Source organism: Methylacidiphilum infernorum V4 (assembly GCF_000019665.1).
GTDB lineage: Bacteria > Verrucomicrobiota > Verrucomicrobiia > Methylacidiphilales > Methylacidiphilaceae > Methylacidiphilum > Methylacidiphilum infernorum.
Window position 1 is genome coordinate 2069053 of record NC_010794.1, and the last position, 57671, is coordinate 2126723.

At 50.0% G+C, this 57671-nt stretch carries 47 protein-coding genes and 1 tRNA gene (2 of these 48 only partly in view); 14 read left to right on the forward strand and 34 right to left on the reverse strand.

The features are described 5' to 3' along the window. From MINF_RS09805 to MINF_RS11885, 4 genes are all read right to left on the reverse strand, one after another. Nucleotides 1–965: the 5' portion of an NAD-dependent epimerase/dehydratase family protein gene (locus MINF_RS09805; RefSeq protein ID WP_012464561.1), read on the reverse strand. The gene continues 25 nt to the left of window position 1, outside the view; only the first 965 of its 990 coding nucleotides appear in the window; its start codon is at nucleotides 963–965; its stop codon lies off the left edge, out of view. Between the two features lie 25 nt (nucleotides 966–990). Continuing rightward, nucleotides 991–2232 (reverse strand): WcaI family glycosyltransferase, encoded by a 1242-nt coding sequence (locus tag MINF_RS09810; RefSeq protein ID WP_012464562.1) that lies wholly within the window; start codon nucleotides 2230–2232, stop codon nucleotides 991–993. 131 nt (nucleotides 2233–2363) lie between these two features. Then, a tRNA-Ile gene (locus MINF_RS09815) sits at nucleotides 2364–2435 on the reverse strand. Nucleotides 2436–2674: 239 nt separating this feature from the next. Next, nucleotides 2675–2803 carry a hypothetical protein gene (locus MINF_RS11885; RefSeq protein ID WP_274377011.1) on the reverse strand — a complete coding sequence of 43 codons (129 nt, stop codon included), beginning with the start codon at nucleotides 2801–2803 and terminating at the stop codon, nucleotides 2675–2677. Nucleotides 2804–2827: 24 nt separating this feature from the next. Here MINF_RS11885 and MINF_RS09820 point away from each other — a divergent pair, with 24 nt between their 5' ends. Then, entirely contained in the window at nucleotides 2828–5263 is a 2436-nt protein-coding gene (locus MINF_RS09820; protein ID WP_079200450.1) for a TonB-dependent receptor, read from the forward strand. Here the strand turns inward: MINF_RS09820 and MINF_RS09825 are convergent. The 3 genes from MINF_RS09825 to MINF_RS09845 all read right to left on the reverse strand — a co-directional run bounded on the left by MINF_RS09825 (nucleotide 5195) and on the right by MINF_RS09845 (nucleotide 10236). After that, complete coding sequence (locus MINF_RS09825) at nucleotides 5195–6277, reverse strand: small ribosomal subunit Rsm22 family protein (RefSeq protein ID WP_012464565.1); 1083 nt, start codon at nucleotides 6275–6277, stop codon at nucleotides 5195–5197. The two genes, MINF_RS09820 and MINF_RS09825, sit on opposite strands and share 69 nt — an antisense overlap. Before the next feature lie 3 nt (nucleotides 6278–6280). Continuing rightward, nucleotides 6281–8899: a TonB-dependent receptor gene (locus MINF_RS09830; RefSeq protein ID WP_148205239.1), complete on the reverse strand. Its 2619-nt coding sequence runs from the start codon at nucleotides 8897–8899 to the stop codon at nucleotides 6281–6283. A 1055-nt stretch (nucleotides 8900–9954) separates the two neighbouring features. Then, a complete protein-coding gene (locus MINF_RS09845; RefSeq protein ID WP_012464571.1) occupies nucleotides 9955–10236 on the reverse strand; it encodes a hypothetical protein in 282 nt (93 codons plus the stop codon). Between the two features lie 403 nt (nucleotides 10237–10639). Between MINF_RS09845 and MINF_RS09850 the strand changes: the two genes are divergently transcribed. Further along, nucleotides 10640–10978, forward strand: coding sequence for a hypothetical protein (locus MINF_RS09850; RefSeq protein WP_048810353.1), 339 nt, complete (start codon nucleotides 10640–10642; stop codon nucleotides 10976–10978). A 268-nt stretch (nucleotides 10979–11246) separates the two neighbouring features. On the opposite strand, the gene MINF_RS11535 is transcribed toward MINF_RS09850, so the two are convergent. Beyond that, entirely contained in the window at nucleotides 11247–11396 is a 150-nt protein-coding gene (locus MINF_RS11535; RefSeq protein ID WP_187146940.1) for a hypothetical protein, read from the reverse strand. A gap of 269 nt (nucleotides 11397–11665) precedes the next feature. Here MINF_RS11535 and MINF_RS09860 point away from each other — a divergent pair, with 269 nt between their 5' ends. Further along, complete coding sequence (locus tag MINF_RS09860) at nucleotides 11666–13285, forward strand: phytoene desaturase family protein (RefSeq protein ID WP_012464574.1); 1620 nt, start codon at nucleotides 11666–11668, stop codon at nucleotides 13283–13285. Between the two features lie 104 nt (nucleotides 13286–13389). On the opposite strand, the gene MINF_RS09865 is transcribed toward MINF_RS09860, so the two are convergent. From MINF_RS09865 to MINF_RS09930, 13 genes are all read right to left on the reverse strand, one after another. Then, nucleotides 13390–14604 (reverse strand): sialidase family protein, encoded by a 1215-nt coding sequence (locus tag MINF_RS09865; RefSeq protein WP_012464575.1) that lies wholly within the window; start codon nucleotides 14602–14604, stop codon nucleotides 13390–13392. Further along, a complete protein-coding gene (locus MINF_RS09870) occupies nucleotides 14592–17012 on the reverse strand; it encodes a TonB-dependent receptor family protein (protein WP_238523488.1) in 2421 nt (806 codons plus the stop codon). The genes MINF_RS09865 and MINF_RS09870 overlap by 13 nt, the downstream gene beginning before the upstream one ends. Nucleotides 17013–17674: 662 nt before the next feature. Continuing rightward, on the reverse strand, nucleotides 17675–18991 hold the full coding sequence (gene murD, locus MINF_RS09880; protein WP_148205240.1) for a UDP-N-acetylmuramoyl-L-alanine--D-glutamate ligase: 1317 nt from the start codon (nucleotides 18989–18991) through the stop codon (nucleotides 17675–17677). Then, nucleotides 18984–20402 (reverse strand): hypothetical protein, encoded by a 1419-nt coding sequence (locus MINF_RS09885; protein WP_148205241.1) that lies wholly within the window; start codon nucleotides 20400–20402, stop codon nucleotides 18984–18986. Before MINF_RS09885 ends, murD begins: the two co-directional genes overlap by 8 nt. A 31-nt stretch (nucleotides 20403–20433) precedes the next feature. Next, on the reverse strand, nucleotides 20434–21177 hold the full coding sequence (locus MINF_RS09890) for a nucleotidyltransferase family protein (protein ID WP_048810356.1): 744 nt from the start codon (nucleotides 21175–21177) through the stop codon (nucleotides 20434–20436). A gap of 65 nt (nucleotides 21178–21242) precedes the next feature. Continuing rightward, nucleotides 21243–23006: a phosphoenolpyruvate--protein phosphotransferase gene (ptsP, locus tag MINF_RS09895; protein WP_148205242.1), complete on the reverse strand. Its 1764-nt coding sequence runs from the start codon at nucleotides 23004–23006 to the stop codon at nucleotides 21243–21245. Nucleotides 23007–23071: 65 nt separating this feature from the next. Beyond that, complete coding sequence (locus tag MINF_RS09900) at nucleotides 23072–23389, reverse strand: HPr family phosphocarrier protein (RefSeq protein ID WP_012464584.1); 318 nt, start codon at nucleotides 23387–23389, stop codon at nucleotides 23072–23074. Beyond that, entirely contained in the window at nucleotides 23390–24370 is a 981-nt protein-coding gene (gene hprK, locus MINF_RS09905; RefSeq protein WP_048810357.1) for an HPr(Ser) kinase/phosphatase, read from the reverse strand. A gap of 53 nt (nucleotides 24371–24423) precedes the next feature. Continuing rightward, entirely contained in the window at nucleotides 24424–25536 is a 1113-nt protein-coding gene (locus tag MINF_RS09910) for an anthranilate synthase component I family protein (RefSeq protein WP_012464586.1), read from the reverse strand. A gap of 99 nt (nucleotides 25537–25635) precedes the next feature. Continuing rightward, nucleotides 25636–26796, reverse strand: coding sequence for a molecular chaperone DnaJ (dnaJ, locus tag MINF_RS09915; RefSeq protein ID WP_012464587.1), 1161 nt, complete (start codon nucleotides 26794–26796; stop codon nucleotides 25636–25638). Between the two features lie 66 nt (nucleotides 26797–26862). Continuing rightward, a complete protein-coding gene (locus MINF_RS09920) occupies nucleotides 26863–27465 on the reverse strand; it encodes a nucleotide exchange factor GrpE (RefSeq protein WP_012464588.1) in 603 nt (200 codons plus the stop codon). 26 nt (nucleotides 27466–27491) lie between these two features. Further along, nucleotides 27492–28751 (reverse strand): PP2C family protein-serine/threonine phosphatase, encoded by a 1260-nt coding sequence (locus MINF_RS09925; RefSeq protein WP_148205243.1) that lies wholly within the window; start codon nucleotides 28749–28751, stop codon nucleotides 27492–27494. Further along, nucleotides 28735–29262 carry an STAS domain-containing protein gene (locus tag MINF_RS09930; RefSeq protein WP_012464590.1) on the reverse strand — a complete coding sequence of 176 codons (528 nt, stop codon included), beginning with the start codon at nucleotides 29260–29262 and terminating at the stop codon, nucleotides 28735–28737. The genes MINF_RS09925 and MINF_RS09930 overlap by 17 nt, the downstream gene beginning before the upstream one ends. A 241-nt stretch (nucleotides 29263–29503) precedes the next feature. On the opposite strand from MINF_RS09930, the gene MINF_RS09935 reads away from it, so the two are divergent. From MINF_RS09935 to trmFO, 4 genes are all read left to right on the forward strand, one after another. Next, nucleotides 29504–30304: an MBL fold metallo-hydrolase gene (locus MINF_RS09935; protein ID WP_238523489.1), complete on the forward strand. Its 801-nt coding sequence runs from the start codon at nucleotides 29504–29506 to the stop codon at nucleotides 30302–30304. A gap of 62 nt (nucleotides 30305–30366) precedes the next feature. Beyond that, nucleotides 30367–31179, forward strand: a complete 813-nt coding sequence (locus MINF_RS09940) for a TatD family hydrolase (protein WP_012464593.1) — start codon at nucleotides 30367–30369, stop codon at nucleotides 31177–31179. Between the two features lie 24 nt (nucleotides 31180–31203). After that, entirely contained in the window at nucleotides 31204–32940 is a 1737-nt protein-coding gene (gene ilvD / locus MINF_RS09945; protein ID WP_012464594.1) for a dihydroxy-acid dehydratase, read from the forward strand. A 57-nt stretch (nucleotides 32941–32997) separates the two neighbouring features. Further along, nucleotides 32998–34335 carry a methylenetetrahydrofolate--tRNA-(uracil(54)-C(5))-methyltransferase (FADH(2)-oxidizing) TrmFO gene (gene trmFO / locus MINF_RS09950; protein WP_012464595.1) on the forward strand — a complete coding sequence of 446 codons (1338 nt, stop codon included), beginning with the start codon at nucleotides 32998–33000 and terminating at the stop codon, nucleotides 34333–34335. Nucleotides 34336–34580: 245 nt separating this feature from the next. Here trmFO and pheT read toward each other — a convergent pair whose 3' ends face one another. Beyond that, nucleotides 34581–36878, reverse strand: a complete 2298-nt coding sequence (pheT, locus tag MINF_RS09955) for a phenylalanine--tRNA ligase subunit beta (protein ID WP_012464596.1) — start codon at nucleotides 36876–36878, stop codon at nucleotides 34581–34583. A 69-nt stretch (nucleotides 36879–36947) separates the two neighbouring features. Continuing rightward, a complete protein-coding gene (locus tag MINF_RS11540; RefSeq protein ID WP_187146941.1) occupies nucleotides 36948–37094 on the reverse strand; it encodes a hypothetical protein in 147 nt (48 codons plus the stop codon). 298 nt (nucleotides 37095–37392) lie between these two features. Between MINF_RS11540 and MINF_RS09960 the strand changes: the two genes are divergently transcribed. Further along, a complete protein-coding gene (locus MINF_RS09960; protein ID WP_012464597.1) occupies nucleotides 37393–38157 on the forward strand; it encodes an outer membrane beta-barrel protein in 765 nt (254 codons plus the stop codon). 47 nt (nucleotides 38158–38204) lie between these two features. Here the strand turns inward: MINF_RS09960 and trmB are convergent, their stop codons facing one another. From trmB to MINF_RS09975, 3 genes are all read right to left on the reverse strand, one after another. Then, entirely contained in the window at nucleotides 38205–38843 is a 639-nt protein-coding gene (gene trmB / locus MINF_RS09965; RefSeq protein ID WP_012464598.1) for a tRNA (guanine(46)-N(7))-methyltransferase TrmB, read from the reverse strand. Between the two features lie 102 nt (nucleotides 38844–38945). Continuing rightward, entirely contained in the window at nucleotides 38946–39329 is a 384-nt protein-coding gene (locus MINF_RS09970) for a dUTPase (protein WP_012464599.1), read from the reverse strand. Nucleotides 39330–39374: 45 nt separating this feature from the next. Continuing rightward, the gene (locus tag MINF_RS09975; RefSeq protein ID WP_012464600.1) at nucleotides 39375–39815 is read right to left on the reverse strand and encodes a thiol-disulfide oxidoreductase DCC family protein; all 441 of its coding nucleotides are present in this window, start codon (nucleotides 39813–39815) and stop codon (nucleotides 39375–39377) included. A 131-nt stretch (nucleotides 39816–39946) separates the two neighbouring features. Here MINF_RS09975 and MINF_RS09980 point away from each other — a divergent pair, with 131 nt between their 5' ends. The 3 genes from MINF_RS09980 to MINF_RS09990 are packed head-to-tail and all read left to right on the forward strand — an operon-like array spanning nucleotide 39947 to nucleotide 42628. Next, a complete protein-coding gene (locus MINF_RS09980) occupies nucleotides 39947–40699 on the forward strand; it encodes a glycosyltransferase (protein ID WP_048810552.1) in 753 nt (250 codons plus the stop codon). Next, on the forward strand, nucleotides 40671–41468 hold the full coding sequence (locus tag MINF_RS09985) for a polysaccharide deacetylase family protein (protein WP_012464602.1): 798 nt from the start codon (nucleotides 40671–40673) through the stop codon (nucleotides 41466–41468). The genes MINF_RS09980 and MINF_RS09985 overlap by 29 nt, the downstream gene beginning before the upstream one ends. Continuing rightward, nucleotides 41465–42628, forward strand: a complete 1164-nt coding sequence (locus MINF_RS09990; RefSeq protein ID WP_012464603.1) for a glycosyltransferase family 87 protein — start codon at nucleotides 41465–41467, stop codon at nucleotides 42626–42628. The genes MINF_RS09985 and MINF_RS09990 overlap by 4 nt, the downstream gene beginning before the upstream one ends. Here the strand turns inward: MINF_RS09990 and hisF are convergent. The 3 genes from hisF to MINF_RS10005 all read right to left on the reverse strand — a co-directional run bounded on the left by hisF (nucleotide 42615) and on the right by MINF_RS10005 (nucleotide 44460). Next, nucleotides 42615–43388 (reverse strand): imidazole glycerol phosphate synthase subunit HisF, encoded by a 774-nt coding sequence (gene hisF, locus MINF_RS09995; RefSeq protein WP_048810553.1) that lies wholly within the window; start codon nucleotides 43386–43388, stop codon nucleotides 42615–42617. The genes MINF_RS09990 and hisF overlap by 14 nt on opposite strands. A 66-nt stretch (nucleotides 43389–43454) precedes the next feature. Then, nucleotides 43455–43928 carry a tRNA (cytidine(34)-2'-O)-methyltransferase gene (locus MINF_RS10000; RefSeq protein ID WP_048810358.1) on the reverse strand — a complete coding sequence of 158 codons (474 nt, stop codon included), beginning with the start codon at nucleotides 43926–43928 and terminating at the stop codon, nucleotides 43455–43457. A gap of 61 nt (nucleotides 43929–43989) precedes the next feature. Further along, nucleotides 43990–44460 (reverse strand): hypothetical protein, encoded by a 471-nt coding sequence (locus MINF_RS10005; protein WP_012464606.1) that lies wholly within the window; start codon nucleotides 44458–44460, stop codon nucleotides 43990–43992. A gap of 519 nt (nucleotides 44461–44979) precedes the next feature. Between MINF_RS10005 and katG the strand changes: the two genes are divergently transcribed. Then, complete coding sequence (gene katG, locus MINF_RS10010) at nucleotides 44980–47160, forward strand: catalase/peroxidase HPI (RefSeq protein ID WP_012464608.1); 2181 nt, start codon at nucleotides 44980–44982, stop codon at nucleotides 47158–47160. A gap of 279 nt (nucleotides 47161–47439) precedes the next feature. On the opposite strand, the gene truA is transcribed toward katG, so the two are convergent. The 4 genes from truA to trpA are packed head-to-tail and all read right to left on the reverse strand — an operon-like array spanning nucleotide 47440 to nucleotide 50187. Further along, nucleotides 47440–48207 carry a tRNA pseudouridine(38-40) synthase TruA gene (gene truA, locus MINF_RS10020; protein WP_012464609.1) on the reverse strand — a complete coding sequence of 256 codons (768 nt, stop codon included), beginning with the start codon at nucleotides 48205–48207 and terminating at the stop codon, nucleotides 47440–47442. Further along, nucleotides 48204–48884 (reverse strand): acyloxyacyl hydrolase, encoded by a 681-nt coding sequence (locus tag MINF_RS10025; RefSeq protein WP_012464610.1) that lies wholly within the window; start codon nucleotides 48882–48884, stop codon nucleotides 48204–48206. The genes truA and MINF_RS10025 overlap by 4 nt, the downstream gene beginning before the upstream one ends. Nucleotides 48885–48905: 21 nt before the next feature. Continuing rightward, a complete protein-coding gene (gene ruvX / locus MINF_RS10030; protein WP_048810554.1) occupies nucleotides 48906–49346 on the reverse strand; it encodes a Holliday junction resolvase RuvX in 441 nt (146 codons plus the stop codon). A gap of 34 nt (nucleotides 49347–49380) precedes the next feature. Continuing rightward, nucleotides 49381–50187, reverse strand: a complete 807-nt coding sequence (trpA, locus tag MINF_RS10035) for a tryptophan synthase subunit alpha (protein ID WP_012464612.1) — start codon at nucleotides 50185–50187, stop codon at nucleotides 49381–49383. Nucleotides 50188–50590: 403 nt separating this feature from the next. Here trpA and gltB point away from each other — a divergent pair, with 403 nt between their 5' ends. After that, a complete protein-coding gene (gene gltB, locus MINF_RS10045; RefSeq protein ID WP_012464615.1) occupies nucleotides 50591–55144 on the forward strand; it encodes a glutamate synthase large subunit in 4554 nt (1517 codons plus the stop codon). A 55-nt stretch (nucleotides 55145–55199) separates the two neighbouring features. Here gltB and MINF_RS10050 read toward each other — a convergent pair whose 3' ends face one another. Beyond that, a complete protein-coding gene (locus tag MINF_RS10050; RefSeq protein WP_012464616.1) occupies nucleotides 55200–55781 on the reverse strand; it encodes a LysM peptidoglycan-binding domain-containing protein in 582 nt (193 codons plus the stop codon). 410 nt (nucleotides 55782–56191) lie between these two features. Between MINF_RS10050 and MINF_RS10060 the strand changes: the two genes are divergently transcribed. Then, nucleotides 56192–57671: the 5' portion of a DNA-binding protein gene (locus MINF_RS10060; protein WP_012464619.1), read on the forward strand. It continues 71 nt past the right edge of the window; 1480 of the gene's 1551 nt are visible here — the first part of the coding sequence; the start codon lies at nucleotides 56192–56194; the stop codon falls past the right edge of the window.

Below are 57671 nucleotides of genomic sequence, written 5' to 3' on the forward strand. Positions count from 1 at the left end.
AGCGCTTTTCTTTTTTGCGCCAACCGATCCGCTATCCATGGATAAGTTCTTTGCAAGCCTTCAAGCAAGCTATACTTGGGCTTCCATCCAAGGAGTGAATAAAGCTTCGTATTATCGCTATTTCTTCCCCTTACCCCCTGGGGCTTCGATAGGTCGTGCTTGATACGAACCTTTTTGCCCGCCACTTTCGCCACCATTTCCACGAGTTGATCAATGGTGACAAGCTCTTCTGATCCTAGATTCAGGGGCTTAGAATAATCCGATTGGGCAATCAAGTAAATCCCTTCAACGCAGTCCTCTATATAAAGAAAGGAGCGGGTTTGCCGGCCATCACCCCAGACTTCGATCTCCGCAGCATCCTCGGCTAAAGCCACTTTTCTACATATCGCTGCCGGGGCCTTTTCTCTTCCCCCTTCATAAGTCCCCAAGGGTCCATATACATTATGGAACCTTGCCACCCTCGTTTCGAGTCGTTTATCTTCTTGATAGTATTGGCAGAGTTTTTCGGCAAAAAGCTTTTCCCATCCGTAACCTTCCTCAGGTTCCGCGGGGATGGCATCTTCTTCTTTAAGAGGAACTACATCGGCGGATCTCTGCTTGTAGGCAGGATAGATGCAAGCAGACGAAGAATAGAAGTAGCGCTTGACCCCATTTTGATAAGAGGCTTCCAACATGTGGGTATTAATTAAAATATTGTTTTTAGCGATCTCGGCATGGTTGGTTGATATGTAACCGATACCGCCCATGTCGGCGGCCAGCTGGTAGACCTCGTCAACCTCTCTTGTGGCACGCAGGCAATTTTCCCAGTACCTGAGATCAAGAAGCAGAAACTCATCGCTTTGGCTCTTCTCATACTCAGGCTCCTTAATATCCACGCCCCTTACCCAGTATTGCTTTCCTTTTAAAAAACTGACCAAGTGATGGCCGATAAATCCACCGGCCCCGGCTACAACGGCTTTCTTCATGATTTTATCCTTTTTTTTAACAATTCTATTTTTTTAAAAGGTCCTCTACGGCTTTTTCCATCTCCTCGAGGACCTTCTTTTTTTGCCACGTTCTTAAAGCATAAGCCCTGCCTTCCTCCCCAAACCGTTGCCTAAGCTGGGCATCTGCGGCTAATTCACCCACAGCTTCAGCCATTGCCTTGGAGTCTTCAGCCGGAACGACGCGGCCAGCTCCAGCCTCCAAAATTACCTTAGCTACCTCGCTGTTTTTATTGACCGCACCGATGACCGGTTTTGCAGCGGAAAGGTAGGTCATCACCTTCGAAGGAAAAACGATATCTCCCACTTCTTTTTTTTGGGTGACCAGGGCGATATCGGCAGCCGAAAGAAGGGCCAAGTATTCTTCCTTGGGAAGGAGAGGAATAAATTTGAGCTGGGGAAGGTTTAAGCTTTGGGCTTTTTCTTCCAGCCTGCGCCTATCGGCACCGTCGCCGACGAGGAGAAAAACGATCCCCTTTTTTTCCTTCAACCGTTCTGCCGCTTCAATGACTATATCCAGCCCCTGTTTGACCCCCATATTACCCGTATGGGCCACAATAATGCGCTCTTCTAATCCATATTTTTCTCTAAACTTGAGGGCTCCGTTTCTTTCGGGAAGGCTGAAAAGAAGGGGGTCAGCCCAATCGGGAAGAAGGAGAACTTTCTCGGCCGCTATTCCCTTGGAGATGATCTTCTGCCTCATGGTCGGGGTAAGAGTCGATACTTTTGCGGCATTGTCGTAAGCAAACTTTTCTATTTTATAGAGAATATCAAAAAAGAGATTGGAGTTGATCATTCCCAAATCTCTTGCCGCATCGGGTTGGAGATCGGGGACATGGAAGATATAGGGAATATTCCAGAGCTTGCTCAAAAAAAAAGCGGATAAACCGAGCCCAAGAGGCGGAGAAACAATGAAGAGCAGGTCGGGTTTTTTGACCAAAAGTGCCCTAAGAAGGGAAGAGAAAAGAAAAGAAGCTTCATGGACGATCCTAGAAAGGGTCGACACTTTCTTGGGAACGTAAATAAAAGAACGCAAGATTTTCACCCCGTTGCGGCTTTCATCCTTAAACCATTTTCCCCGATATTCAGCAGGTATTTCCCAAAAGGGATAATAGGGGAAGGCGGTAATCATTGAAACCTCGTAGCCCTTGGACGATAAAAATTCACAACGACCCGTATTAAAAATGCCTATACCCGTTTTTTCAGGCCAATAATTAATGCCTAAGAAAAGGATCCGGTAGGCAGCCATTTGGGCTTTTTTGAATGTTGGGCTAAAGGAAAGGAACCCCTACTAGGCTATTTTTTTTCCCCCATGGGGTCAAGAAGAAAAAAAATCCCGTTTTTATCAAGTAATCTTGTTCGATAACCGAGGAGGACTCCTGGGTCTGGCAGGATTCGAACCTGCAACCAAGGGATTATGAGTCCCCTGCTCTGCCGTTGAGCTACAGACCCGACCTCTGATGCTCTTGATTCTATCCTAAATTGCCCGGTTTTCAAAAAATAATTTTCTTTTTTGCCATTCACCGTTCCGTCAGGCTTACTCACTGCTGCTCAAACAGGAACAAAGCTGACAGACTTGCTCATCGAGGCGGACGGGGCCGGCGGGTGCGCGCCAGGCCAGAGCCTTCTTCTCCGGCAAGCCTGCCTTCCGGTGGAACTCGCCGTAGAGCCGTTTAGGACGGCAATATGAGCTAAAATGTACAGGAAAGATTAAAAAAGATCGAATAATCGATCAACTGTTCAAACCCACCTATGGCCTCCAAGCCCAATGGGTAATGAGAAAAAGGACTAAAGGTAAAAAATTGATATTGATAATGCATTATTGATTATTAATTATCGTTTCCATGGGAAAGTTCTTTATCCCTTTTCTTTTCTTTTGCTTCGTATCCCTTTTTTTATCACCTTCCTTTTCCCAAGATTGGACCCAAGGGGATACTCAAAACTTCTTGCAAGAAGATCCAAGCCCACCCCCGGTTTCCACTCTTCCCGAAGTGACGGTGAGCGCAAGCAAACTTTCAGAGGTGTTTGATACCGAATCGAGTTCCTGCTACGGCACTCCAATGCCCATCCTCGATACTCCTCGGGCGGTTAGTCCCATCTCTCAAACGTTGATGAAAACCGCCGGCCTCGGCTCTTGGGGAAAACTCGATCCCTTGAGTTTTACCTACATCAACCCGGCTGCCATGGTCGATCCTTCTCAAACCGGATGTGCTTCCGCCCCGGACATCCGGGGAACGACCGGGCTTACCTTCATCAACGGCATGGAAGAAACCGTCAATATGCCGCTGCAAGACGTGCCCTGGAACCTGAACATGGTGGAATCCATCGATCTGGTCGAAGGTCCCCCTGGAGCCGTCTACGGATCTACCCAACCCTCAAACGGATACGTCAATTACATCACCAAGCAGCCCTATTTTGACCGGTTCAGGGGTGATGTCTGGGATACAACCGGGATGTACGATCAATACATGTGGGGAGCGGATATCGGTGGGCCCATCAAGGGAACTCAAGGCCGGCTAGCCTACAGGTTCAGCTACATGGGAATTGAAAGCGGCAGTTACTATGAGCTGATCAAAGACAACCAGCAAAACTTTTACGCTGCCCTTGGATACAGGCCAAGCACCGATTACCAGGCCGATCTTTACCTCGATTTTGGGACCTACAGTTACATGCTTGAAGATGTTCTTCTAAACCGTCCCACGGAGGCCTTGATTCAAAACGGTCTCTATTACCCGGGTTTTCTTCCTCCCTCCGAGGTCAATACGGGGACGGTCAACAATCCTCCCGCATCCGGCTACCTAGGAACACCCATCCCGATTAGCCGCAGGGTCAATGTGAAATACCCCGGAGACCTGGGCAGGGCCCAGACCGCCATGGCCCAATGGATCCAAAGATTTCAAATCAACGATCACTTGAGGGTTGTGAACAACACCTTTTTTTGGTACCAGTCCCACGTGTCTTCAGAAGATGAATTTTTCTTCAACGAGGCCTGGATCGGCAACTACGAAATCGATAACCGGACGGAAGTCCTCTTGAATTTTGATACGGCTGGACCTATCGGTCCAATCAGCCATTCCCTGGACACGGGCTTGGATAGCCGCTACCAATATGTTCTAGCCTACGATTCTTTTAATTTTGTCGTTCCCAATGGCTGGAGTGTTTTTGAAAATCCCTACTTGAGAAACGCCCTTTTCTCCCAAAACTTTCAAGCCCTAATCGGTAATCCTTCCGGGCCTGGAGGCGGGGAATGGCTTGTTCCTTCCGGTCCCTATCCCCTTTATTTTGAACCCCTAAACGGGGCGACAGGCAGTAATCTTAGCCGATACCTGAGAATTGCTCCTTTTGCCCAAGATAGGCTGCAGCTGTCCCAAAACCTCTTTCTTATTCTCGGCGCCCGGATGAACCTTTACCTGGTTTCCGCGGAAACTCCGCCGGGAACTCCCCCTCTTTTGTTCGAAAGCCTTAACACATCCCAGCTCGCCCCCTTGGTGAACATCAGTCCCTACTGGAAACCCTACCCCTGGATGAGCTTTTATTTTAACTTTAACCTGCAACAGACGACGGTCGTCGCCGGCGGCGGAGGCTATTCCCCTCTTTTCGGAGCTTCCGCTTTCCATCTTTTAAACGAACTTGAAGAAATCGGGGCCAAGTTCAGCCTCGTAGAAAACAAGCTGTTTTTTTCTGGAGACTTATTTAGTGAAAACACCTATCTTTTCAACTTCGGGCTGCCCCCCACACCGGTAAACATCAAGGGATTCGAAATGTCCGTCCAATACCAACCTTTCGATCGGTTTTGGCTTAAAGCCAACACCCTTTTCATGAACGGGGTGGAAAACTGGAGCGGGTTGCCTACCGGACCCCCTTTAGCCCAAACCTATTCTACTGCAACCGCTTTCTTGCTCAGTCTTCCCTTGGATAATTCAGGGACTTTCCCCCCGGGCAAATACGCCTTGATCGCTTGGCCAGAACAGATCTTTTCAGGGCTGGTCTCCTATCAATTCAAGAAGGGAATCGGCATCAGCCTGGGAGCCCTTTTAATGAGCGATATGTATCTTGGCTATGAACATCAAGAGAGAATCCCCACCCAGTTCATCCTCAACGGCCAGCTCTTCTATACAGCTCACCGGTGGGAAGCCCGGTTGAGCCTTTTTAACTTTACCAACGAACATTATTGGCTACCCAACGGGTTTGGCTTTACCCAGGTCAGAACCTTAAACTTGGACACGATCTTCCCCGGATGGCCTTTCTGGGTTGAAGGCACCCTTCTTTATAGATTCTAAGCTTTGTTCCGGGGATTTCAAGGGAATACAGAGGGGAGGATCCTCCCCAAGGTTTTTGGCAAGAGTGGAAAACGCCTTTCCCTTTTTAAGGGGTTGAGACAGCCAAGCATTATGCCGGTGGAGATATTTTCTTAGGCAAAGCTCCCCGGTAGCCTGGCAACACCAAAAACTGCTGTAGCCCTTAGAGCGGCGTATCGTTCCCACGATCCTGAACAGCTCAGCCGAAGGTTTATGGATTTGCCGGGAATCCATGACCAGGTAGGAATAAGCCGCCGAACTGAGATCGATACCCATGACATCTTGGGTTTGCCCCCAGAAAGGATCATGAAAGATTTCCCTCGGGACCGAGGCGAAGAAATGGCACCAGTTTTTTTCATCTTCGATGAGACCGCACTTTTGCTGGTGGAGGCAGGGGGCAACCACCCAGTACTTTTCTTTTAAACTTTCCCTGAGCTTGCCAAGCTTTTTGGAAATGCTCTTCGTTCCCGGTTCGACCCAGAGTATAGCCGAGGCTCTTTGGGCGATTTCCAAGAGCTCTTCAAGCCCTTGATCGTTGAGTTCACCGAGCAGGTGGCTGATTAAAAGAATAAATTTTTGCGGAATCCGGTTTCGATCGACTACGCGGGCTTGAATACGGGGGAACTCTTTTCTTAAAAGGGCCGCAGCATATTCCATGGCTATGGGGGAACGATCCCAAAAAAAACAGGACGACACTTTGAATTTCTTTTCTTGGGCCCAACGACAAAAGGATCTTGCCGCAACACCCGGTCCACAACCCCAATCGAGGAGGTCCCCTTCAGGAGGCTGCCAACGGAGCAAGGAAAGTTCTTTTAAAACACTTTGCCATTTCCACAGGATCCTTTGTCCAAAAATTTCTTCATAAAGGGCCAACTCTTCCTCGGTTTCCCAGTAGGGCCGGTCCAGCTTGATCTCCGATAAAAAAAGGGCCCTTAATCGTTCCAGGATGGCTTTCCTTTTCTTTGTCAAAAACCTTTGTCCTTTCTCTTTCTCCATGGATTAGAATCTATAGGCAACCGTACCTTGTATCCAGAAAGCTTGCCCGGGAACCACCCAGTCGGAGTTAGAAGCCGAATCAGGGGAAGCCCCGGCCGCGGCCGCGTAGGGTATCCAGTAATGGCTATTGAAAACGTTCCATATGTAGAGGTTGACTTGCCAATGCTTGTTCTGGTAAAAAAGCTGGAGGTTGGCGTAATCCTGGGAGGGGATCCAAGCCGTGTAATCCCAAAATATAGGGGTAGCCGACATCCAGGTCCCGCTGAGGGTTATGCCAAAGCCGTTGTCAAAGGTATAACTGACCATCGCGTTGGCTACCAATTGAGGGAAGGCTGCCCATGGCCATATCCCGGGCTGGTAGCCATAGCCAAACATCCCGTTGTCATCCAGGGGCAGGTCATGCCTGAAGGCGTAGCCCGTGGAATAGGACTGGGTTTCAGGAGGCCCAAAGGGAAGGTTGGTAAAATTGGAAGTTCCCCTCATGTAGGCAAAGCCCGCCCTCGACCAAAAGTGCCGAGTAGGTTGGTAATTCATGTTAAACTGGAAAGCGGTCATGTGGGTGACAACAGGAGGCAAAGCCACGTAACCTTCATCGAGCCGGCTGCGAATACCTGCAGCGGTAAGATAGAGCTTGTTATGGTAGAGGTTAAACTTAACCCCTCCCTCGATGTACTGTTCTAAGAGTCTCATGTTATTGTCCGTAAAAACGGGGGCAAACCCTCCCATGTCCGCAGCCGCCGTTGTATAAAGCCAGTTGTAATTAAAATACACCGTCATCCAAGGGAAAGGCTTGTAGACGGGGCTCACGTTAAAAAGGGGGGCAATAGAGGTAGTGCGGAACTGGGCAAACTGGTCAAGAGGGGTTCCCTGTGGAGTCACCGCATCGACGACATAGGTGGTCTCCCGGGCTCCCATCAGAAGGCTAAATTTGGGGTGGAACTGGATGTTCCATTGCATGAAAGGGGCAAAAGCCCAGTATTGAGAGTCCGTCGTTCCTGTAATGCCGTTGCCCGGTTCGAAATAATAGCCGGGCATGCCGGGCACGGGGATTTCAACCTGTTGAGCAACAAGAGCTTGCCAGGCGGGGGTAAGCCGGGCATCCCACAAAAGGGGATTTTCGTTCATGATGTCAAACTCGTTGGGAATGTTAAGAAAATTGGTCGAAACGTAATCCACGTTCCTTTGGTAATGCCATTCAAAACCCGTATCGATGTAATGGGAAAAGGTCAACCCCCCTTCGTCCGCCTTGGGTTCTCCCTTGCCCCACCGAAACTTCCTTTCCGCACCACCCCCCAGGGGAGTATCAAACTGGAGGCGGATCTCTGTCCTGTTATCGACCTCGTAATCCCCCATGACCGCCTCGTCGTAAAAATAGGCCGGTTGAATAGCCCTATGCCGGGTATACCACACAAGGGTATTGTTCACGATATCGAACCCGTCGGCAATGTGGGCCCTTTGGATCAGTTGGGTCATCCCTTGATAGCCGGTCTGGGAGGCAAAGGGAGGGATGAGCATGGCTCTCATGTTCGCGGGTTCTAATCCTGCTCCCGGAAACTGGGGATAGGGAATGGGCACTCCGTTAGGATATGTGGGAGGAAAGCTATTGATCTGCGAGGGGGGAAGAAAACCCTTATAATAAAGATCATTCCAAAAAAGTTGATTGGATGGTCTATTGAATCCACTATAGCCAAGGGGAGAAGCATCGGCAAATTCCATGTTAAAATACCAATCGGCGGTATAATTCTCTATGGGCCTAGCGCTTAAGGCGGCATAAAAATCCTGCTCATCGTTATGGACGTATTGCCACCAGCTTCCACTCTCCACTCCCATGTAGCTAAACCGGTAGGCAAGCTTGTCATTGATGGGCGCACCGATATCGAGTCCCCAGATGTAATTCTCGTACATGCCGGTCGTATCGTAGACATAACCCCTAAACTTATCAAAATAGGGCTGCTTGGTCACATAATTGACGATGCCGTTGGAACCTTGGGTCTGCCCGTATACCGCGTTGGCCGGTCCTTCCAAAATATCGAAGGACTCGATCATGTTCCAATTCCAGGGAAGCCCCGCATTACCCATCATGATGTTGGTCAATGAAAGCTCGATGCCGTTGACGTAAGGAACGGCTTGGGTGCCCAGGACGTAAGGGGCATCTGTCATAAAATCCATGACCGATCCAAAGGTCGTGGGATTGACCGTGAGTAGGGCCATGGGATTCATCATGCCCCCCAGGGCATTGACCCCACTGGTATACATCAGCTTGTTGTTCACCGGGGTTACCGTCCGGGGGGTGTCCATCACGTTCATGGGGATCCCGTAGACCGATTCGATGTCCGATGAAGTCGGCTGCATGTTGTTGGGTTGGGCATAAACGTTGACCTGGGATATGGTCGTCGTGGGAGGTGGAGGATCATCGTTTTGGGTCGACTTCTTTAACTTGGGAGCTTCCTGCAGAGGAACGGTTCCACTCTCGTTACTTCCCTCTATGATAGAACCCGGAGAGAGAACAGGATCTTGGTAGCTTGCTCCTCCTTGTTGAGCAGGGGAAAAAGAAGGCAATAAAAAATAATTCAAAGCGAGCACAACCCCGCAAAAAAGCTTAAAGAAAAAACATCTTTTCATCCGCCTATCCCTCATTTTCAGTAGCTTTCATAAACTTTTCTCAAGCAAACGGCCCTTTTCCTCGAAACGGCCTTTCTTTTAAAACCAATTGAAACGGCAGAAGAAGCCATGGGAAAACAGTTCTTCTTCCTCCTTATATGCACAGAGAGAAGGACTGAGAAAAAAATTCCCGTAAATTTAAAAAATTTTTTTTTATGCTTTTATAGCCTAAAGGATAGTTCAAGACCATAAAGCCTAACTTAAAAATCCCCCAAGTGGCTACCATGGGTTGGATTGTATGGATTGCATGCACTCTTCCCAAAGGTCGGCAAAGAAAAGAAGGATCCCTTTCCACTTGACGCCATGGAGGATAACGATCTACAGGGTCAATGACGCTGGGATTGTACTTAAGGAAAGATTTTGCAACCGGGTAATAACCGGTTTTTTTCATGCTTGTTGCTAGGGACCTGCACACAAGAGAACTGTTTTCCCGCTCCCCCGATCGATTAAAAATTCCATCCCGGGACTTAAAGAAAGCCGCATTGGCCCCAAGAGTCTTCCCAATCTTGGTCCTCTCCAAGCCAAGCCAAAACCGCATTTTGCCTTTCTCCCCCCCAATTCTTGTGTAAGGAGTACCCTGCTGATCCCATTCCGATGGCCCTATTCCCACGCATCACATCCACTGTTTGTCAAATTCGCCCGACAGGGAAAAAAACATCACCATCTGCCCACCTCCACCCGAGGGAAGACATAGGCAAAGATCAAGCCGAGCTTCCGGGATACAAAGAAGAAAGAGGGATCCAAGCTCATGCCCCTCCCTTTAATCGGTTGTCTATCCTCCCCATGCTTTCCACTCTCCTCCCCAAAAATGAGATACCCGCCTTTGGCTTTCCCTCGGCTAGCGAGGACAATCTTCAGGATTTCGGAATCTTCCAAGCCATTCTAGCATTCTTGCCCTGGTGATCTCTGCTATTCGGCTCCTTGGCAATAAAAACGGCGGTTCAAAGCTCAAAGCATGCGTGTTTGCTGACTAATAGAGTTGAGCTTATCGAAGGACAAAAAATACGGGTTTAAGCCTAAAACCTGTAGGCAACGGTTCCCTGTACCCAGAATGGCAACCCCGCAACGATCTCCTCGGTGTTCGCCTGTCTGCCCCAAACCGTCCCGTTCCCAAAGGGAAACCACAGATGCCGGTTGTCGGTGAGATTGTAGATGTTGATCGAGAAGTTCCACCGGGCAGTAGAAGGATCTAGAGAAGTTCCTCCTTCCTGCTGGGCATGGGAATAAAATAAAAACCAGGGAAAACAATTCAGGGCCAATAAAATCCCCCAAACGAATCGAAAGAAAAACCTTTTCATCCGCTTTTTCTTTGCCTCCTCCAGGGTTACTTAAAAAACAACCCGTTTAGTTTAACGCTCATAATCCGCAACCGATGAAGAACACGAAAGAAGCCAATAACCGCATTGCTTCCACATAAGTTGAGAGATGGGAATGGGAAGAAAAATTCCACGGAATTTAAGAGACATGAGCATTTTCCCTAACAGAAAGGCAGATGAAGCCTTAAGCATTGATTCATCTACAATGGGAACGAAAGCTAAATTGACCCACACCGCCCTTTCTCAAAAAAAGCGCGCCGTGAACAAAAAGGATCCTTGAGGGTTTCATTGCTTGGTCTATCCACCACGGCATTCATGGTTTCATAATTTTTAGATAGATGATGAGATTAAGGTTTTTTGACCTTAGTTGTGCTCACTCCTTGGCATGGACTATAGCCTGGCACCCCAATGGATTAGCTACTACCCCCTGTTGCCTACCACGGGTCTTAAACCCGAGGGGATAAAGGATCTTTTCACCTCGAATATCGATTCGGGCCGCATTCCACCGGCTATGGATCAAATCCCGGCTTTCCAGCCAAGGGATAAGGAAGCAATCGCCGATCCCAACGACCTGGGGATAGGTCGATCAAAACTCCTTCATGGGAGCTGTGAACGAGGGGGGTCCAGGGTCCCTTCGCCAGCCGAACAGGGAGTACCGATCCGTGAAGTGCTTGTCCTGGCCTCCTCCCAGCTAGCGCAAATAGTTCTCTCAGAGCCACTGTAAGACCGGCAAAAAATCCCCTAGCTTTCAAATGAACCGCAAGAGAAGCTAGCTCCTTTTACCTTCGGTCACCGCTAGCGTTCCTTTACCAGGGACCATCAGTAAAGATGCAAGAATGGGAGATCTTGTATTAGCCTATTGCATCGACCCTTTCCCTAGGCAATGGCACTCCCCTTCCGAACGCACGAGGAGGAAACACACGGTAGTCTAACCCACGGGATAGAAGAGGAAACCCTAGGTAGGCGAGTCCAAGCCCAAAAGTGATCCGAAATTACCCTGGATGACTCAGGGAAAAGGAGAAATCGATATGACCCAGGATCTCAAGCCGCTCCCTTGTGTCGGAATACTGCATGCCCATCACTTTCATACGCAGGGCCATGGCCGAAATTCCTCCCTCGGCTGGTGCGGTGAGAAGCTCCATATTGCCTTGAAAGTTAAGGCAGAAACTAAAGTGGGAATTTGCAACTGCCGTGCAACCGCCCTCAAGCCCAAGCCAGTTGAACTCTCCCGGCGGATTTCCGCGAAGGGCACCTCGATGAGGGCCTGCTGCAAATGCCCTTGGGATGGAAACATCCCATCGATTAGGCGGTTTTCTGTCTTTTTCTATTTAAAGGGATTCTTGACCTATCCATCCCTGGAGATTACCGATGATGATGACAAGAAACATATTTTTATGTTACCCGTAATTCCATGGACGGTCCCGATCGGTTCCGCGTTCTCCCGACCCATTCCTTCGATGTCATCGTCATCGGTGCCGGAACCGGCGGGCTGACCGCAGCGGCCCTGCTCTCTCAAAGAGCAAAACGTGTGCTTGTGCTCGACCAGCACTCGGTCCCCGGTGGGAATGCCACGGTCTTTTCGCGAAAGGCATACCGGTTCGACGTGGGTCTCCACTACCTCGGAGGGTGCCATCCCAATGGCCTTATCCCCCGCATCCTCCGGGCGGCGGGTGCAGAACCCGTCATCTTCGAAGAGATGGATCCCGACGGCTACGACATTCTCATTTTCCCCGACTTCGTTTTCCGGGTTCCAAAGGGAATCGAGGTTTTTCGGGAACGGCTGCAAAAAACCTTTCCCGAAGAACGGCGGGGGATTGACCGCTATTGTGTTCTCCTCCGCTCACTCGAGCAAATCCTCCGTGAACCAGCTCATCCGGTCAAAACCCCCTGGATTCTTTTGCGCTCTCCGCTCCTCCTTTGCTGGGCCAACCGTTCGTTCGGCGACTTCCTTCAAAGCTGTACGACCAATCCCCGGTTGCAGGCCGTCCTTGCCGGTCAACATGGCAACTACGCGCTTCCACCCAGCCGTGCCTCCCTCCTCGTCGGTGCGGGAATCGCCGAGCACTACCTCGAGGGAGCCTACTTTCCCCGCGGCGGGGGCCAAGTCATTTCGGACCGGTTGGCTTCGGCAATCGAGGCGGCGGGCGGGAAAATCCTCCTCAAGAGCCTCGTCCAACAGATCCTGGTGCACAATGGAAGGGCCGTCGGGGTCCGATTCGAAAGCCCTTACCTGGGTTTCCAAGAGGTTCAGGCTCGGTATATTCTTTCCAACGCCGACATCAAGGAAACCTTTTTAAGACTGGTTCCCGATGGTGTCCTCCGCTTACAGACAAAGGAACGAGCCCGCCACTGGGAGATGGCGCCGGCCCTCTTCGTCACCTATCTTGGGGTACGTCGCGAAGCCTTGGGAAACCGACTGACCAGGTCAAACTACTGGATCCATTCGAGTTACGATCACGAGATCCAGTATCGCCAAGCAGCCCGGGGAGAGTTCCCGGAGGCCCCGTCGGTTTACGTCTCGATCGCCTCGCTCAAGGATCCGATGGACGATGCCCATGCACCCAAAGGGATCGTCAACCTCCAGCTCATGGCGGTTGCCCCAAGCCAACCCGAAGCATGGGGACTCTCCGCGGAGGAAATGCATGGTAGCCTTTACCGAAGGAATACCCTCTACCGGAAGCACAAGGAAGCCTTCGGCAAGAGACTCATTGAACTCTCGCGTGCCGTTTTTCCCCGCTTGCATGAGGAGATCGTCTACCAAGAATTCGCAACTCCTCTCACCCATAGCCGCTATACCCTTTCCACGGGGGGAACAGGCTACGGGATCGCTGCCACGCCCAAGCAGTTCTTGTTCGGTCGGCCGGAAGCGAAGACGGAGCTGCCCGGCCTTCTGCTTTGTGGAGCAAGCTGCCGGACGGCGCACGGCATTGCGGGAGTCATGATGTCGGGCTTAAGGGCCGCCTCGGTCATTCTCGGCCCTCGCCTTATCACAGAAACGCTGGGCAAGGCCAACACGATCTCATCTTCCTGAGCTTTGCCCACAGCTTTGACTCCCTTAACCTAGACTTCCATAACCAATGAGGAATAGAAAGGGCTCAAGCCGAGAGCTGTGAACCTGTTTTTTTGGGGTAGTCTTCACCGAAGATCGATTCGGGCTGCGTTCCACCGGTATTGGATCAAATCCCGGCTTTCGGTCCAAAGGAGGAGGAATCCGTCTTCCGTCCCGACAACCCGCGGATGGGTCGCCCAAGTCCCATCCTTGGAGACGGCCTTGGGAGGACTCCAGGAATTCCCCCCGTCAACCGAAAGGCTGGCCACGACACGGGAGGAGCTCGGGCCGGAGTCTTCCCAGGCAGCGCAAAGGGTTTGACCCGCGGCGGCTAGATCCACAAATCTCCCCCTGGGTCCGGCAAGAACTAAAGGAGCACTCCAGTTCCACCCAAGATCGGTACTTTTTAAGAAGTAGAGCCCCGACCGCTCCGGCTTTCCCGTCTGCACCGCGGCACACAGGATAACCTTTTGACCCGAGGAAAGAGCCGCCATCCCCGCACCCCAGTGGGGACAACCCAAAAATTCCCAGTGAAAATCTCCAAGGGGGCCCACTCTTCTCCAACCTTCCCCTCGATCGAAGGAAACCGCAAGGCCCGTATCGCGGGGATGGGCCATCCGGTAAAGCACAAAAAGAGTCGAGCCGACGTTCAAAATGGTATTGGGACAGCAGGTGCAGGTTTCGGGATCAATCGTTCGGTTCGCCGACCATCTCTTTCCCCCATCATCCGAAAAAGCGGCACGGAGACCAACCCGGCCATCCCGTTCATCAAGCCAAACGAGATGACACCTGCCCCCGGGGTCAAAACACAGATCAAGAAATCCATGCCCCCCGTTGGAATCGTTGTCATCCGCGGGATTTTTCCCGCTAAACCAACTCTTCCCCCCGTCGAGGGAATAGGCTATCCCGATCTTCCCCCTGCCCATGTAGCCACTCCCATGACCGGTCCAAGCGATAGTGATCTTCTTTCCCAGGGCGGCGATCTGGGGATCGGCACCCCGGTGCCCGGCGACAGGCGTAAAGTTTGTAGGCAGGTAAACCGGCAGAGAAAAGCTTCTTCCCCCATCAGCCGACCTACAGTAAAGAAGCCTTGGGAGTTGGCCCGAGAGTTCCTCTTCAAGGAGAAGGTGGATGCTCTTCCCATCCCGGTAAACGTCCAATCCCGTCGTTCCCGTCACTTCCGCATGGCGAGGTTGGAAGGAGTTGGGTTTGCCTTGGGAAGCAGAAGCATCCGGCCAACCGAAAAAAAGCAAGGAACAAGTCAAGCTCCAAGCAAGAAAGAAAACCCTTACCAGCTCCATTGGAACCCCCCGTAAAAAGCTTGCAAAAGACCGGGATAAAAAACAGCCTGCGCCGAGGGACCCCCGGAAAGCATCGCGTTGGTCACGGGAGTAGCCGTTGCCGCGTAAATCTCGTTGGTGATGTTCCGGGCATCGAAATATACCGACCAGCCGTGGGCCGATACGTAACCAAGCCGAAATCCAAGAATCGCCCAGGAGGGAACATACAGGGTATCGGCATAATCGACCGGGTAAGGCGTAACCGACGATTCGACGTTTGGGCCGATGTAAAACCCCGATGGATGTTGGTAGAGCAGTTGGGCTTGCAGGTAGTTTACCGGAAACAGGGGAAGCCTATTGTGATCGTAGACAGGATCGTTGGCAAAACGGAAGTTGCTGTACATGAAGTTGACATTCAAAACGAGCCTGTCCGGTTCCTTGTAATCCCCGAGGAACTGGGGAAGAAGCCTTTCGCCCAGGATAAATGTAAAGCCCGTCTCCACCCCTTGGAGTACCGTGGGAGAACCGTTGAAAGGAAAGGCCACGAAGGGAGAGCTTATCGCAGAGGGGTTACTTATTTGGGCGATCACGGCAGCCGGGTAGTAAAGGAGAATCTGGTCGTCCATCCAGTATTGATAAAAGGCGACATCCCACTGGATCCTCTTCCAGGAACCCCGGGTTCCCACGTCAATACCGGTGCCGGTTTCGGCTTGGAGAGGAAACATCGATTGACCCCTTGGGATAATCGAAGCCGCAGGGATCAACTCGTAAAAGTTCGGGGGCTCAAAGACTCGGGTAAAGTTGGTATAGAACTGCACTTCCTTAATCGGCTGGTAAAGCAGGCCAAGCTTGGGATTGATCCCGTAGTAGTCGCGGCTCGAGGAGTTGTTTTGGAAAGCTTGGGGACCGTGTGGACCGAGGGGGACCTGGTTGTATGTTTCGGCACTGCGCAGGGAGTAGTCGAGCTGCATCCCGGCTATAAGCCAAAGCTTTTTCGTCAGCTCGAGGCTTTCCTGCATGTAGAGGGGAACGTTGGTGGCGATAAAGTTGGAGCTTCCCAGGAAAGCCCCTTGGGCCGGTGAAGGAAAATGCATGGCATATACAGTTTCTGCAGCAAACAGCCCCTGCGGGAGAATCCCGATGATATGCGTCTCGGGGAGGCCGAAAAGGGTCGATTTGCCGGTCAACTGGATGGGCAAGGCAAAGTCGTTGTAGCTTGCATGAAGGAATTGAAAGATCGGGTGCCAAAGCTGTGTATTATCCCAGACGGCTCCCAGGATAAGCGTCGTATCGGGATCGACCTGGACGGCCGCCCGGTCGGCGACGCGGACCAGGTCAAAGTAGCGGCGAAGGTCCATGAGGGAGAAGGAGGGCGAGCAGAAGGTGGGGTTGGCAAACATCTGGTCCAGGGTAAGGGTACTGGTCAGCTTCTCGCGCTGGTTCACGTAAGCAAAATAAACCCGGTTTTCCACGCTTGGACTGATCCGGTAGCCCAAGTTGACGTTCAGCCGAAGGTCGTTCATCGCGGAGTGGGCCCGGAAACCCTCGACGGCAACATCGGAAAGAGAAGCGTAAACATCGGCCTTCCCCATCACCTGTCCCGAGGCAAGCTGGCCCTGCCAAAAACCGTAACTGCCAATCTCAAAGAGGGCGAGGGCCTTCGGAGCGGTATAGCCCGTGTAGGAGGTAAAGTTGATGGCTCCCCCGCGATCAACAGCCCCGAACCTGAGGGCGTCGGCTCCACGCCACACCTGGACATATTGCATCGCCAGCGGGTCGATGTTCGAGAAAGCGAGCATCTGGCCGTCAGCCATGGTCCAGGGTAGGCCATCTTGAAGGACGAGGATCCCAGGCAGGGTCCAAGTCGGCGAATTGAGCCCGGTTCCCCGGATCGAAAGGCGGTAATCGTTGGGTTCTCCCCATGCTTCCTGGATGTAGAGACCCGGCTGGTTGAGGAGGGCATCCCGCATCCCTTGGACCCGGCCCTTGCGGTAACTGCTTGCGGGAATGAAATTGGTAGGCCCCGGCACCTCTTCCATCTCCTCCTTGGCCTTGGCTTCCGAAGGAACGACAAGCGAAGTTTCGTGGGTAGCCTCGACCGTGATTTCTGCGATCTGGGTAGTGTCTAGAGGAACGTCCGAGGAAGGAGCGGAACTGCCGACACTTTGGTTATCCTGTGCCACAGAAGGTTCACTCGGGTCCTGGATACTTCCAGGCTTCTTTAAAGAACTATCTTGGCCCGATTGGCCGGATCCCTTTCCCGGAGATGAAATTTCTTGGGTAGTGCTTGGAACCCCACCCGGAAAGGCCGGGCTTTCTCCAAGTACTAAAAGAACAAGTAGGAATTGAAGAAAGTGAATCCGGGGAAGGATTCTCCCTTTTTCGCTTAAGCAAAGTTGACATGAGGCAAATTTTTTTTGAATGGTCATTTTACGCTGTTATTAATATATTTTATGCCTAAGCTATTTTTGTTTGCCGGAATGACTTTCCAATGGTAACCTAGCCAATCTATCGGCTTCCTAAAGCCTTCCGAATTTATCGGAGGAGCGGCCTCAACCTGTTGTGAAGTAGGTTGTGGGGCATGAACATGAAACCTGAATATGGCCGTTATGGGGGAAAAAGATCGGTATCGTGAGCTGGGCTCTTCAGCTCCGGTCCCTTTTGCATAGAAATGGTGCCCGATTCATTATTACTTTTCTTTATTATAGGACCTGGCGGTACAGCAATATCCAAGGAGCCCTTGGTTCTCAGCCAGGTATGGGAAAAAGAAGGCAATAAAAAATAATTCAAAGCGAGCACAACCCCGCAAAAAAACTTAAAGAAAAAACATCTTTTCATCCGCCTATCCCTCATTTTCAGCAGCTTTCATAAACTTTTCTCAAGCAAACGGCCCTTTTCCTCGAAACCGCCTTTCTTTTAAAACCAATTGAAACGGCAGAAGAAGCCATGGGAAAACAGTTCTTCTTCCTCCTTATATGCACAGAGAGAAGGACTGAGAAAAAAATTCCCGGATATTTAAAAAATTTTTTGAATCCTTGTTTATTCCAAGGCTAAGCTGGAATATTCCTTAAGATTAGATCTACTTTTGGGCTTAAGATTGCTTGAGCTGCAAGACAAGGCTTTTGAAATGTTCTCCACGCTTTTCAAAATTAAGGTAAAGATGGTAGCTGGGAGCGGCGGGAGAAAAAAGACAGCTGTAACCCTTGGGAGTATATCGGCCAGCCAGTTCCACGGCTTCTTCGAGACTTTTGACCAAGAAGAGGTTTTTTTTGAACCCCATTTCTTTCAAGAGAAAACCGATCCGCCAACCGGTCTCGGGAAGGAGGATGAGGGTTTCCAGTTCTTGGACCGTGCAAAGCCTGGCACAGAAAAGCCCTAGATCAACTCCCCTATCCTGTCCCCCCACGATGAGGGTGCGAACGGAAGGAATCGCCTCGATGCCGGCAAGGGTCGCTTCGGGGACGGTCGAGATCGAATCGTTGTAGTAAGAGATGCCCCCAACGGTCGCCACGTATTCAAGCCTATGGGGAAGTCCTCGAAAAGAACTTAGGGCTTCGGATATCGCCTCCGCAGGCATGCCCAGGAGCAAGGCGACCCTTGCGGCAAAAAGGGCATTCTTTTTATTATGCCTGCCGGGAATACCGAGCCGGGAGAGATCAACTTGGCTCCTTCCCTTCCCCTCTACGGGCAGAGGGATACCCGGCATTTTTTCCTGCGACAGGAGGAACAGCTCCAAGGCTTGATCGCCAGGATCGTAGATAAAATAATCTTTTGGAGATTGGAACCGGCCGATGTGGCTTTTGGCCTGGGCATAGGCTTCGAAACTCCCATGGTAGTTGAGATGTTCGTGAAAAAGGTTAAGCCAAAGGGCGATTGCAGGAGAATGCTTGCAATATTCCAACTGGTAAGAAGAAAGCTCCAAGACGGCGATCGCCTTTTCATCGGCAAAGGGAAGAAGATGAAAGGGGGGGATCCCGATATTGCCACCCAGGTAAGCCTTAAAGCCTCCCTCTTTTAAGAGGTGATAAATTAAAGAGCTTGTCGTGCTCTTCCCCTTGGAGCCCGTCACCCCGACCGTTTTCCCCGGCCAAAACGAGAGGAAAATATCCGCCTGGGAAACGATTTTTTCCTTTATGGAAGGATCAAAACCAAGATGGGCCGTTCGAACACCCGGACTTTTAACGATCAGTTCAAACCGATCGATCTGCCTTAATAGTTCTTTCTCCTCGATTTTTATGATCCGGGGATCGTCCAAGGACTGCAAAGCTTGGGGGTCTCTATCGCTGACGGTGAAAAGAGTTCCAGGAATGGAATTCAAGAGAAATTCAACTGTAGCCTTCCCTTCTGCTCCCAATCCCCATAGAACGGTCTTTTTCCCCGAAAAAAAATGGCGCAAAGAATCAATCATCGAAAAGAGCATTTTCTATAACATTCTTCCTAAAAAGCGACAAAAATTTTTGAGAAAGACCATGTTGGGGATTAATCCGGTCATACAGGGCTTGAATAGAGCTTCTTGCCATAAGCAGGTGGGGAAACTGCTTAAAGAGCTTTGCAATCAACAGGGGGGGAGGATTGCCCGCGGCTTTTGCCTTGTGCCAGATCAGGCTTGCCGCAGCCCGGCATTCTTCTTCTGTCCCCAGGCATTCAAAGGGTTTTTCTTCTCCTTCTCCACATAGAGACAAAAGGAGGGCAAAGAGCGATTCTCTTTCCAGGAGGTCCGATCCGAAAACAGCTACGATCCTTTTTGCTTCTACAAACGGCCTTAAGATCAAAAAGCTAAACAAGCATTTTGCACATTGGCCGCACCAGCCCCCGCAAAGCCTATTTTTATTGCAACTTTGAAAGACGGACAACGAACCGGGAATCGCGGAGACAAACCTGGCGATCTGGATTTCACTTAATGGCCTTAAAAGACTAAAATAGCTAAAAGAGGGGCAAAGAGAATTCGACAAGTAACTTTGAAAGTCTTTTTCAAACTCGTAGGACTTCGAATACTGATGGTTAATGCCCCTAGAGGGGATCGTCGGGTAATTGGCGCTGGATTCGTGACTGGCAACGAAATTTTCTTTCTTGTACAGGGCCATGAGCAGGACTCCCATAAAGGCCAACAGGGCCGAAAAGGGAGTATGACCGTTAAGGAAGCCTTTGTTGTTGAGTTCGAGAAGACGACCGTCAATCTGCCTTTCGATCACTACAACCTGCTCTAAAGGATAATCGAAAAACCTTACCGTGTCCCATTGGGCTTTAACGGGATTCAACAAAAAACAGAGGTTATCTCTTTTCTCCCCTTTCATCCACTGCAAGGTCAAAAAAGAATCTTTGCCCCCTCCGACAGGGATCAAGTTGCCCGATAAAGAGGGAATTTCGACAGGGAGAAACGCCTTGGAGGAAAGACATTCCAGCTGGAATAGATCTGGCATGTCCTGCTCGATCCCGTTGCGGAAAAAAAATTCTCCCATCCCCTTTAAATAAAGCTTTCTCCACCACGCCAACTGTCCTGGAGAAAGGGAGGCAGGTTCAATAAGGATTAAGGGAGAGCAGGTTGCTTTCCAGTAGCTAACCAGTTCGATTAACCCGATGTGAAAAAGGAATGGGTCCAGAAATTCTACCGGGGCTTTTTCGACCGCCTTTGCGTACACCTTCAAGGAAGGATGGAAAAAAAGGCCGCTTTGCCTGCCGTTTCCCGTCCAAAATTCATACTCAACAAAAAGATGATCCGCCCTCTTTTCCCTTGAAATACGGCTGAAAACAAACCGCGGGTAACATTTCCTGAGCAGCAAAAAATCTTTTTTCCCTATCCCCGAGGCGACATATTCCATGGTCAATTCTTATTGCAAAAAGAAAAGCCTTTCAACGAAAGGCAAGGTTTGCGGCTTCAAGAACTTCTTTGCTCCCGATATCAAACCATAGACCCGGTAGCTGCCAGACGTAGACATCTTCTCTTCTATAAAGCCACTGGATAAACCGACCGGGCTGATCGGCATTCTTTTCTTCCTTGAGGTAAGCCTTGAGAAAGGTTAACGACGGCTTGGGAAAAAAATAGAGGGCCATGGCTACCCATGTCGTAGGAGGGGTTTGCGGCTTTTCTTCAAAAAAAGTCAGTTTCTTGTTCCGATCGAAATCCACGACCCCATACTTGGAAGCCAAGCTTTTATCCTTGAGATTGTATATCCCTACAACCGGTTTATTTTTTGCCTTGCCCTCTTCTACGAAAGAAAGAAGGGAAGCGTTGAAAAGGTTGTCGCTGGCGACAACCACCAAATCATCCCCGATCTTTTTTGTCTCTATGGCAAAATCCATGTCGCCGATCGCTCCCAGCCGATTATTTTCCGTTGTCGAGCCATCGTCCAGGACTTCCAGGGGAAGCTTTTTTACCGCCCCCTGCTGGTAGCGGTTCTTCCATTCCAAGAAATGGGTATAGAACTTGTGATTGGTCACCACGTAGATGGCTTCCAAGGCAGGCAGTTCCAGGAGCTTGTCCGTGATGTAGTCCATGATCGGTTTGCCGGCAACCGGCAAAAGGGCTTTAGGTTGGTTCAACGTCAAAGGATAAAGCCTCGTTGCATAACCGGCGGAAAGCAGTAAAGCTCGCATGTTTTTTCCTCTTGGGTAATTTTTCAATCAACTTTGAAAAATTTTTAAAGCTATTATATAGCCTCTTACCTATCGAAAAAGCAAGTGGGCAGAAAAGACCGGGCAACCTGGTTTAAGATTTCAAAAGTTTCTTGGGCCGTCTTGGCCCTCCACAGGGTCTCCAGGCTATTTTTTATTTTGCCGACGTCTAAAAATTGGATAGCCCTTTTAGTCCTTTGAATGAAGACCGAACCCATGCTCAACCTGTCTATGCCCAAAGCAAGAAAAAAAGGTAAAAGCAAAAGATCGCTGGACATTTCTCCACATATACCGATAGGAATGTTTTTTTTCGCTGCCGCTTCGGCCGCCATCCGGATCAAGAGAAGGATGGAAGGATGAAAAGGTTGGTAGAGATAATCAACATTATTGTTCATCCGGTCAACGGCCAAAGTGTATTGAACGAGGTCGTTGCTGCCAATGCTGAAAAAATCCACTTCCTGGGCAAGGTGCTCGGCAATGAGGCAAGAAGAAGGGGTTTCAATCATGATCCCGCAGGGCAGTTCCCCAAAGGGAAGGCCTTGGGCAGAAAGCTCCGCCTTTGCTTTCTCGATCATCTCTTTTGCAGCAAACACCTCGGAAAGATCCGTTATCATCGGGAACATCACGGCAAGGTTGCCCTCCACCGCTGCCCTTAAAATCGCCCTGAGCTGCGTCTTAAACATCCCCTTTTCTTTCAAGGAAATCCGAATTCCCCTTGCTCCCAGGACCGGGTTCTCTTCCATCCACCTCCAGGGAAGATAGGCTACGACCTTGTCCGCTCCCAAATCAAGGGTCCTAATAATCACCTGGTTAGGCTTGGCATGCTCCGCAACGGTTTTGTATTGTTGGTACTGCTCTTCTTCGGTAGGAGGACGGTTGGATTTTAAAAAAAGGAACTCCGTCCGGTATAACCCGATCCCATCGGCCCCGTTCTTGAGCATGACCGGTATGTCTTGGGGAAACTCAATGTTGGCCGACACAGTCACCCTTTTGCCATCCAAAGACTCCACCGGGTGGGAAAAAACTTTCTCTTCGTTCCCTTCAAAATAGAGGTAGGATAAAGCCTGTTTTCTCATCGCTTCCCTTTTTTCTTCGGTGGGATTCACGACGAGGATCCCCTTGGATCCATCGACAAGAACGGTCTGCCCGTTGACGACGTTTTCCAAGAGGCCCTGCACCCCAACGATAGCCGGAATGCCTTGGGAGCGGGCTAAAATGACCGCATGGGAAGTTCTACTCCCATCCTCGGTCACTATACCCGCTACATGCCTAAGATCAAGGCTGACAAGATCGGACAGCAAAAGCACGTCGGCTATTAATATCTTGGGGGCTTCAAGGACCAGGTTATAACCTTCTTCCCCTTTGAGTTTTTTCAGGACTCTCTTGGCCACGTCCCGGATTTCAATCGCCCTTTCCCTCAGGTATTCATCTTCTCCGATCTTGTTTAAGCCAGCGATAAAGGAGCGGATTATATCTTGGTAAACCGCTTCGACACAGATAAGATCCCGCTGGAGTTTTTCTTTAACAGCCTGTAAAATCATTTCATCTTCCAGGGCAAGGATCTGGACATCAAAAAGGCTTTCTTCCACGGTTAATCCCAGGGAGCTCAGCGAAGCCTTTGCCCTAAGGAGTTCCTCTTTGGTTTGCAGGATGGCCTTTTCGAATCTCTCGAGTTCGCCGGGAAGTTCTGCAGGCAAAATCGTTTTCTGCCTGACAATTTCATGTTCCAACTGCAAAATTAAAGCAGAACCGATGGCAAATCCAGGAGAAGCCGGATAACCCTCCATCGCCGTTTCTTTAAGCCCTGTCATATCCAAGCCGTTTTTAAAAACTCCTCGATCCTTAAGTTGTTTTTTTTTCTGACCGATGCCCTCCCTCAAGAATCTTCGCCGAACTTCGTATTGACCAGCTTTACGAGAGCCTCCACCGCTTCCTTGGCATCCCTGCCCACCGCGGTGATCTTGAGCTTTGAGCCTTTGCTGGCAGCCAAAAGCATGACCCCCATGATGCTCTTCCCATTGACCTCTTCTCCATCCTTCTCTACCCGGATATCCGATTCATACCGATTGGCTATCTTCACGAACATGGCCGCGGGCCGAGCATGAATTCCCAACTTGTTCTGGACGAGCACTTCCGATACCACTAAAGAAGGCTTCGAGGTGGACTCCCCTGCACTACGTTCTTCTGCATTCATTTAAATTTTCCTGCTGTTTTTTCCCGTTATCTTGAGCAATTTTTCGTTGAATTCAGCGGCGGCATTGTATCCCATCGACCTGAGTTTCTGATCCAACGCGGCTACTTCCACAAGCGTAGCCAAGTCCCTTCCCGGCCTAATCGGGATAGTGACATGAGGAACCTTGATGTTAAAGATCTCGTAATAATTTTGACTCAAATTGACCCGTTCTATCTCATCTCCTTTTTCCACCTCTTTAAGCGTGGCCACCATGTCCAATTTTTTCTCGGGACGAATGGCCCGTAATCCAAAAAGAGTGGTGACATCGATGATTCCTATCCCCCTGACCTCCATGTGGAAACGTCCCAGGTCAGGGGCCCTCCCGACCAACTCCCTCCCTTCCAAGCAATAAATAGTGGTAATATCATCAGCAACCAGGGAATATCCCCTTTCTACCAGGGAAAGAACACATTCACTTTTCCCAATACCGCTCGGTCCTTTAATCAGCACTCCAATGCCCTGGATATCCACCATGCTTCCCTGTTCATTGGTACGCGGAGCAAAATCCATTTCCAGGCATATGGTTACCGTATTGATCAACCTCATCGTATGCAACTGGGAAACAAACAGGGGCACTCCCAATAGTTCAGCCTGCTTAACGATAAAAGCAGGGGGAGTCATCCCCCGAGAAATAATCAAGCAGGGAATTTTTTTTAGGAACAGTTGCCTGACCCGTTGCTCGGACTCCTCGGCGGGGAGGCTCCGGAGGTAGGACATCTCTCCCCACCCCACGATCTGGACCCTTTGCTTGGGAAAATAGCGCAAATAGCCTGAAAGTTGCAATCCCGGCCGGTTAATCGAGCCTTCCCGGATCAGCCGATTGAAGCCTTTTTTTCCCGCCACCAACGCCAATTGAAGCAGTTCGCCATGCTGCCTGTAAAACTCTCCGATTGTGATTTTAGGAACATACTTGGCCGATAGACTGCTATTTTGAACATTCATCAAGAATCTAGGCAAACTTCACTTCTAATAAGTATCAAAATTATCTTAAAAAATCATTTTTTTGCGCAATTCTCAAGAGCGGTTTTTATAAAAATTGCTTTTTGTTCGGTCTCCTCGTATTCGGCATAAGGATCGGAATCAAAAGTAATGCCGCTACCCACCCAAAAACGCGCCTTTTTTTCCTCGATCTCTACCAGCCTGATGGACATGGTAAAAGCCGCCCCGGCTGGTTGAAAATAGCCGATCGCCCCTGAATAACTTCCCCGGGGATGGATCTCGAGCTCCCGTATCAGTTCGATCGCCCTTTTTTTAGGAGTACCCGTAACGGATCCCCCGGGAAAATTGGCCAAAAAGGCATCCACTTTATCATACCGAAAAGCTATTATCCCTTCGACCTTGCTGTGCATGTGATAAAGATGGGGGTGGGAGCTCAGCCGCCTTAAATGAGGCACTCTAACCGAACCATAAGCACAAACCTTGCCAAAATCGTTTCTTACCAGGTCCGTTATCATTAAAAGTTCGGCTTTTTCTTTTTCGCTTTGAACAAGATCTAGCAGGTTTCTCCTGTTCTCAGGCCTTCTGTCGGAACGAGGCCTTGTCCCCTTGATCGGCTTGCTTTCCAGTTTGTTGCCCTCGATCCTCAAAAACATCTCCGGACTTGCACAAACAAGGGTCTTTGGCCCATCGTCTATGTAACAGATCCCTTCTAAACCTCTTCCCCCTTCAAGGAAAAACCCAAGCAAGGCCAAAGGGTCGCCTTCCCATGGGCAAGTCATTTCTCTTGCCAGGTTGATCACGTAGATATCCCCCGAAGCTATGTAGTCTTTGGCTTGAAGAACCATCGAGGCATACCTCTCCCTGTCGGTATCGGAAACGAAAACGGGAGGCGCAGAACAAAGGTTTTTGGAGTTTATCTTTTTCTGTACAAAGCCCAGCAACTCCTTTTTTTTCTTAAAGCTTTGGAGCTCGGGATAGAAGCCAAACCAAAAATTTCCATCAAAATCAACATGACCAACAAGCCCCGGGTTATGCTCGGCATCTTGAGGCAGCTCCCTAAGAAGGGATTTAACCTTGGTCCAGCAATGGACGTCTCCCTGGACAGCAAAGAGAGGTTTTTCCCCGTAATAAAAACCACCCTGTTTGTTCCAGCTAGGAACCACCACCATAGGAATAAGTCCTAAGGGCCTTGGCCCAAACTCTTCAACCCCTAGCTCAAGCCCAAAACCCGTTTAAAATGGATCACTCTTTATAAGGTTATCCCAAGCTCAAGAGGATCTAAAAAATCTCTTTGCTTTTTCAAAAAAGCTTTCCTGCTGAGGATGAGTCTTTTGATCGCAGGCTGCAGCAAAAGCCTCCAGTAGGGAACGCTGCGTTGGAGTGAGATGGGTAGGCACCTCTACATGGACCTTGACGAGAAGATCCCCTATGCCATGACCGTGAACATCGGCTATGCCCTTGTTCCGAAGCCTAAAGATTTTCCCGCTTTGCGTCCCAGGCGGAATTTTAAGAACCTCGTGTCCCGTCAAGGTCGGGACCCGGATTTCTCCACCTAACGCGGCCTGGGCAAAACTAATCGGCATCTCGCACATGATGTCGTTGCCCTGGCGGCTGAAGAGTTCATGAGGGCTAACATGAATGACCACGTAGAGATCTCCCGGAGGAGCTCCCGCAATGCCTGATTCTCCATGACCCGATAACCTTAAGCGGTAACCTTCATCGATCCCGGGAGGGATCTTGACCTTTATTTGAGCATTTTGTTTAATGCGGCCTTCCCCATGGCATCGCGGGCAGGGTTTTTCTATCACCACTCCGCTGCCATGGCAGCGGGGACAGGTTTGAGCAAGAGTAAAAAAGCCCTTGGAGGTGCGGATCTGTCCCACCCCGGAACAGACCGGGCAGCTGATCATCCCGGAGCCGGCGGCATAACCTTTTCCTTCGCAAGCCGGACAACTATCCAGCTTCGTAAAGGTAATTTCTTTTTCACAACCCAAGGCGGCCTCTTCAAAACTTATTTTTAAATCGCATCTCAGATCGGCCCCCTTTTGCTGCCTCCTTTTTTTGCCTACTCCTACACCAAAAGCTTCCTCAAAGAGACTGCCAAAAAGACTATCTCCAAAGAAAGTCCCCGAGCCAAAAACCTCCTTGAAAATCTCGAAAGGATCATGGAATCCGGAAGGCCCAGCGGCCGCCCTTTGATCAAATGCAGCATGCCCGTATTGGTCATAAGCAGCCCTTTTTTCCGGGTCGCTCAAGACCTCGTAGGCTTCTCCAATGTCCTTGAACATTTCCTCGGCCTGCTTATCGCCGGGATTCTTGTCCGGATGGTACTTAAGGGCTAATTTCCGATAAGCTTTCTTTATTTCTTCCGCCGACGCTCCCCTGTCGACGCCCAACAGTTCATAGTAATCTTTTTTTATCCTAGCCATGCTCTTCTTTGGTTTTGCATTATCTTTTTATTAAAAAGTATAGTCCGGGGTAGCTCCCCGGCAAAATTACTCTTTATTACCGTTGTTGCTTCCTTCCGGAGGAAGATCATTTTTCTGTTCCGGCTTCTTGGCAAGGTAAACGGCAGCTGCTCTCAAGAGTTTTCCTTTATACATATAGCCTTTCCTGAGTTGCGATGCAACATGGCCCTCCTCGACCTTGTCGGTTTCCACGAACCCAAGGGATTCATGAAAATTCGGATCAAAAGGTTTCCCCACAGCTTCCAGGGGTTCCAACCCTTCTTCTTTTAATATTTGCACAAGTTGAGACAAGACCATCTTCACCCCGGCAATGACCGATTGCACATCTGTAGCCTTTTGAGAAGATTGAACGCCTATTTCGAAATTATCGATCACGGGCAGAAGCGCTTCGAGTATTTTCGCGTTGGCCAACTTGATGGCTTCTTCTTTTTCTTTTGTCATCCTTTTTCTTGCATTGTCCCAATCAGCAAGGGTTCTGAGCAGTTTATCCCGTGTTTCATCGCAGAGTTGGGCTTTTTGCTCGAGCTCGGAGAGAAGTTTCGAACTGATCACGACAAAAGCAGGCTTCTCATTAGAGCCTTTACCGGGCTCTTCTACGGCCTTTTCTTCTTTATTTTTCAATTCCGTCATAAAATTTTCCTCCCGGTGTTCTCCCGTTATTTTTTAACCATGGCCAGCAGGGTTATATCGTCAAAAGGAACATTGTCTTGACAAAAGGAGTTGAGCCTCTCGATCATTGCATCAACAACGTATTGGGGATCTTTATCCGCTAGTTCCCGGACGATGTTTTCCGCCCTCTGCCTGCCAAAAAAGATCCCCTCATTGTTTACGGCTTCAATTAACCCATCGGTAAACAACAGCAAAAAATCACCCTTTTGGATCTTCAACTCGTACTCTTTTACCATTTTGTTGAATATTCGGCCTTCGTCAACGCCCAAACATATCCCGGGAAAGTCGATCTTTTCAATTTTCCCGTTGCGGCAAAAAATAGGCAATTCATGCCCCGCCCGGGCAAAAGTCACCCGGTCCTGCTTTTCATCAACCACCATGTAAATCAAGGAAATAATGGTTCGCCCACAAATTTCAGGATAGAGCAGTTCATTAAGCCTGCAGAGGATATCCGTTGGGGATTGCCACTGCTTGACCAGGCTCCGGATAGCCGTCCTGCACATCGCACTGATAAAAAAGGAAGCCAACCCCTTGGCGGATACATCGCTTAAAACAAAAGCCCAACTGTTTTCCCCGACCCTTATCGAATCATAAAAATCTCCGCTGAAGCGTGAACAGGGAACCGTTTTAGCGGCGATCCGAAAGCCCTGCAGGGAATCTTCTAGCTTGGGGACCCATCCCTTTTGAAACTCTCCCAGAAGCCTTAGGGTTTCCTCCTTGAAGTCCTGTCGAAAATGGCTCAATACGCAATCCGTTTCGATGAAAAAAAGAGCCTGCTTGGTCATCACCTCCTTTATTTTTTTGAGCTGCTCCTCCTCCAGGGCTTTTTCGAAATCGACAAAAAGGGAGCCGATCTCTTTGCCCTCTTTTTGAAGGGTCATAAAAACCGCATCCCTTTCTTTCGTTTCCGCGGGCTCGCCGTGGAGCTTCTCCATCCATTTCTCCTTGGGAATGTTTCCCAGTTGCAAAACCGGCTCCCCCAATCCTTCCCCCGATGGGGGTTTTTGCAGAAAAACAGCGCCCCGGGCAGGAATCCATCCCATGAGCAACCTCAACAGGCCTTGGATGTTCTGCAAAAGAGTGTTGTTGAAGGAAAAATTGCCCAAGTATTCGATAAAAAGCTGGTTCTGCTCTTCAGCCTTTTTCAAACGCAACCGCAAGGAGTTGGCTTGTGCCGTCAAAACAACCCACAACCCTAGGGCAAGAGCAAAAAGGAAAAACAGGGTAACATTAATGACTACCGTCATTAGTAGAAGAATGTCCAATCTCCTCTTTTAAATAATCGACGAGGTCCTGAAATTTCGCCTTGTTTCGCGGATCAAGATCGATTAAAAGTTCGTGGGCTTCCAACATCGTCAGGGAAGTGTCGGCCTTTTTCAAAGACTGTTTGTCCAGGGGGGCAAAATGGTCGATAAAACGGGAGACGTCCCACTGCTCAGAAATATTAAAAATCTTGTCCAAGCCCAAGGTTGCAATCGATTCTTGATTTTTTTTACTCACGTTAACAATTTTCAACTCTCCTTTAATTTCGTTATACTTAATCTGGATACCCGCCAGCGTGCCCAGAAAGGTGCTATCCATGTAGGTACATTGTTGGAGATCGATGACGAGTCTTCGGATGCCGCTACTTAATAACTGGTTGTAAAACAATCTTAAGGAGCTACACTTATCAAAAGACCCCCAGCCGACGACTTTAAGATAACCACAATCTTTAGTCAAGGCATAATAAAGAGTGCCATTTCCCACGTGAGGAATCATATCGAATTTAAAAGCAAAAGTTATAAAAGTTCCTAATGTTTTGAAATAATATAAGTTAAATTGTTTATCATTCCTAATAAACTTATGCAACATCCTTTTCTTTTTTTTATTTGTTTCATCCCCCTTTTTCTTTATAAGCTAAATTTCAGCCTGCCGTAGTCATAAATGGGCAAGGGAGTGGTTGTTTTATCTTTTACCCGCCCTCAAGGCTACTGGTTTCCTTTTTAAATACCTTTTTTTTATGGACATACCCTCTAAACAATCCAAGATCGTCGTCCTCGGCTCGGGAACATCACAGGGAGTCCCCATGATCGGTTGTCCCTGTGCCACCTGCCATTCCCAGGATCCCCGTGATAACCGAACGCGTTGTTCTCTCTATATTACAGATGGGCAGAGCGCCATTCTCATCGATACCCCTCCCGAGTTGCGTATCCAATGCCTAAGAGAAAACATAAGCATGCTTACCGCGGTATTGTTTACGCATTCCCATGCCGATCACATCATGGGATTTGACGACCTGAGAAGATTTTGTGATCTTTCGGGCCAAAAACTGCCCATTTATGGTTCGCAAGAAGTCATGGAAAGCCTGGCCAGGATTTTTCCCTACGCTTTCGATCCCTCCTCGGAAAAGAAGGGCTATCTGAGGGTCCTTCCCCATGTTATCGCACCATACGAATCCTTTTCTATCGGGTCTTTTACCATTACGGCTTTCCCCCTGCCCCATGGGCAGACGACCACCTTCGGTTACCTTTTCGAGAAGGAAGGAGAAAAAATTCTTGCCTACTTGGTTGATTGCAAGAGCGTTCCCCAAAAGACGATCGAAAGATTGTCGGCCGTCGACTATCTTTTCATCGACGGGCTTAGGGATGAGCCCCATCCCACCCACCTCAGCACCTCCGAGGCTGTCGCCATTGCCCGGCAAATCGGGGCAAAGAAGACTTTCCTCACCCACATTACCCATCATAAATCTCACAAAGAAAGAGAAGCCTCTTTGCCTAAAAATGTGCATGTGGGCTACGATGGGCTTGAAATTGCCTTTTGAAATGTTTTTATTAAGTTTTACAACCCGCCCTTTAGGGCATAACCTCAACCTGGCTTTACCCTATGTTCATTGAAACCCATGCTCACTTGGATTTTCCTCAATTTGCCAAGGACCTCGAAGAGGTCGTCGAACGGGCCATGGCTAGCGGTATCGACAAAATCATTACCATCGGGACCAACCTTAAGAGTTCAAGAAAGGCCATCGGGATAGCCGAAAAGATTCCCGCTGTGTGGGCGGCGGTCGGCATCCACCCCTTGGAAGCCCATGAAGCCTCCAAGGATTTCGAAAAAGAACTTCTCGAGCTTCTCGAACATCCCAAGGTGGTCGCCCTTGGGGAAATGGGACTTGATTTTCACAAATTTGATCCTTCCCTGGGCCAAGAGGAAATCGAAGCGAGAAAAAAAAGGCAACGGGAGGTTTTTGAACTTCAACTTTCCCTGGCTGCCCAAGTCCATCTCAACGTGATTATCCACCAACGGGACGCCTTTGAAGAAACCCTCGTTGTGTTGGCTCCTTACAGGGACAAGATCAAGGGGGTATTCCATTGCTTTGTGGGCGATAGCGAAGAGGCAAAAAGAATTTTTGACCAAGGCCATCTGGTCTCATTTACCGGAATTGTGACCTTCCCCAATGCCGCCCAACTGAGAGAAACCGTGAAGTCGGTTCCCCTTGACAAATTCATGTTGGAAACGGACTGCCCTTTTCTGGCTCCCGTCCCCCACAGAGGAAAAAGAGCCGAGCCTGCCCACCTACCCAGGATAGCGGAGGAAGTGGCAAAAATCAAAAATGTTTCCATAGAAGAGGTCGCCCGATACACTTCCCTGACGGCATCCTCATTTTTTGCTTTCCAAAAACAAAGAAAATCTAAAGCTTAATAAAAACTCTCCATAGCAAAGATTATGAACAACGATCCCTCTCTTTTTCGTCTCAAAGAAGAATCAAGCCGACAAAATAAAAAAAGCCTGCACAGGGCCTATTCCTCCAAGGTATTCGACGGCTTTATCCGCTCCCCCAACCGGTCCATGCTTTATCCCCTTGGTTTTTCTTCGACCGATCTCTCTCAAAAAGACCTTATCGGGATAGCTTCGACCTGGAGCCAGGTTACCCCCTGTAACATGCATATCGATAAGCTTGCCCGGGAAGCCGCTTTCGGTAGCTGCGAGGCCGGGGCCAAGGCTCTCATATTTAACACGATTACGATTTCAGATGGGATATCGATGGGCACCCCGGGGATGAAATATTCCCTCGTATCCAGGGAGGTCATTGCCGATTCCATTGAAACGGTGGTTTGTTGCGAAGGGATGGATGGGATCGTGGCCCTTGGGGGATGCGATAAAAACATGCCCGGTTGTCTCATCGCCATGGCCCGGTTAAATAGGCCTGCGGTATTTGTTTACGGGGGAACGATCCTTGCCGGTTGTTATGGGGGCAGGCAACTCGACATCGTTTCGGTATTTGAAGCGGTCGGATCCTATGCCGAAGGCAAGATCAGCGAGGAAGAACTCAAGGCGATTGAACAGCATGCCATCCCCGGACCCGGATCCTGCGGGGGCATGTATACGGCCAATACCATGGCTTGCGCCATCGAAGCCCTCGGCATGTCTCTTCCCAACAGTTCCACCCATCCCGCCGTTTCCCTCGATAAAATCGAAGATGCCCGCAATGCAGGCAAAGCGGTGCTTCGACTCATCGACCAGGGTATTAGGCCAAGGGATATTTTGACCAAAAAAGCCTTTGAAAACGCCATCACGGTGGTCATCGCCCTGGGAGGATCGACCAACGCGATCCTTCATCTCTTAGCCATCGCCCATGCCGCCGAAGTGGACCTCCGGCTTGAAGACTTCGACCGCATCGGCCGAAAAGTCCCCGTGCTGGCCGATCTCAAGCCCTCGGGGAAGCACTCCGTTGCCGATCTTTCCCAGGTTGGAGGGTTGGCTCCTCTTATGAAAAGGCTGTTGGAAGAGGGCCTTTTGCACGGGGACTCGCTTACGGTTACAGGGGAAACGTTGGCCCAAAACTTGGCTTCCGTTGCCGATTACCCTCCCTCGCAAACGATTGTTCGACCCTTTTCCGATCCGATAAAAAAAGAGAGTCATTTGGTCATTCTCCGGGGCAACCTCGCCCCCGACGGAGCCGTGGCCAAGATAACGGGAAGGGAAGGAGAAAAATTCAGCGGTGTAGCCCGTCCGTTTGATTCCGAGGAGGAGGCCTTGGAAAAGATCCTCGATGGGACCATTAAAAAGGGAGACGTGGTTGTTATCCGCTACGAAGGACCCAAGGGGGGGCCGGGAATGCGCGAGATGCTCGCTCCCACGGCAGCCATCATGGGAAGGGGGTTAGGCAAAGATGTCGCGCTGATTACCGATGGGAGGTTTTCTGGAGGTACACACGGTTTTGTCGTCGGGCATATTTGTCCCGAGGCCGCCGTTGGCGGGCCCTTGGCCGTCGTCGAAGAGGGCGATACAATCACCATCGACGCCCAAAACAAGGAAATTACCCTGCATGTCAGTCCCGATGTTCTTCAAAGCCGGCTGTCCCGGTGGACACCCCCGCCCCTCAAGGTCAAAGGGGTGTTGTACAAGTTCGCCAAGACGGTAAGCCAAGCCAACCTGGGGGCGGTGACCGATCTTTTTTGAGGGGATTGTAAAAAAATCCCTTCCCCATAGTCTTTCTCCAAGACAATTTTTCTTAGGATGAAAGAGTGTTCAAAAGAAGGGATCGTTGTTGTAGGCGGGGGACTGGCGGGATCGGAGGCAGCCTGGCAGATAGCCCAAAAAAATATTCCCGTCTTCCTTTATGAAATGCGCCCTTTTGAACCTACGGGTGCCCACTCTACAGGCCACCTTGCCGAAATAGTCTGCAGCAATTCTTTAGGTTCGAACCTGCTGAGCAATGCTTCGGGTTTACTTCTCCAAGAACTGCGCATTTTCAATTCCCTTCTTGTCAGGATTGCCGACAGTTGTGCCCTGCCAGCAGGAAAAGCCCTGGCCGTGGACAGGGAACGTTTTTCTCTGGCCGTCACCCGGCATCTCTTAAAGCATCCCTTGATCACCGTTATCCGCAAGGAGTTGATCGAGTTGCCCAAGGATAGCCTTTGCGTCGTCGCCACCGGCCCCTTGACCAGTCCGCGCTTTGCCCAGGCACTGCAAAGCTTGCTCCAATCCCCTTTCCTCTATTTTTACGATGCCCTTTGCCCCCTCATCGAGGCCTCTTCCATCGATTTTCAACACCTCTTCGTTGCTTCCCGCTACTCCGATCCCTCAAGCCCCGGCGATTACCTCAACTGTCCTCTCAGCGAAGAACAGTACAGGGAGCTGTGCCACGAACTCGCCCACGGGGAAAGAGTCAAGCTCCGCGAATTTGAAAAAGAGATTTTTTTCGAAGGCTGCCTTCCCATCGAAATCATGGCTCAAAGAGGGCCCGACACCTTGAGGTTCGGCCCTTTGCGTCCTACCGGCTTGATCGATCCGAAGACAAAAAAAAGACCCTATGCCGTTGTCCAGCTCAGGCAAGACAACGTCGCCGCTACTCTTTACAACATGGTGGGTTTTCAAACCAATCTTACCTTCAAAGAACAGGATAGGATCTTTCGGATCATCCCGGCATTAAAAAATGCCCATTTCATCCGTTATGGGCAGCTTCATCGTAATACCTTCATCAATTCGCCAAGGGTCCTATTGCCTACCCTCCAATTTAGGGCAAATCCCCTTCTTTTGTTTGCCGGGCAGCTTGCAGGCTGCGAAGGCTACGCAGGCAACATCGCCAGCGGCCTGGTCGCCGGTATCAATGCAGCAAGAATTTTTCAAGGCAGAGAGCCGGTTGTTTTCCCAAGGCAAACGATGATCGGGGAACTGCTTTGGTACATTACCCATGCCGATCCCGAACATTTCCAACCCATGAAAGCCAATTTCGGCTTGTTGTGCGCAGCTATGGAAGAACCTCTGCCTAGAGATAGAACCGCCCGGGACCTCCTTTTAAGCCAAAGAAGTTTAAAAAAAATAGAGGCCTTTTACCAAAGCCTCCTTGAATAAGGGCGGGGGGAGAGCCGGGAGAGGATCCAGGCTATTAAAAAAAAGCTCCCCTCGCTGCCGTGTGAATGAGACCTTTCGTCCCTTTATGGACATAAAGGACGCGCTCTGAAAGTCCGCCTTCCAGTTAAGGCCTGGCGTTCTTTCAGCAGCGTTGGGCCCTCAACCTATTAACATCGGAGGAAAGGCTGACATTCCAATCACGAGCAGCGAAGGGAAATCCTTCAAATTCCTTAAACCCTTTCCCCTTACTCTCTAAAACTACAGGGTATTTTACCCCGTAACCCTTCTTTTATTTTTGTAATAATAACGTTGATTTCGTCATCTGTCAAAGTGCGATCGGGAGCACGAAAAGTCAATGCATAAGCCATGGACTTTTGGTCTTGAGGAATGCGGCTCCCCAGGGGATCTTCAAAGAGGTCGAAGAGCTCTATGCTTTCCAAGAAGGGAACGTGTTGGTCGGTGATCGCGTTGAGAATTTCTTGATGCTGGAGCTTCTTATCCACGATGATCGCTATATCCCTTCGAATAGCAGGTTGAGAGGGCAAGGGATGGTACAAAGGGATCTCTTCTTCCCTTTTTTTCCATTCTTCAAGAGAATACTCGGCATAAAAACAGGGAAAGGGAATGTCGAAAGGAGCCCCGGGATGGATTTCTTGTAAATGCCGGCGCTCTTCTTTATAAAAACCCTTCTTTTCTTCAAGGTAATCGGTGATCTGTTTTAAATCATAATAATCGATCTTTCTTGGTTTACCCGTCCAATGGAGAGAGCCCATTTCTCCCCCGATCAAAATACCCAAGCAAAGCTCTTCCTTGACCATCCCCTGCGCATTGAAAAAAAGGGCCCCGACTTCAAAAATCTTGATCTCCTTGTTGCCCCGCCTCCAATTCGTACTGGCTACGCCCAGCAAAGAGTCCAGGAAGGAACTCCTCAGCTTGGCATAATGGACCGAAGAAGGATTGGACAAGGAAAGTTTATCGGGCTGTTGATCATCCTTTAGCAGGGGAATGGTAATACATTCATGATAACCTTTCGAAGCCAGGGCTTGCTTGAGGCTCAAGATCTTATCCCATTGTTTTTCTGACTGGGAAGGCAAAGCAAAACCAGGAGGTACCCTGGAAGGAAAACCGTCAAGACCTTTGAGCCTGACCAGTTCTTCTATGAGGTCTTCTTCAATTTGAAGATCAGGCCTAAAAGAAGGAATCTCCCAGCGGTATCCTTCTTGGGTTTCCTCTTTTAAAGAGAGCCCCAGGGAAAGCAACTTCTTCTTGATTTCTTCCTCGGGCCAAGAAAAAGCACTGAACTTTTCTAGCTTTTGGGCTCTAAGCGTTATGCTGTGCTTTGTTTCGGGCAGGGACCCGGATTCAGTTTTGCCCACAAGCCTTGCCCCGGTCATTTTTTGCAACAGCTCGACAGCCCTCTTTCTTGCCGGTAAAACGACCTGGGGGTCAACTCTCCTGGCAAACCGGTATGAAGATTCGGTCGCAACGGCCAGCCTGTTTGAACTCTGTTGGATCGTGCCCGGGTCAAACCAAGCGGATTCAAGCAAAAGAGAGGTTGTCGATTCCCCGATAGCCGAGTGGATTCCACCCAAGATCCCCGCTAGGGCTTCCGCCCGGGTGGAACTGGCGATCACCAGGTCGGATTCGATCAGCTCGTACTCCTTTCCATCCAACCCGGCAAACAGTTCTCCCCTCCGGGCATCCCTCACATGGATCTCGGGAGCACCCAACCGGTCGGCATCAAAAGCATGGAGGGGTTCACCCGTTTCAAGCAGGACATAATTGGTAATGTCGACGACGTTATTGATCGGTCTAAAACCGCTGGCTTTCAGGCGGGAGGCAAGCCAAAGGGGAGAAGGGCCAACATGAACATTCTCAAGCAGGCAACCGGAATAAAAAGGACACTTTTTTATGTTTTCTATGACTACCCGGAGGGTGTCTTGTCCCAGCGGCTCAAGACAGGGATGGACAAGAAATCCAGGCAATTTAAGCTTGCCCAATCCCAGGGCCGCCATCTCCCTGGCCATTCCTATGTAACTGAGGAGGTCGGGGCGATTGGGAGTGATTTCAAGATCAAGTAGGGCATCCCGAGGGAAAAGGGAAGGGAGCGGAGAGCCTACAACCGCTTCCCGCGGTAAAATCATTATCCCTTCTGCACTGTCCGAAAGGCCGAGTTCCTTTTCCGAACAGAGCATTCCATAAGAATGCTCTCCACGAATTTTCCTTTCCGCGATCTGGACGCCCCCGGGAAGCACGGCCCCGGGCAAAGCAAGAGCCACCTTGTCCCCGGTATCGAAGTTCTTGGCCCCGCAAACCACGTTTAATTTTTCCGTTCCCGTGAAAACTTCGCACAACCTCAGCCTGTCCGCGTTGGGATGGTTCCTCCAGGAAAGGATTTCCCCGACGACGATCTTCTGTTCGTCGATCCCTACCTCCTTGACTTCTTCCACTTCTACCCCACCCAAGGTCAGCTTTTCAACGATCGCAGAAAGAGGCTGTTCCAACTCGATGTAATCTTTAAGCCAGTTAAGGGATATTTTCATCGCTGTGTATTTTCTTATAAAACAACAAAGAGCCTATTTATTTCTCTACTCCATTCCCCTCGGTGCGCCTTATACCCCCCCGCTACCTGTCCCCCAGCGAACATGAGCTTTTTCTACCCCCAGGCCCGATTCCCGATGCCTAGAGCCAGCGATTCCAACGTGTAGCCGAAGGGAATACCCACCGTTGCCAGTCCCAAGCTCGGTCATTTCATCCATGCATCCATAAAAGGCTTAAACTTATTCTTCAATCCCTCAACTCTTTTTTTTCTTCACTCAAAAAAAAAGTTCTTTATCCAAAAAATCCAAGAAAAGCTTTATATCCATCCCCTTTGAATCCACCTTCTTCCTTAAGCCTTACACCAGATAGAAATTACTCATAATGCCTAAAAGAAAATTATAATATTTTTTTTTTGATTTTTTTTTTAATTTAAGCTAAATCCAAAAATCGAGTTAGAGAATCTTTCAGATTATTAAAATAATTAATAATATAAAGATAAAGAGGAGGATAAAACAGGTGAACAAGATCAAGAAATCGATTTGGAAAGCGATTGGCTGTGGCTTTCTTTGCGTGGGCCTTGGATTGGGTTTCTCATCACTGAAAGCCCAGGAGGTGGGTTCGTCTTCTCTCTCCGAGGGGGATGAAATAGCCGTGGGGAAGGACAGCGACGCGAAATACCAGGAAAGTAAAAAGGCGATGGAAAAAGCGGGAGGCGAGGCCAAGCGTATTGTGGGAGCGTGGTACATCGCGGGTGGAGCAGGAACGGCCTTTGTCGGGGCAAACGATGGTTTTGTTAACCCGGGTGGGCCGATCACGGTCAACACCAATTTCAGCACCGTCCTAGGGGTCCTGGGAGGCTACCATTGGCTGGATACCGAAACCCATCTTGCCTGGACGGTGGAAGCCGAAGGAGCCTACATCGGCACAGGCCATTACTTGAGCCTTCCCAACATGAACACGGCCCTTAACATCGGGGCCCTCATGGTCAACGGCACGGTCGGCTACCACATCGGCAATTTTGAACCCTATGTCGGTTTTGGGGTGGGTGCGGTCGTCGTCAACGCCGAGGTGGCGAGCGCCAACATAGGGACCAATTGGGCCTTTGCCTTTCAGCCGATAGCGGGTGTTCGTTATTTCATCACCGCCCATTGGCTTGCGGCTGCACAGTTTGAATGGATCTGGACGGATACCCTTTCCGGCTACAACATAGGCGCTACCCAGGTTACCATCGGCCATGCGATGATTCCTCTCGGGTTATTGGCCATAGGTTATGCTTTCTAGTCCAATCCCACTTTAGCCGACTTGAAAGGTATAATAAAGGGCATCCCTTAGGGGTTTTTCTTTTCCCATATAGACTGGTAACAAGGGATGCCCATCTTCTTAAATCTCTTTTCAAACAAGCTTTCGGGATAAGACCGGCTGGGAGCCTTGAGTTCAAAATGGGCGGACAAACTGAACAGTTTTTCCGCCCACAAGAAGTAATCCCGGCTGTCGGTAAGAAACCTGCACGTTCCCCCGGGCTTGAGGACCCGGGCCATGGATTGGATACTCTCCATGTTCAACGTCCTTCTTCTATGATGCCTCCTTTTCGGCCAAGGATCGGGAAAAAGAACGTGGATTTCCTCCACGGCGGAGTCCTTGCAATAATCCTTTAAAAATTCATCCCAAGAAAAATGAAGCACCTTGAGATTTTTCAGATCGAACTGCTGCGCCTTCCTGGCTATTTTCCGTACCCGGCTTATCTTTTTTTCCACCGCCAGAACACAGCTCCAGGGATTTTCCAGGGCATAGGCGAGGGCAAACGAACCTTCTCCCGCTCCCAAGTCAAGAACGAAAGGCCCCTCCCTGCCGAATAGAACCCTTGAATCTACCGGGCCTCCCTCCAGGCAGGAATTGACCAACCCCTCCTCGGGGACCCGGGGAAGGACGGCCGCTTTTGGTTGAGAGACTCTCAGCTTATCTTCCATGGTTTTTCAGCCCCTTGGCCTGAATCGATCCAAGCCCAATAGAACGGTGCGGTTTACACAGCCGGCTCCCTCGGCCATAGCTTATAATGGAAGGAGAAAAAATCAGATGTGCCGGCAGTCTTCTTCGTCCTTGGAATGGTATCCCCCCTCGATTCTTTGGATGTTGACAAGGTGTTTTTTGCTGTAAGCCTCGAAAAGGTCCTCTGGAGTCATTCCCAATAATTGGGCGGTGGAAATGAGAAAGTGCAGCAGGTCGACCACTTCCACGCGGGCGTTCTGCAGGTCTAACTTCTGGTATTTCGCCCACCACTTCCAGGGGATACAATCCACCAGTTCCGCCAGTTCCTGGCTAATCGCCCGGGTGTAGTTCAAAAGCCACTGCATCTTGGATTGTTGATCCATGCTCTTGGGATCGACGCCGATCTTAAGATTTAATTTTTCCTGCAGTTCAAATATGCGGTCTAGTTTGTCAGGGGAAAGGCTCATGGACTTATTGTGACAAATAAAGAAGGCTCAAAAAAGAGAAAAAAATCAATCTAAAAAATAGGCTTTTTCTTCGGGACTGGGCAGCCGGCAACTTTCCCTTTTCCCGAACAGCCGGTACCGGTTGTTGGCTACCAACCTATACAGGCGGTCTAAAAACGGACGGGGGAAGACCGAAAGGAAAGCGGCGATCCAACGCAACCCGGGCAGCCCTTTCAAGATCTCGATCAGGGCCCGCGATTCGATAAAAAACTCCCACCTTCCCTTTTGATTGCGGCAAAGAACGATCGAATCGGCCCTTTTCTCCTCCTCGCCCATGTAAGCCTTGAGATCTTCAAAGAACTTGCCCTGCCTTGAAGCAAAGAAAAAATGGTGCTCCTTGTCTTTGCTGAATACAAAAGAAACAAAAGCATTGCACAAAGAACAGATTCCATCGAAAAAGATGATTTGTTTCTCTTTTAGGTCTGGAGTAGAAAAATAAGGATCCACGAATGAACAATAGCCTAGGAGAAAAAAAATAAAACCCCTTAGATTATGGAGCCGTTAAAAGAAAAAGACCGGAACAAATATTTTCTTTTTCTTTTTTGTTTTTTAAGTTTTATTCTACCTCTTTTTCTCCCATGACCTTATTCAGCGTTGTGCTCCCCGTTTACAATGAAGAGAAAGTCATCCGGGAAGTCAGCCTGTGCATCTGCCGGTTTGCCCAAGAACACCCCAAGTACGAGTTCGTGTTTGTCAACGACGGATCTACCGATAATACCGGGACTTTACTCAAAAGGGCCTTAAAGGAATTCGGGTCCAAGCAGGTCCAACTCGTCGATTATAAAACCAATAAAGGGAAAGGTTTTGCCATCCGGGAGGGGTTCAAGCACACAACGGGAGAGCACTTCGGTTTTCTTGACGGTGATCTGGCTTATCCGCTCGACTATTTACCCCTGTTCGAAGAAAAGCTCCAGAGTTGTGACATCGCCATAGGCAGTCGGATTGCCGAAAAGAAGGGCAAAAGCTGGGATAGAAGCTTCAGGAGGAAGTTTCTTGGATTCTGTTTCAACAAGCTCGTCGGCTCTATCCTTGGTCTTCCCTACTCGGACACGCAAGCCGGGCTCAAGGCTTTTCGAAGGGATGTCGCCGAAAGACTTTTCAAAATGCAAAAAATTGAAGGATTTTCTTTCGACGTGGAATTAATTTTTTTGGCCAGAAAGCTCGGTTACAAAATCGTAGAAATTCCCGTTAAAGTCTCTCCCACCCATTCCTATAAACACTCTAAAATCAAGCTTGTAGGAGATTCCTTGCGCATGTTCAAGGAGCTGCTCCAGATCAAGCATTTCGAAACCACGGGGGAATATGACCGGCAAAATCTACCTGAACTTTGACCTGGAAGAGTTCGATATTCCTTGCGAATACGGCCAACCTATCAAGGAAGAAGAACAAATCGAGGTCACCAGCGAGGGATTGAAACGGCTCCTGGAGCTATTGCAAAAGAAAGGTCTCAAAGCGACCTTTTTTACCACCGCCTCTTTTGCTTTAAATAAAACGGCCCTTGCAAAAAATCTCTTGGAGCTTGGCCATGAAATCGCTTCCCATGGCCTGGATCACAAGCCCAAGGCCAAGGAGGAAGATCTTTTCCTTTCCAAGAAGATTCTTGAAGAAATCTCCTCCGTCCCGGTCTTGGGATACCGCAGTCCAAGATTTAGACCCGTCGATCCCCAGGCCCTCCTGTCCCACGGATACGCTTATAATTCCTCTATAAATCCTACATGGCTGCCGGGAAGGTACAACTACCTGCACTACCCGAGAAAAATTTTTTCTCACCAGGGCCTTGTCCAAGTCCCGATCTCCACTACGCCCATCGTTCGGCTCCCCCTCTGCTGGCTTAGTTTTAAAAACCTCCCTCCAAGCCTATTCAATCTCTTTTCCTGGATTACCCTCAAGGAAAAAGGTTATCTGAACATCTTTTTTCATCCCTGGGAATTTGCCCCAATCCAAAACTACGCTATGCCCAAGGCGGCAAAATCCCTGGATGGGAAAGCCCTCCTAAAAAGGCTCGAAGAGTATATCAACTGGCTTATGTCCCTGGAAGTCGCCTTTGCCAAGCTCGGCGAGGTCGTCGGGCCCGTGGGAAACAGCCCGACTCTCAAATGAAAGCCAAAGCGATGTTTTTAAAAGAGCCCGTTGTCGGCTATGCCCTGTGGGCGGTTCTCTTTACGGTTATCTCTCTTATGATCGCCCAGCATCCCTCGGATCGAACCGTCAGCTTGGCTTATATCCAAGCTGCCCAAAGGTTCTTACAAAAAGCTCCCTTGTACGAAAGGGAAGGCATCCATGGTTTTCTCTATTTTCCCCACTTTGCGATCTTTTTTTGCCCTTTTGTTTTCATGCCTCCCTTAGCCCGAGAAATCCTCTGGAGACTTTTTTCCCTTCTGCTTTTTGTCGGCTCCATTCGGAAAATCAGCTCTTCTTTTTTTCCCGGTCTCCAATCCAAGGCTTTTTTTTGCTTTTCTCTCCTCGTCATGGCCAGCTCCATGGCTTCGCTGAGAAACGGCCAAACCAACCTCGGCCTCGGCGCAGCCCTCATGCTCGGCTTTCTTTACTGCGGAGAAAAAAAGAACTTTAAAGCCGGCCTTTTTTTCTTCCTGGGCCTTATTCTTAAACCCATCGCCTTATTTCCTTTTTTCTGCGCCGCGCTGTTTTTCCCCTCCTTCAGGAAAGCTGCCCTGGCAACCCTCCTTTTCTTTTTTATCTTTCCCTTTTTTTTCTCCATGGACCGCCCCCGCTATGCCTACGAACAATACCTTTTATTCTTAAACCGCATGCTCAGCGTCTCCCAGCCCAATGAAGCCAATTTCGCCGATATCCAGGGATTGCTTTACCTTTTCCATCTCAAGCTTTCTCCCCTTCTCTCTCTTCTGACCAGGTCCCTGGGAGCCATAGGAACCCTTCTTGTCGTCAGATCCCTAGGAAATCTCCCAAGGGGATCTTCCCTTTTCCCTGCCCTTCTTTACAGCTTTTCCACGAGCTATCTCCTCCTTTTCAACCCCCGGACCGAGCTTAATTCTTACGTTATGCTTGGGCTATCGCTTGCTTTTTTCTCGCTTTACTTTGGATGGATCGAAAGGCAACCCAAGGCCAGCCTCCTCTTTATCTTTTTAACTCCCCTTTTGGGAATAGAAGCATTCGGAGGGAGTTGGGTCCGGATAGGGCTATGGCTCAAACCCCTTGTATGCCTCCTGTTTGAAAGTTTGTTGGTTTTCTTTTTATTCAACCGGAGATCCCCGGTCCGCTGCCCAATCAGGTCCGGATAGGCAATCCCCTCTCTTTCAAGTAGGATTTTAAAGCCGCAATATGGATTTCAGCCCTATGAAACACCCCCGCTGCAAGCACGGCATCGGCATGGGCATATTCCAGGGCCAAGGCAAAATCTTCCATCTTTCCTGCTCCGCCACTGGCAACCACGGGCACAGGCAAGCAATCGGCCAGCATCCTTATGAGCTTGAGATCATAACCTTCTTTTGTGCCATCGGCATCGATACTGTTTATAACGATCTCTCCGGCTCCCAGCTCAACCCCTTTCATCGCCCACTCCCTTACATCCCAAGGGGTTTCTTTCCTGCCCCCATGGCTGTAAACCCTCCAGGAATTTTCTCCGACCCTTTGGGCATCAATGGATAAAACAATACACTGCGAGCCGAACTTCTGGGCTCCCTCTTTAATGAGCAGGGGATTGGCCAAAGCCGCGGTATTCAAACTGACCTTGTCTGCACCCGCCCGCAAAACTTCCCGGATCTCCTCCACGGTTTTTATTCCGCCTCCAGCCGTAAGGGGAATAAAACAACTCCGGGCGACAGACCGCAAGATGCCAAGCAATGCTCCCCTGCCCTCGACGCTTGCGGTGATATCATAAAAAACGAGCTCATCGGCTCCTTCCTCGTTATACCTTAAGGCAAGAAGGGAGGGATCGCCAACGTCGGTCAACTGCCCCAGCTCGGCCTTGCCAAATTTTTTTCCCCTGGTTACCCTTCCCGCATGGACGTCAAGACAGGGAATAATTCTCTTGGCCAGCATAAGTATAAAAAGATGAACGTAAAAAAAGTAGGGGCAAATTGTCTCCTTCCAAAGGGCAAAAATCAACTATTTTTTGCCCAAGAGAATTTGCCTTAAGGCTTCGTAGAGCACGATGGATACACAGTTGGCCAAGTTGAGGCTGCGCACTTTCCCATTAAGGATGGGAATCGAATAAATAAAATGGGGACTGAAAGAAAGAATTCTCTGGGAAAGGCCTTTTGTTTCACGGCCAAAAACAAGCATGTCCCCGGGAGCAAAAGAAGCGGTAAAGTAAGGGGGATAAGTCCCGGTTTCAAAAAAAAGCAACCTTTTGCGGGGATTTGCAGCCGTGAAATGATCCCACCCTTCCCAGAGGAATAACCGGACTTCCTTCCAGTAGTCCAACCCGGCTCTCCGCAAGGCCGCATCTTCCAAAGAAAAACCCAGGGGTTTGACCAGGTGGAGTTCGCTAAATGTGGCCGCACAGATCCTTGCAATATTGCCCGTGTTTTGAGGAATTTGGGGAGCCACAAGAACGACTCCAAGACCCTGGTGTTCCATAGGCCACTCCAATTTCCCCGCGCCTTTTCCTTGTCCATTGGGCGCGGGGATTTGAACTTCTTTACCTCTTCTTTTTAACCTCTTTTTTCTCCATAACCCCTAATCCCTTTTTCAGCACTACCACGATCAAGCCAAAAAAGAGAGCATAAATGCCCATCCAAGGACTTAAGGGAACATGGCCCGGAGTGGACAGCCGTGCAACAAGATATCCAATCCAGAGCATCCCCCAAAAGGGAAGCAGCTCATGTTCTTCCTTCTGGCCGAGTTTTCTTGTCTTGAACAAGAGCAAGCTCGATAAACCGATGAAAAGACCATCGGCCGCCAGCAAAAGGAAATTCCTTTCCACCACCCTTTTGAGTATAAAAAGATGATCTGCACCCGCCCTAGACAAAATTTCATAAAAATAAGCGAGCAGGGCAGGGACAGCAATCCAACAGTAGACAAGGCAAAACAGCCTTGTCAGCGCAACGATACCAACCCAAGTTTTAACTCTTGGATAGCTTACCGTTTCAAACGTGGTTGGATAGTTCATAACACCTCCTTCTATTGATATTAATAATAGTCTTTATATTTAGCACATCTTAATAATGTGTCAAATGAATATATTTAAGATATGCTTATGTAATAAATGAATGCATAAATTATAGGAATTATTTATTTATGAATACTATTAATATTATTAATTATATAATGATCCTTGGAAATCTTTTTCTTTCCCGGGCACGATCGAAAAGCTAAAGCGAAGCCCAAAAGCTCTACTTAGGAGGGTTTACGGAGAGAAAGCTTGGAGAGTTTTAGCCTCTGCCCCTAAAGGCGACCTAAGGGCTTGCTTCCCTTGCAAGGGAAAATCGAACCGAGCTGCCCTGCCAAAACAACCGAATCCTGCTGCGATCGGACGGGAGCGGAACGGGGGATTGCTTGGACAAAAGGTTTTGCCAGCGGCAATGGGCAAATCGTTATTCCAAAAAAAAAAAGAAATTGACGGGTATGCCAATATAACCTAGGCTAGCAATTGCAACGGAAGCTTGCACAACGAAAGGAACTAGCCTCAATGACGACCGAAGGAAGCTGTCCATTTCACCACACCGCCGCAATCGGCGGGCTTAAGACCAACGAGGAGTGGTGGCCCAATCGACTCAATCTCAAGATTTTACGCCAAAACTCACCGCTATCGAACCCGATGGGCGCTGGGTTCAATTACGCCAAGGAATTCTGTAGCCTTGATTTGAGCGCTCTAAAAGAGGATCTGCGCAGGCTCATGACGGATTCCCAGCAATGGTGGCCGGCCGACTTCGGTCATTATGGACCGCTCTTTATCCGCATGGCTTGGCACAGTGCGGGCACCTACCGCGTGCATGACGGGAGGGGTGGGGCGGGAAGCGGACAGCAGCGATTTGCCCCGCTGAACAGTTGGCCCGACAACGTGCTCCTCGATAAGGCGCGACGGCTTCTCTGGCCGATCAAGCAAAAGTATGGGAGGAAGATCTCCTGGGCTGACCTGATCATTCTTGCCGGTAACGTGGCGCTCGAGTCGATGGGCCTCAAGACCTTTGGCTTTGGCGGCGGTCGTGTCGATTCCTGGGAACCCGATGAGTCGGTTTACTGGGGAGTCGAACAAAAGTGGCTTGAAGACAAGCGCTACTCCGGTAAACGCGACCTGGAACAACCCCTGGCCGCCGTCCAGATGGGCCTTATCTACGTCAATCCCGAAGGACCAAACGGCAACCCCGATCCCGTGGCGGCCGCGGTGGATATCCGGGAAACCTTCACCCGCATGGGGATGAACGACGCGGAGACCGTGGCCCTGATCGCCGGCGGCCATACATTCGGCAAGGCGCATGGTGCCGGCCCTGCTTCTTTTGTCGGTCCAGAACCGGAGGCAGCGGGCATTGCCGAGCAGGGACTGGGCTGGCGGAGCAGTTACCGTAGTGGCAAGGGAGCCGATGCGATCGGCAGCGGCTTGGAAGTGATCTGGACCAGGACCCCGACCCGGTGGAACAACGACTACTTTCAGTTCCTCTTCGAGTACGAGTGGGAGCCCACCAAGAGTCCAGCAGGGGCTTGGCAATGGGTAGCCAAGGACGCCCCCGAGATCGTGCCCGATCCGTTCGATCCGGCCAAAAAGCGCAAGCCCACCATGCTGACCACCGATCTCTCGCTTCGTTTTGACCCGGTTTACGAGAAGATCGCCCGGGCTTACTACGAGCAACCGGATCTGTTTGCCGATGCTTTCGCACGAGCTTGGTTTAAGCTCACCCACCGGGACATGGGCCCGCGCAGCCGCTACCTTGGCCCCGAGGTACCCAAAGAAGACCTGCTTTGGCAGGATCCGATTCCCCCGGTCGATCATCCACTGATCGAAACGGATGACATGAATTCGCTCAAGGCCAAGATCCTGGAATCGGGATTAACGGTCAGGGAACTGGTTTTTACCGCCTGGTCATCGGCCTCTACCTTCCGCGGGTCGGACAAGCGGGGTGGGGCCAACGGTGCCCGAATCCGGCTGAGCCCGCAGAAAGATTGGCCGGCAAACGAGCCCACCCAGCTCGCCAGGGTACTTGCGGTGCTCGAGCAGATCCAGAAAGAGTTCAACGCACGATCCCCCAAAAAGGTGTCGATGGCGGACCTGATCGTGCTCGGGGGTTGCGCCGGCGTAGAACAAGCGGCCAGAAACGGGGGACGCTCGGTGGTTGTACCCTTTATCCCGGGTCGTTCCGATGCCTTGGAAGAGCAGACTGACGTGGAGTCGTTCGCCTTCCTTGAACCTTGGGCCGATGGGTTTAGGAATTTCTACAAGAAAGGCTGTAGCGTGCCTCAAGAAGCGCTATTGGTCGACAAGGCACAGCTCTTGACGCTCACCGCACCGGAGATGACGGTGCTTGTTGGGGGCATGCGCGTCCTGGATGCCAACGTGGGAAGGAGCCGGCATGGGGTATTCACGGATCGACCGGGAGCGCTTACCAACGACTTTTTCGTCAACCTGCTCGACATGGACACCGAGTGGAAGCCCGTGGACGAACGCGAGGAACTCTTCGAGGGACGGGACCGGAAAACGGGAACACTCCTGTGGACCGCCACTCGAGTCGACTTGATTTTCGGTTCCAACTCCGAGCTGCGCGCGATCTCCGAGGTCTACGGCGCTGCCGATGCGCAGGATAAGTTCGTGAAAGACTTCATCTCCGCCTGGAACAAGGTAATGAACCTCGACCGCTTCGACCTGGCCCCGGCATGAAGACGATCCCGGCAAGCGCTAGAACTTTACCCTCAGCCGTTCCGCAAGACTTACCCACTGCTGCTCAAACAGGAACAAAGCTGACAGACTTACTCGTCGAGGCCGGATGCGCCCGGCACGTGCAGGTTAGGCCAGAGCCTTCCTCTCCGCAGGCCTGCCTTCCGCCGGAACTGGCCGTAGAGCCGTTCAAGACGGCCAACACGAAGTAAAATGTACAAGAAAGATTGAAAAAGATTAAATAATTAATCAACTGTTCAAGCCCTGCGATGTTGTTTTTTTCTAGCTTTCCTGATCCGGGGGATAATCAACGGCTAATAGATACAGTCCCCAAGGGGGAGCAGCAGCAAAGGCCTCTATTCTTTTTTGATTTTCAAAAATTTTTTTAAGTTCTTGCCGGCTCAACCGTCCTAGTCCCACTTTCACTAACGCCCCGACCATGTTGCGGACCATGCGGTAAAGAAAACCGTCGGCTTTAACGTTAAAGAAAACAAGACTGCCTTGCTCAAGGAAAAAACAATCCAACACCGTCCTTACCGGGTTTTTGACCGGCATTCCGGGGTTACTGACAAAAGCGGCAAAATTATGCTTGCCCAAGAAGAGCCGAGCGGCTTCATTCATCATTTCCACGTCCATGGCCCGGGGTATATGCCAGGCCCTGCCGAGATAAAAAGGATCCATGACCGGGTCGTTCCAGAGAAGATACTGGTAAGTCTTGGAAACCGCATCGAACCGAGCGCTGAACTCCCTGGGGACAATCCGGGCATCCCAAACCCGGACCGTGTCGGGCAAATGATAATTGAGGGCTCGCTTGAGTACTTCGGGTTCTAACTTTCTTGGGGCGGCAAAGGAAGCCACTTGTCCCTTGGCATGGACACCCGCGTCGGTCCGCCCGGCCCCTTCAACGGGAATCGGCTCTTCCCATATTTTGGCAACCGCTTCCTCAAGGGCGCGCTGGACGGTAGGCAGCTCTCCCTGTCTTTGCCAACCATGGAAACCGCTGCCGCAATAAGAAAGAGTAAGCTTGTAGCCCACAACAGCTAAGTTCAATGAGGCCGACCCAGTAGATAAGAAAACCCGATCAATCCTCCCAATTCATTCACTCCAATATTCCTACTGGCCATGTCCGCATTAGACATGTGGTGAAACAAAAGCTCGAAGTTAAACGACCAATGGCTGTCCAACATGTAGCGGCAACCCGCGCCAAGTTGAGGGGTAAACTCTATGGCCTGCCCCACCATCGATTGGGTTTTAACCGTATAGGCATCGGTAAAGACAAACCCCAGTCCTCCCTCGATAAAGGGAATAAAGCGGCTGTCCGGCTGAACGAAGTTGTACCTGATCATAACTTGCGGTCCTACGACGGTGCTTCCAAAGCCCTTAATGATGGCACTGGCATAAAGAGCAACAAGCAACTCTAGATTGCCCCGCAGGATTCCCCCTTTATCCGGGGTCGTCAACATCCACCCCCAGTAAGTCATGGTAGGAATTTCATCAAAAGTATACCTCCCGTTTCCCGAACCCATCGAAAAAAGACCGCCCGCCATGAACATAATTTCGTTGGCCCCTTCCTTAAAAAGGGCGACCTCGGGAATTTCCTCGGTTTTAAGGGATGAAGGGGATTGCTCGGTTTGCGCACTGTAGGCAGACTCCGCTCCAGGATTAGCCCTTGCAAAGGCGGGCCACAGGATCGCCAAGCTCAAAAGAAAACAAAACACAAAACGCATTTTTTTTCTCTTATCAAGATGTTAAACAGCACTTCCCGCTCTTTTTCCCTTCAAGGGAAGAACATCCAAGTAAGACTGCAGTATAACCGCTGCGGCATAGCTGTCGATCTTTTTTTTCTTTTCCCTGCCATTGCAACCGCATTGAGTCAATAACCGGTCTGCCAACTTCGTCGTCAGCCTCTCGTCATGAAATTCCACAGGTATAGGGATCCACTGCTTAAGCTTCAACACGAACTGCCTTACTTTTTCGGCGGCAGGCCCATAGGAACCATCCATGTTCCTTGGCAACCCCACGATAAGAAGGCTCACCTCGTAGTTTACGATGATCTCCTTGAGCTTTCCAATAAACTTCACGTAGGGTTCTGCAGGCAACGGATCGAGAGGAATGGCAATCGAAAAGCTCTCGTCGTTGACCGCAAGCCCAATATGCTTATTACCGTAATCCAAGGACAAAATAGCCATCGCTTCAGTTTCGCTGGTTAGACTTTTTTTGCTCTTAATGAATACTTTTTGCAAGAGAAAAAGCAAAATCTTTGAATCTTTCCACCGTGCTTTTTCCCTCGGCGATCCTCGCCACTTCCCCTACCAAGGCACTACCCACGACAACCCCATCGGCATAAGAAGAAATGGCCCTGGCCTGCTCCGGGGTCGATACCCCAAAACCTACACAAAGGGGGACCCGTTTATAGGGTTCAACGGACTTGACCAGTTCATAGGCCTCTTTTGATATTTCCTTTTGGGGACCGGTAATGCCGTAACGGGAAACACAGTAAAGAAAGCCCCGGCTTCTGCCCGCTATGTACCTTCTCCTTTCCGGGGAAGTTGAAGGAGTAACAAGCAATACCCGGTCAAGCTTTTCCTCTAAAACCTCCACCCCTTCAAGGACTTCCTCGGGGGGGAGATCGACGATCAGCACCCCATCGGCCCCACTTTCAACGGCTTTCTGGGCAAACCGCTCGATCCCGTATCGAAAAATCGGGTTAAGATAAGAAAAAAGGACAACCGGGATAGCGGATCTTTGCCGAATCTGAGAGAGCAAGGAAAAAACCTCTTCCATATTTATTCCCCCCTTCAAAGCCCGGATAGCCGATTGTTGGATTATGGGACCATCGGCCAAGGGATCAGAAAAAGGAATGCCCACTTCCAACAGGTCCGCCCCGCTTTCATCCAAGGCTTCCACAAGATCAAGGAAAAGCTCTGGAGAAGGATCTCCCGCCATCAAAAAAGGAATGAAGGCCTTTTGGGAATTCCGGCTCAACTCTGAAAAAGTTCCTGCAATCCTTCCCTTCGTGATACTGTTCATAGAAGAAAAACTTACCAGCAATCGGGCCAAAAAAAAGAGCATTGTTAAGAAAGCAAGGCCAGCTTTTTTTCCCTTCCCTATACAAACAAGGCTTTTCACCAAGTCCTATTCTCCGGCTGGGGCCAGAAAAAAGGCTCTCTTTAATTTTCAAGGACCAAGGAAGCTGTGCCATGGCCGGGGCAACCGAGGACTTCAATGTCCGGGCAGGTCCCAAGCCAACTTGCCTTTTTTTATTCCTTAAACGGGCTTAAAAATACGGCTTGGGCCAAGCCTTGACCGACCGGGAAAAAGCCGACCCCATTTTACCCCAAAGGAAAATAAGAAGAAAAAAAACAAACAAAATGAAAAAAAAATGTAACCTCCATCTTGCTCCCTCCTCAAAGTTATCTAGAATTATCAAAACATGGATTTAAAAAGATTCGATCGAAAACAGGCTTTGACCCCACCCTTGTGGATTCCCCAGAGAGAAAGGTCGAGCTGTGGAGTGGGATTCGTAGCCGACATCCAGGCCAACAGCAGCCACTCTATTTTAGAAAGCGCCTTGAGTTGCGTCTGTGCCCTTTCCCACAGGGGTGCTATCGATGCGGACATGAAAACGGGCGATGGGGCCGGGATCATGACAAGGATTCCCTACGATATCTTTCGGCCCGAGATCGAAAAGTCAGGGCACCATCTTTTTAAAAACGAAGACCTGGCCATCGGGTTTTGCTTTTTGCCCGCCGAGGATCTCTACGCCCAAGCCCACTGCAAAAAAATCATCGAACAGACGGTCCAGGAACAGGGAATCTTCATCCTGGGTTGGCGCACCGTTCCCGTTCACAGGGATGCCCTCGGGGATAAAGCGCAAAGAACTTGTCCGCAGATCGAACAATTACTTTTGGCCAAGCCCCTCGACCGGCCGCTCGACTCTTTTGGTTTTGAACAACTGCTTTTCCTTTGCCGGAAAAAAATTGAAAATAAAATAGCCCAAGAAAACATCAAGGATTTTTACATCCCCTCCTTTTCCTGTCGAACCATTGTTTACAAGGGACTTTTCGTTTCCCCCCAGCTCCAAAAGTTCTACGCGGACCTAAAAGATCCCCTTTACAAGACCCCTTTTGCGATCTACCACCAAAGATACAGCACCAATACTTTCCCCTCCTGGTTTCTTGCCCAACCCTTTAGGCTCCTCGCCCACAACGGCGAGATCAATACCATCCAGGGCAACCGCAGCTGGACCAGGGCAAAAGAAAGAGCCCTTGAAATGGCCGAGCCCTGGGGAAAAGAAATAGAAAACCTCCTGCCTATCATCGATCCGGCTTCCAGCGACTCGGCAAGCCTAGACAACGTGCTCGAGTTTCTTCACCTTTCCGGCAGGGACATCCTGGAAACCCTCCTCATGATGGTTCCCGCCGCCTGGCAGGCTGAAAAGCATATTTCTGAAGAGCTCAAAAGCTTTTATCTCTACCACGAACTTTTTTCCGAGCCCTGGGACGGTCCCGCCGCCTTGGTATTCAGCGATGGAAGGATCGTCGGGGCTTGCCTTGACCGAAACGGGCTGCGCCCCGCCCGCTACAGGATCACCGCCGATGGCCTCTTTATCCTCGGTTCGGAAGCCGGGATCGGGAAAACCGACGACAGGTCCGTCATAGAAAAGGGAAGATTGGGTCCCGGGGAAATCATCGCGGTAGATATCGAGGCAAAGAAGATCCTCAGGGACAAGGAGATCAAGGCCCAGCTGAGCTTGCGCCATCCCTACAATACTTTTCTAAAGCGCTGCCACAAAAAAATAAGGAAAAAAATCTCCTTTTCCCATGGCTTCAAGGACAACCCCGAGGAGCTCAACCGGCAGCTTTTGTGTTTTGGCTACGATGAAGAAGAGATCCAGTATGTCCTTAAACCGATGGTCCTAAAGGCCGAGGAAGCCATAGGCTCCATGGGTGACGATGCCCCCCTAGCCATTCTTTCAGACAAACCGAAGCTCCTCTACTGGTACTTTAGGCAGCTTTTTGCCCAGGTTACCAACCCCCCCATCGATCCCATTCGTGAAAAACTGGTCATGTCCCTGGAAAGCTGGTGCGGCCGCTTTCCCCCGTGGATTTCCTCGGATCCGATCGACTACGAAGTCCTTCGGCTCAGTTCTCCTGTTCTCTTCGATTCGGACATCGAAGAGTTAAGGTCCAGACCGGAGCCTTCGCTCCAATCCAGGACCATCCGGTGCCTTTTCCCCACTGAAGGCCAAGAAGAAGCCTTCTTGGCTCGGCTATGGGAAATCAAAAAAGAAGCCGAAGAGGCGGCCGACGAAGGGATATCGATTCTCATTTTGTCGGATAAAGGGGTAAGCCCCGAGCTTGCTCCCTTGCCCATGCTTCTTGTCGTTGGGGCGGTACACCACCACTTGATTCGAGTGGGCAAAAGGACAAAACTCTCCTTGATCTGTGAAACGGCCGAGTGCCGGGACGTCCACCATTTCGCCTGCCTGATCGGTTACGGGGCGACCGCCGTCAACCCCTACCTTTGCCTGGAACTTTTTTGTCACCTTCACCAAGGGGGAGATTTTGGGAACTTGACCCAGGAAGAGATGGCCCAAAATTACAAGGCGGCGGTAGAAAAAGGACTGCTCAAGATCTTGTCGAAAATGGGAATCTCGACCCTTTCGAGTTACCACGGCAGCCAACTTTTCGAAGCTCTCGGCATCGGGGAAGAAGTGGTAAGGGACTGTTTTGAAAACACCCCCACGCGCATTGGCGGGTTAAACTACAGGCAGATCGCCAAGGAAACCCTCCAAAGGCACCAACTGGGCTTTGGCGGCAACCTCCAGAAGCTCGTGGACATGGGCTATTACCGTTACAAAAGAGAAGGGGAAAGGCATGCCCTGACCCCTCCTGCCATCAACTCCCTTCACCTTTTCGTCGGTTTAAAGGGGAAAACCAAGGGTGGACAAATCGACGATTACAGGAAGTTTGCCGAGGCGATCAACCGCCATGGCCCCTTGTCCATCCGTGACTGCTTGACCTTTCGCCCGCAAACCCCCATTCCCCTTGAAGAGGTGGAGCAAGTCGAAGAAATAAGGAAAAGGTTTACCACAGCGGCCATGTCTTATGGGGCTTTATCTCCCGAAGCCCACGAAACGCTTTCCATTGCCATGAACAGGATCGGGGGCAAGTCGAACACGGGAGAAGGAGGAGAAGATCCGGAAAGGTATAGCCCGATGCTCAACGGCGATTCCAAGAATAGCCTTATCAAGCAGGTGGCTTCCGGCCGCTTCGGGGTTACCGCCGAGTATCTTTCCAACGCCGCCGAGATCGAGATCAAGATGGCCCAAGGTTCCAAGCCGGGTGAAGGTGGACAAATTCCCGGCTTTAAAGTCGATGCGGTCATCGCCCGCCTCAGGAGGAGCACCCCGGGCTTCCCCCTCATTTCTCCCCCGCCCCACCACGACATTTACAGTATCGAAGACCTCTCCCAGCTCATTTATGACCTTAAGCAGGCTAACCCCAGGGCCAAGATTTGCGTCAAGCTCGTCTCGGAAGCCGGCGTAGGGACGATCGCCGCGGGTGTAGCCAAGGCTCATGCCGACATCATTCTCATCAGCGGTTGTGAAGGCGGAACGGGGGCTTCTCCCATTTCTTCCATCAAGTATGCGGGAACTCCCTGGGAGCTCGGAGTAGCCGAAACCCAGCAAGTGCTCATGCTCAACGGGCTGAGAAGCAGGGTAACGCTCAGGACCGACGGGGGGTTGCGCACCGGCCGGGACATCGTGATAGCGGCAATCCTGGGGGCCGAGGAATACAATTTCGGCACCATGGCCCTCATCGCCATGGGCTGTGTCTACGTTCGCCACTGCCACCTGAACACCTGCCCGACGGGGATCGCCACCCAGGATCCGAAACTAAGGAGTCGGTTCAAGGGTACTCCTGAAGCCGTCATCGCTTATCTGAACGCGGTTGCCCAAGAAGTCAGGGAAATCTTGGCTAGCCTTGGGGCCCGTTCTTTAAACGAGATCATCGGCAGGACCGAACTGCTCGAACAAAGAACTTTCCCCCACCATCCCAAGGCCAATCTTTTAGACCTGCGTTCCCTTTTTTGGAAACCCGAGGGAATGGAAACCGAGCCCCGTTACCACACCTGGGAAAGGAACGATTTCCAGGGGGACCGACCCCTTGATGAAATCATCCTCCAGCAAGCCAAGTCCGCCATTCGAACCCGCAAACCGGTTTCCATCCACCACAAGGTTAAAAATACCAATAGGAGTATCGGCACCCAGCTTTCGGGGACCATTGCTTATCTCTACGGGGACAACGGGCTTCCCGAAGGGACGATCAGCCTTCAACTTTCGGGTTGTGCCGGTCAAAGCCTCGGAGCTTTCCTGGTCAACGGGGTAAACATCTGCCTTGAAGGAGAAGCCAACGATTACGTGGGCAAAGGGATGTGCGGGGGAGAAATCGTCCTTAAAGCCCCTCCCGATGTTCCCTATAAACCCGAGGAAAACGTGATTTGCGGCAACACCGTCCTTTATGGAGCCACCGGCGGTAGGTTTTACGGTTGTGGAAAAGCCGGGGAGAGGTTTGCCGTGAGGAACAGCGGGGCGGTCGCCGTCATCGAGGGAATCGGCGATCACGGCTGCGAATACATGACGAGGGGCAAAGTGGTCGTGCTGGGTAAAACCGGAAAAAATTTTGCCGCGGGAATGTCGGGAGGTATCGCCTACGTGTACGACGAGGAAGGGAATTTTCCGGACTGTTGCAACATGCAGATGGTGAGGTTGGAAAGATTCTCGGAAAGCGACGAAGACAAGGATTTACAACAGATCCTTTATTACCACCTGGAAAAAACGGGCAGCAGCACGGCAAAGAAGATCCTCGAGAATTGGAAAGAAAGAAAACAGTTCTTTTGGAAAGTCATTCCCTTGGAACCTCCCAAGCCCAAGCCCAAGGAAACTCTGGGCAAGGAACGTTTCCAGGAAGTCAAAGCCTAAAAGGTTGTTCTGGGCCTTGCAGATCCAACCTTAAGCCCTCAAGACAAATCGATCCCTACTGGGGATTTTGCGGGGAAGAAGATTCAGCCTTGGCCGGTTCTTTTTTCTCTTCTTGGGAAGGGCTAGCCAAGGGTTCCTTTGGAGGAGGCCTGTAGCCCTTGGGGGGGATGATCAATTCTTGGCCGGGCTTTAAACGGTCGTCTTTTAACTCGTTTATGGCCATTAAGGCTTCCACCGTTACCTTGTATTTCCTGGAAATTTTCCAGAGGCTATCCCCTTTCTTGACGATGTACTTGAGTTCCGTAGGCTTCTTGGCCGGGGAGCTATCCGCGGACTTTGGCTGGGAAGAAGCGCTGTCTTCTCCATGAAGCCGAGGAACAAAAAGAGGGGAAGAAAACACCAAGATCAGTATAAAGGCGATGAAGGGCATGCTTTCATCATAGCTTCCCCAGGTTATTTTAAAAGCAGAAAAAAAGATTTTTTTCCTTGTTTTTCTTTTTCTTCTTTTTCTTTTTCTGCTTCTCTTGCATGACCCGGGTCCAAGGGCCGTCAAGAAAGCTATCCCTTCCCCTTGTTCCAAGACCCCGCAAGCCTCCTCTCCTTCTCCCTGCACCGCAAGGTAAAACTGGAACGGCACTTATCTCCAAGGCATTGACTCAAGCTCAACAACTCATCCCCGCTGACCAAGTTACCGAAGCTAAAATGATTTTTTTCCATTTTTCTATTTTTGATGAAAATTCATTTTTATGGAAGAAAAAGGAAAAGGGCACGGCTCCCTTGAGAGGGTAAAGGATGCCCAGGTCAAAGCCCCATGCAAGGCCGAAAAGGAATCCAACATGAAACCCACAAACTTGCAATTAAATCTTCTTTGGCGAGAGCAACTATTATCTTAAGCTTATTCATGGCTCAATCACCAAGACGCGCCAAGAGCCATAATGGAATCCAGGGGGCAAAAATAATCCCCCGCAGCCGATCTCTCCTCTTGAAAACCTGGAAAATTTATGCTTGAATAGTTCAAGTGATCCATGAAGTATCCGGGTAGCGAAAGTGAGCAAAGAAAAAATCATTGAGGCGGCCGAAGAGCTCCTCGCCGCAGGCAAGGAAGTGACGCTTGAAGCCGTTTGGCAAAAAACCGGCGGAAGTTACACCACGATAAGCATAGTGTTGGATGAATGGAAAGCCAAGAAAGATCACGAACGGGACCAAATGGAAAAGGCTAGGTGGTCCAAAATAACCGAAAAGATTAAGTCTTGTAACGACGTGGATGAAGCTCTGGATCTTTTTCAAACAAATTTTGGGGACGTTGACGATATTTCTCCTAATAGCAGTGACGAAGCTTTCTACCACAAAGACAAAGAAAAGGCCCTAAGAGAAAGCGCAGAGTGGCTGGTTGCAAGAGATCCAGTTAAAACCATCTCCATGATTTGCAACATCTTAGACTCTGTCCTTGAACGCAAATACAATTTTCCCGAAGATTATTCTTTGGAATGGCTTAGTGAGTGGATTCCAGATTGGACTCCAGATCTCATCCAGTTGCCGCAGCAAAAAGCAAAGTTACGAGAACTGGTTTTAGTTCAAGCTCTTTACTTGGTTTCCCTTAAAGCCATTAGGGAAAAACTTATTTCCCCTTCCCAAGTATTCTCTATTCTTCAATCTCAACGATGGAGGGTGTTCAAAAGAATTGAACTCAAACTATGCTCTGAGTGCGAAGATTATGAACTCAGAAAAAAAGCGATTTTAGATAAGAAAAATTTTTTTGACTGCTTTCCCGAAAACAGCAATCCCGAAAAATGCCTTTTGCCGGAATACAGAGACCTTCTAAAAGAAAATTTTAAAAATCTCGAAGAAGGTGAGAAGGAAAAAATTCGATTCTGGATGGAAGAGTGGCCCAGGACTGAGCAAGCAATGCAGATGCAAAATTTTCAAAATTTCCGGAAAAAGTGGAAACAGGATCTGGACCGGTGCCAATTGTTTAAGCTCATCGGTGACAAAAAAGCAACTTATAAAAAAGAAAAAAAACTTATTGAGTGTCTTTTTGTTAAAATGCTTCTTGAGGCAAAAAATATAGATCCAGAGATCGAACTACGCTGGGACCCGAAGGGAGAAGAAAAAAAACCTGATGTTACGTTTGAAATAAACGGCCGCCGAGTATGGGTAGAAGTGACCGAGCTATACCCAGACGAGGGAGATCGTGGGAGCCCTGCAAGAAAAGAGGCCGAAACTAGCCTTGCAGCATGGAGCCAGCCTGCTTGGATAGCCACAAATTGGGAGAAGACCCTGCAAGAGGGGGTTAAAGAGAAAATATGCAAGGGTAAAGAGTATTTAATTGATCCGCAAGACGATCTTTGGCTTTTGGTTGTCACATCCATACCACAAATTGAAAAATTGAAGGCTACTATGGTTGCCCTTCACTCCCTGGATCAAGTCAAGCTTTCGGTAGATGATCTGCTGAACGATCCCCGGAGTGATAACCGCTTCGATGAGTTCTACTTCTTTCCAATCGTAAATATCGGTAACGACAATCGAC

Bases quoted from the DNA above. Each gene is read 5' to 3' on its own strand.
- MINF_RS09820 (WP_079200450.1), top strand. From the start codon at position 2,828: ATGGGAAAGTTCTTTATCCCTTTTCTTTTCTTTTGCTTCGTATCCCTT.
- murD (WP_148205240.1), bottom strand. From the start codon at position 18,991: ATGATTGATTCTTTGCGCCATTTTTTTTCGGGGAAAAAGACCGTTCTA.
- ruvX (WP_048810554.1), bottom strand. From the start codon at position 49,346: ATGGCTATTTTGTCCTTGGATTACGGTAATAAGCATATTGGGCTTGCG.
- MINF_RS09850 (WP_048810353.1), top strand. From the start codon at position 10,640: ATGGACTATAGCCTGGCACCCCAATGGATTAGCTACTACCCCCTGTTG.
- ptsP (WP_148205242.1), bottom strand. From the start codon at position 23,006: ATGACAGGGCTTAAAGAAACGGCGATGGAGGGTTATCCGGCTTCTCCT.
- MINF_RS11535 (WP_187146940.1), bottom strand. From the start codon at position 11,396: ATGGAGCTTCTCACCGCACCAGCCGAGGGAGGAATTTCGGCCATGGCC.
- trmFO (WP_012464595.1), top strand. From the start codon at position 32,998: ATGAAAGAGTGTTCAAAAGAAGGGATCGTTGTTGTAGGCGGGGGACTG.
- MINF_RS09870 (WP_238523488.1), bottom strand. From the start codon at position 17,012: ATGACCATTCAAAAAAAATTTGCCTCATGTCAACTTTGCTTAAGCGAA.
- MINF_RS09865 (WP_012464575.1), bottom strand. From the start codon at position 14,604: ATGGAGCTGGTAAGGGTTTTCTTTCTTGCTTGGAGCTTGACTTGTTCC.
- MINF_RS10025 (WP_012464610.1), bottom strand. From the start codon at position 48,884: ATGCGTTTTGTGTTTTGTTTTCTTTTGAGCTTGGCGATCCTGTGGCCC.
- gltB (WP_012464615.1), top strand. From the start codon at position 50,591: ATGGATTTAAAAAGATTCGATCGAAAACAGGCTTTGACCCCACCCTTG.
- MINF_RS10005 (WP_012464606.1), bottom strand. From the start codon at position 44,460: ATGAACTATCCAACCACGTTTGAAACGGTAAGCTATCCAAGAGTTAAA.
- MINF_RS10000 (WP_048810358.1), bottom strand. From the start codon at position 43,928: ATGGAACACCAGGGTCTTGGAGTCGTTCTTGTGGCTCCCCAAATTCCT.
- MINF_RS09885 (WP_148205241.1), bottom strand. From the start codon at position 20,402: ATGGAATATGTCGCCTCGGGGATAGGGAAAAAAGATTTTTTGCTGCTC.
- MINF_RS09810 (WP_012464562.1), bottom strand. From the start codon at position 2,232: ATGGCTGCCTACCGGATCCTTTTCTTAGGCATTAATTATTGGCCTGAA.
- MINF_RS09940 (WP_012464593.1), top strand. From the start codon at position 30,367: ATGTTCATTGAAACCCATGCTCACTTGGATTTTCCTCAATTTGCCAAG.
- MINF_RS09980 (WP_048810552.1), top strand. From the start codon at position 39,947: ATGACCTTATTCAGCGTTGTGCTCCCCGTTTACAATGAAGAGAAAGTC.
- MINF_RS09985 (WP_012464602.1), top strand. From the start codon at position 40,671: ATGACCGGCAAAATCTACCTGAACTTTGACCTGGAAGAGTTCGATATT.
- MINF_RS09925 (WP_148205243.1), bottom strand. From the start codon at position 28,751: ATGACGGTAGTCATTAATGTTACCCTGTTTTTCCTTTTTGCTCTTGCC.
- hisF (WP_048810553.1), bottom strand. From the start codon at position 43,388: ATGCTGGCCAAGAGAATTATTCCCTGTCTTGACGTCCATGCGGGAAGG.
- MINF_RS09830 (WP_148205239.1), bottom strand. From the start codon at position 8,899: ATGAAAAGATGTTTTTTCTTTAAGCTTTTTTGCGGGGTTGTGCTCGCT.
- MINF_RS09910 (WP_012464586.1), bottom strand. From the start codon at position 25,536: ATGGTGGTGGTTCCTAGCTGGAACAAACAGGGTGGTTTTTATTACGGG.
- trmB (WP_012464598.1), bottom strand. From the start codon at position 38,843: ATGGAAGATAAGCTGAGAGTCTCTCAACCAAAAGCGGCCGTCCTTCCC.
- MINF_RS09990 (WP_012464603.1), top strand. From the start codon at position 41,465: ATGAAAGCCAAAGCGATGTTTTTAAAAGAGCCCGTTGTCGGCTATGCC.
- pheT (WP_012464596.1), bottom strand. From the start codon at position 36,878: ATGAAAATATCCCTTAACTGGCTTAAAGATTACATCGAGTTGGAACAG.
- MINF_RS09860 (WP_012464574.1), top strand. From the start codon at position 11,666: ATGGACGGTCCCGATCGGTTCCGCGTTCTCCCGACCCATTCCTTCGAT.
- MINF_RS11885 (WP_274377011.1), bottom strand. From the start codon at position 2,803: ATGCATTATCAATATCAATTTTTTACCTTTAGTCCTTTTTCTCATTAC.
- MINF_RS09970 (WP_012464599.1), bottom strand. From the start codon at position 39,329: ATGAGCCTTTCCCCTGACAAACTAGACCGCATATTTGAACTGCAGGAA.
- MINF_RS09920 (WP_012464588.1), bottom strand. From the start codon at position 27,465: ATGACGGAATTGAAAAATAAAGAAGAAAAGGCCGTAGAAGAGCCCGGT.
- trpA (WP_012464612.1), bottom strand. From the start codon at position 50,187: ATGAACAGTATCACGAAGGGAAGGATTGCAGGAACTTTTTCAGAGTTG.
- MINF_RS09935 (WP_238523489.1), top strand. From the start codon at position 29,504: ATGGACATACCCTCTAAACAATCCAAGATCGTCGTCCTCGGCTCGGGA.
- MINF_RS09900 (WP_012464584.1), bottom strand. From the start codon at position 23,389: ATGAATGCAGAAGAACGTAGTGCAGGGGAGTCCACCTCGAAGCCTTCT.
- MINF_RS09845 (WP_012464571.1), bottom strand. From the start codon at position 10,236: ATGAAAAGGTTTTTCTTTCGATTCGTTTGGGGGATTTTATTGGCCCTG.
- dnaJ (WP_012464587.1), bottom strand. From the start codon at position 26,796: ATGGCTAGGATAAAAAAAGATTACTATGAACTGTTGGGCGTCGACAGG.
- MINF_RS09890 (WP_048810356.1), bottom strand. From the start codon at position 21,177: ATGCGAGCTTTACTGCTTTCCGCCGGTTATGCAACGAGGCTTTATCCT.
- MINF_RS09825 (WP_012464565.1), bottom strand. From the start codon at position 6,277: ATGGAGAAAGAGAAAGGACAAAGGTTTTTGACAAAGAAAAGGAAAGCC.
- MINF_RS11540 (WP_187146941.1), bottom strand. From the start codon at position 37,094: ATGGATGAAATGACCGAGCTTGGGACTGGCAACGGTGGGTATTCCCTT.
- katG (WP_012464608.1), top strand. From the start codon at position 44,980: ATGACGACCGAAGGAAGCTGTCCATTTCACCACACCGCCGCAATCGGC.
- ilvD (WP_012464594.1), top strand. From the start codon at position 31,204: ATGAACAACGATCCCTCTCTTTTTCGTCTCAAAGAAGAATCAAGCCGA.
- hprK (WP_048810357.1), bottom strand. From the start codon at position 24,370: ATGAATGTTCAAAATAGCAGTCTATCGGCCAAGTATGTTCCTAAAATC.
- MINF_RS09930 (WP_012464590.1), bottom strand. From the start codon at position 29,262: ATGATTCCTCACGTGGGAAATGGCACTCTTTATTATGCCTTGACTAAA.